The organism is Stecheria intestinalis, assembly GCF_009696165.1.
GTDB lineage: Bacteria > Bacillota_I > Bacilli_A > Erysipelotrichales > Erysipelotrichaceae > Bulleidia > Bulleidia intestinalis.
Genome location: NZ_VUMN01000006.1, coordinates 57,672 through 103,421, shown reverse-complemented (window position 1 = coordinate 103,421; position 45,750 = coordinate 57,672). Strand labels below are relative to the sequence as shown.

At 52.0% G+C, this 45,750-nt stretch carries 43 protein-coding genes (1 of these 43 cut by a window edge); 9 read left to right on the top strand and 34 right to left on the bottom strand.

Annotation, left to right across the window (positions count from 1 at the left end; translation table 11 throughout):
• Positions 1 to 93: 93 nt before the first annotated feature.
• Positions 94 to 588: a YfcE family phosphodiesterase gene (locus tag FYJ51_RS04215; RefSeq protein WP_154503589.1), complete on the bottom strand. Its 495-nt coding sequence runs from the start codon at positions 586 to 588 to the stop codon at positions 94 to 96.
• A 75-nt stretch (positions 589 to 663) separates the two neighbouring features.
• Here FYJ51_RS04215 and FYJ51_RS04210 point away from each other — a divergent pair, with 75 nt between their 5' ends.
• Complete coding sequence (locus FYJ51_RS04210) at positions 664 to 1,047, top strand: DUF948 domain-containing protein (RefSeq protein ID WP_105303828.1); 384 nt, start codon at positions 664 to 666, stop codon at positions 1,045 to 1,047.
• Between the two features lie 189 nt (positions 1,048 to 1,236).
• Here FYJ51_RS04210 and FYJ51_RS04205 read toward each other — a convergent pair whose 3' ends face one another.
• From FYJ51_RS04205 to FYJ51_RS04190, 4 genes are read right to left on the bottom strand one after another with little or no spacing between them, the layout of a single operon-like run.
• A complete protein-coding gene (locus FYJ51_RS04205) occupies positions 1,237 to 2,292 on the bottom strand; it encodes a M15 family metallopeptidase (protein WP_205946175.1) in 1,056 nt (351 codons plus the stop codon).
• A gap of 4 nt (positions 2,293 to 2,296) precedes the next feature.
• The gene (gene uvrC, locus FYJ51_RS04200) at positions 2,297 to 4,075 is read right to left on the bottom strand and encodes an excinuclease ABC subunit UvrC (protein WP_154503583.1); all 1,779 of its coding nucleotides are present in this window, start codon (positions 4,073 to 4,075) and stop codon (positions 2,297 to 2,299) included.
• Between the two features lie 2 nt (positions 4,076 to 4,077).
• Positions 4,078 to 6,402, bottom strand: coding sequence for an endonuclease MutS2 (locus FYJ51_RS04195; protein WP_205946174.1), 2,325 nt, complete (start codon positions 6,400 to 6,402; stop codon positions 4,078 to 4,080).
• On the bottom strand, positions 6,377 to 7,087 hold the full coding sequence (locus tag FYJ51_RS04190; protein ID WP_205946173.1) for a CvpA family protein: 711 nt from the start codon (positions 7,085 to 7,087) through the stop codon (positions 6,377 to 6,379). Before FYJ51_RS04190 ends, FYJ51_RS04195 begins: the two co-directional genes overlap by 26 nt.
• Before the next feature lie 71 nt (positions 7,088 to 7,158).
• Here FYJ51_RS04190 and rnhC point away from each other — a divergent pair, with 71 nt between their 5' ends.
• Positions 7,159 to 8,031: a ribonuclease HIII gene (rnhC, locus tag FYJ51_RS04185; RefSeq protein ID WP_154503574.1), complete on the top strand. Its 873-nt coding sequence runs from the start codon at positions 7,159 to 7,161 to the stop codon at positions 8,029 to 8,031.
• 35 nt (positions 8,032 to 8,066) lie between these two features.
• Here the strand turns inward: rnhC and FYJ51_RS04180 are convergent, their stop codons facing one another.
• Together FYJ51_RS04180 and FYJ51_RS04175 are read right to left on the bottom strand one after the other, a co-directional pair.
• Positions 8,067 to 8,657: an NAD(P)H-dependent oxidoreductase gene (locus FYJ51_RS04180; protein WP_167836530.1), complete on the bottom strand. Its 591-nt coding sequence runs from the start codon at positions 8,655 to 8,657 to the stop codon at positions 8,067 to 8,069.
• Complete coding sequence (locus FYJ51_RS04175; RefSeq protein WP_154503571.1) at positions 8,654 to 9,397, bottom strand: nucleoside phosphorylase; 744 nt, start codon at positions 9,395 to 9,397, stop codon at positions 8,654 to 8,656. The genes FYJ51_RS04180 and FYJ51_RS04175 overlap by 4 nt, the downstream gene beginning before the upstream one ends.
• Positions 9,398 to 9,505: 108 nt before the next feature.
• Between FYJ51_RS04175 and FYJ51_RS04170 the strand changes: the two genes are divergently transcribed.
• The gene (locus tag FYJ51_RS04170; protein ID WP_154503568.1) at positions 9,506 to 10,399 is read left to right on the top strand and encodes a ribokinase; all 894 of its coding nucleotides are present in this window, start codon (positions 9,506 to 9,508) and stop codon (positions 10,397 to 10,399) included.
• A gap of 138 nt (positions 10,400 to 10,537) precedes the next feature.
• Here the strand turns inward: FYJ51_RS04170 and FYJ51_RS04165 are convergent, their stop codons facing one another.
• From FYJ51_RS04165 to FYJ51_RS04140, 6 genes are all read right to left on the bottom strand, one after another.
• A complete protein-coding gene (locus FYJ51_RS04165; protein ID WP_154503565.1) occupies positions 10,538 to 11,467 on the bottom strand; it encodes a nucleoside hydrolase in 930 nt (309 codons plus the stop codon).
• A complete protein-coding gene (locus FYJ51_RS04160; protein ID WP_154503562.1) occupies positions 11,464 to 12,411 on the bottom strand; it encodes a nucleoside hydrolase in 948 nt (315 codons plus the stop codon). Before FYJ51_RS04160 ends, FYJ51_RS04165 begins: the two co-directional genes overlap by 4 nt.
• Before the next feature lie 57 nt (positions 12,412 to 12,468).
• Positions 12,469 to 13,428 (bottom strand): ABC transporter permease, encoded by a 960-nt coding sequence (locus FYJ51_RS04155; protein WP_105303840.1) that lies wholly within the window; start codon positions 13,426 to 13,428, stop codon positions 12,469 to 12,471.
• Position 13,429: 1 nt separating this feature from the next.
• The gene (locus FYJ51_RS04150; protein ID WP_154503559.1) at positions 13,430 to 14,599 is read right to left on the bottom strand and encodes an ABC transporter permease; all 1,170 of its coding nucleotides are present in this window, start codon (positions 14,597 to 14,599) and stop codon (positions 13,430 to 13,432) included.
• The gene (locus FYJ51_RS04145; protein WP_105303841.1) at positions 14,592 to 16,145 is read right to left on the bottom strand and encodes an ABC transporter ATP-binding protein; all 1,554 of its coding nucleotides are present in this window, start codon (positions 16,143 to 16,145) and stop codon (positions 14,592 to 14,594) included. The genes FYJ51_RS04150 and FYJ51_RS04145 overlap by 8 nt, the downstream gene beginning before the upstream one ends.
• An 88-nt stretch (positions 16,146 to 16,233) precedes the next feature.
• Positions 16,234 to 17,412, bottom strand: a complete 1,179-nt coding sequence (locus FYJ51_RS04140; protein WP_154503556.1) for a BMP family ABC transporter substrate-binding protein — start codon at positions 17,410 to 17,412, stop codon at positions 16,234 to 16,236.
• 252 nt (positions 17,413 to 17,664) lie between these two features.
• Here FYJ51_RS04140 and add point away from each other — a divergent pair, with 252 nt between their 5' ends.
• Positions 17,665 to 18,693: an adenosine deaminase gene (gene add, locus FYJ51_RS04135; protein WP_154503553.1), complete on the top strand. Its 1,029-nt coding sequence runs from the start codon at positions 17,665 to 17,667 to the stop codon at positions 18,691 to 18,693.
• A gap of 20 nt (positions 18,694 to 18,713) precedes the next feature.
• Here add and FYJ51_RS04130 read toward each other — a convergent pair whose 3' ends face one another.
• From FYJ51_RS04130 to FYJ51_RS04110, 5 genes are read right to left on the bottom strand one after another with little or no spacing between them, the layout of a single operon-like run.
• Complete coding sequence (locus FYJ51_RS04130; protein ID WP_154503550.1) at positions 18,714 to 19,208, bottom strand: deoxycytidylate deaminase; 495 nt, start codon at positions 19,206 to 19,208, stop codon at positions 18,714 to 18,716.
• Positions 19,205 to 20,017 (bottom strand): rhomboid family intramembrane serine protease, encoded by an 813-nt coding sequence (locus FYJ51_RS04125; protein WP_154503547.1) that lies wholly within the window; start codon positions 20,015 to 20,017, stop codon positions 19,205 to 19,207. The genes FYJ51_RS04130 and FYJ51_RS04125 overlap by 4 nt, the downstream gene beginning before the upstream one ends.
• Positions 20,014 to 20,928, bottom strand: a complete 915-nt coding sequence (locus FYJ51_RS04120; RefSeq protein ID WP_154503544.1) for an RluA family pseudouridine synthase — start codon at positions 20,926 to 20,928, stop codon at positions 20,014 to 20,016. Before FYJ51_RS04120 ends, FYJ51_RS04125 begins: the two co-directional genes overlap by 4 nt.
• Positions 20,925 to 21,386, bottom strand: a complete 462-nt coding sequence (gene lspA, locus FYJ51_RS04115) for a signal peptidase II (protein WP_105303846.1) — start codon at positions 21,384 to 21,386, stop codon at positions 20,925 to 20,927. Before lspA ends, FYJ51_RS04120 begins: the two co-directional genes overlap by 4 nt.
• A gap of 10 nt (positions 21,387 to 21,396) precedes the next feature.
• Positions 21,397 to 21,654, bottom strand: coding sequence for a TIGR03905 family TSCPD domain-containing protein (locus FYJ51_RS04110; RefSeq protein WP_105303847.1), 258 nt, complete (start codon positions 21,652 to 21,654; stop codon positions 21,397 to 21,399).
• Positions 21,655 to 21,717: 63 nt separating this feature from the next.
• On the opposite strand from FYJ51_RS04110, the gene FYJ51_RS04105 reads away from it, so the two are divergent.
• Entirely contained in the window at positions 21,718 to 22,860 is a 1,143-nt protein-coding gene (locus FYJ51_RS04105) for a DEAD/DEAH box helicase (protein ID WP_105303848.1), read from the top strand.
• 84 nt (positions 22,861 to 22,944) lie between these two features.
• Here FYJ51_RS04105 and FYJ51_RS13995 read toward each other — a convergent pair whose 3' ends face one another.
• The 3 genes from FYJ51_RS13995 to FYJ51_RS04090 form a co-directional block, all read right to left on the bottom strand.
• The gene (locus tag FYJ51_RS13995) at positions 22,945 to 23,799 is read right to left on the bottom strand and encodes a sensor histidine kinase (RefSeq protein ID WP_456243036.1); all 855 of its coding nucleotides are present in this window, start codon (positions 23,797 to 23,799) and stop codon (positions 22,945 to 22,947) included.
• Positions 23,800 to 24,373: 574 nt separating this feature from the next.
• Positions 24,374 to 25,072 (bottom strand): response regulator transcription factor, encoded by a 699-nt coding sequence (locus FYJ51_RS04095; protein ID WP_154503538.1) that lies wholly within the window; start codon positions 25,070 to 25,072, stop codon positions 24,374 to 24,376.
• A 57-nt stretch (positions 25,073 to 25,129) separates the two neighbouring features.
• Positions 25,130 to 25,969: a P-loop NTPase gene (locus FYJ51_RS04090; RefSeq protein WP_154503535.1), complete on the bottom strand. Its 840-nt coding sequence runs from the start codon at positions 25,967 to 25,969 to the stop codon at positions 25,130 to 25,132.
• Between the two features lie 107 nt (positions 25,970 to 26,076).
• On the opposite strand from FYJ51_RS04090, the gene FYJ51_RS04085 reads away from it, so the two are divergent.
• Positions 26,077 to 27,366 (top strand): adenylosuccinate synthase, encoded by a 1,290-nt coding sequence (locus FYJ51_RS04085; RefSeq protein ID WP_154503532.1) that lies wholly within the window; start codon positions 26,077 to 26,079, stop codon positions 27,364 to 27,366.
• 83 nt (positions 27,367 to 27,449) lie between these two features.
• Here FYJ51_RS04085 and FYJ51_RS04080 read toward each other — a convergent pair whose 3' ends face one another.
• Genes FYJ51_RS04080 through FYJ51_RS04070 form a run of 3 tightly spaced genes read right to left on the bottom strand, consistent with a single transcriptional unit; the run spans position 27,450 to position 31,587 of the window.
• Positions 27,450 to 29,927 carry a translation factor GTPase family protein gene (locus FYJ51_RS04080; protein WP_205946172.1) on the bottom strand — a complete coding sequence of 826 codons (2,478 nt, stop codon included), beginning with the start codon at positions 29,925 to 29,927 and terminating at the stop codon, positions 27,450 to 27,452.
• A 54-nt stretch (positions 29,928 to 29,981) separates the two neighbouring features.
• The gene (locus FYJ51_RS04075) at positions 29,982 to 31,100 is read right to left on the bottom strand and encodes a 5-methyltetrahydropteroyltriglutamate--homocysteine S-methyltransferase (protein ID WP_154503526.1); all 1,119 of its coding nucleotides are present in this window, start codon (positions 31,098 to 31,100) and stop codon (positions 29,982 to 29,984) included.
• A gap of 1 nt (position 31,101) precedes the next feature.
• Complete coding sequence (locus tag FYJ51_RS04070; protein ID WP_154503523.1) at positions 31,102 to 31,587, bottom strand: GNAT family N-acetyltransferase; 486 nt, start codon at positions 31,585 to 31,587, stop codon at positions 31,102 to 31,104.
• A 62-nt stretch (positions 31,588 to 31,649) separates the two neighbouring features.
• On the opposite strand from FYJ51_RS04070, the gene FYJ51_RS04065 reads away from it, so the two are divergent.
• Positions 31,650 to 32,456: a copper homeostasis protein CutC gene (locus FYJ51_RS04065; RefSeq protein ID WP_154503520.1), complete on the top strand. Its 807-nt coding sequence runs from the start codon at positions 31,650 to 31,652 to the stop codon at positions 32,454 to 32,456.
• A gap of 20 nt (positions 32,457 to 32,476) precedes the next feature.
• Positions 32,477 to 33,292, top strand: coding sequence for a MerR family transcriptional regulator (locus FYJ51_RS04060; RefSeq protein ID WP_154503517.1), 816 nt, complete (start codon positions 32,477 to 32,479; stop codon positions 33,290 to 33,292).
• 34 nt (positions 33,293 to 33,326) lie between these two features.
• Here the strand turns inward: FYJ51_RS04060 and FYJ51_RS04055 are convergent, their stop codons facing one another.
• Both FYJ51_RS04055 and purB read right to left on the bottom strand, forming a co-directional pair.
• Positions 33,327 to 35,891 (bottom strand): FAD-dependent oxidoreductase, encoded by a 2,565-nt coding sequence (locus tag FYJ51_RS04055; protein ID WP_205946171.1) that lies wholly within the window; start codon positions 35,889 to 35,891, stop codon positions 33,327 to 33,329.
• Between the two features lie 178 nt (positions 35,892 to 36,069).
• Entirely contained in the window at positions 36,070 to 37,365 is a 1,296-nt protein-coding gene (gene purB / locus FYJ51_RS04050; protein ID WP_154503511.1) for an adenylosuccinate lyase, read from the bottom strand.
• A gap of 115 nt (positions 37,366 to 37,480) precedes the next feature.
• Between purB and FYJ51_RS04045 the strand changes: the two genes are divergently transcribed.
• Positions 37,481 to 38,158: a Crp/Fnr family transcriptional regulator gene (locus tag FYJ51_RS04045; protein ID WP_154503508.1), complete on the top strand. Its 678-nt coding sequence runs from the start codon at positions 37,481 to 37,483 to the stop codon at positions 38,156 to 38,158.
• 42 nt (positions 38,159 to 38,200) lie between these two features.
• On the opposite strand, the gene FYJ51_RS04040 is transcribed toward FYJ51_RS04045, so the two are convergent.
• The 8 genes from FYJ51_RS04040 to FYJ51_RS04005 all read right to left on the bottom strand — a co-directional run.
• Entirely contained in the window at positions 38,201 to 38,665 is a 465-nt protein-coding gene (locus FYJ51_RS04040) for a DUF4358 domain-containing protein (protein WP_154503505.1), read from the bottom strand.
• Positions 38,643 to 39,419 carry an SGNH/GDSL hydrolase family protein gene (locus FYJ51_RS04035; RefSeq protein WP_154503502.1) on the bottom strand — a complete coding sequence of 259 codons (777 nt, stop codon included), beginning with the start codon at positions 39,417 to 39,419 and terminating at the stop codon, positions 38,643 to 38,645. The genes FYJ51_RS04040 and FYJ51_RS04035 overlap by 23 nt, the downstream gene beginning before the upstream one ends.
• Positions 39,416 to 40,117 carry an SMC-Scp complex subunit ScpB gene (scpB, locus tag FYJ51_RS04030; RefSeq protein ID WP_456243034.1) on the bottom strand — a complete coding sequence of 234 codons (702 nt, stop codon included), beginning with the start codon at positions 40,115 to 40,117 and terminating at the stop codon, positions 39,416 to 39,418. Before scpB ends, FYJ51_RS04035 begins: the two co-directional genes overlap by 4 nt.
• Entirely contained in the window at positions 40,114 to 40,854 is a 741-nt protein-coding gene (locus FYJ51_RS04025) for a segregation and condensation protein A (protein WP_154503499.1), read from the bottom strand. Before FYJ51_RS04025 ends, scpB begins: the two co-directional genes overlap by 4 nt.
• Before the next feature lie 127 nt (positions 40,855 to 40,981).
• A complete protein-coding gene (leuS, locus tag FYJ51_RS04020; protein ID WP_154503496.1) occupies positions 40,982 to 43,378 on the bottom strand; it encodes a leucine--tRNA ligase in 2,397 nt (798 codons plus the stop codon).
• 281 nt (positions 43,379 to 43,659) lie between these two features.
• Entirely contained in the window at positions 43,660 to 44,625 is a 966-nt protein-coding gene (locus FYJ51_RS04015) for an alpha/beta hydrolase (RefSeq protein WP_154503493.1), read from the bottom strand.
• A 20-nt stretch (positions 44,626 to 44,645) separates the two neighbouring features.
• The gene (locus FYJ51_RS04010) at positions 44,646 to 45,680 is read right to left on the bottom strand and encodes a DUF2804 domain-containing protein (protein WP_105303869.1); all 1,035 of its coding nucleotides are present in this window, start codon (positions 45,678 to 45,680) and stop codon (positions 44,646 to 44,648) included.
• 21 nt (positions 45,681 to 45,701) lie between these two features.
• On the bottom strand, positions 45,702 to 45,750 hold the 3' portion of the coding sequence (locus tag FYJ51_RS04005) for a pentapeptide repeat-containing protein (RefSeq protein WP_154503490.1). The gene runs 593 nt beyond the window's last position; the window shows 49 of its 642 coding nt (coding positions 594-642); its start codon lies beyond the right edge, outside the window; its stop codon occupies positions 45,702 to 45,704.

Here is a 45,750-nt window from a genome sequence, read left to right as displayed (position 1 = left end):
ACCGGAAAACATAAGTTAGCCTTACTTTTTCCGGTAAATTAATCAGATTATATTCTTTCTGAATACCAACTTTCAGGGGGTAGTTGCATTAACTTATGCAAAGTTGCGTTTAGTTCTGCAACTCACCTCCATGTGCGAAACCGATACGTCCGGTCCATTCAGCCTCACCAGCATATAAGAAGGATTGCTGCCATCCCGATTGCGGCGGATGCTGCCGGGATTCAGCAGCCAGATATTCTTTTCATGCACGCAGGAATAGATATGCGTATGACCGTAGAAGACGATATCGCACTGCTCTTTTCCGGCCTGATAGATGAGACCTTCCATCCCACCGCGGTAAAGCTCCCGATGCCCGTGCGTCAGAAGCACCCGATGTTCTCCGATCTTCAGGACCCGATGTTCCGGATAAGCCGGATCATAGTCGTTGTTTCCTCGCACGCAGGCATATCCGTTCAGCCACCGCATCGGTCCTTCGCTGTCTCCGAGGTGCAGGAAATAATCCGCATTCTGATACGTTTCCTGCAGCCACTGCACCGGTCTTCTGGCGCCATGGTTATCTGATACTGCCACAATGAGAAGTTCACGCATGTCATTATCTTATCAGAAACCCGCATGGAAAATAGACTGTTTTCGCTTTATAATGACTTGCAGAGAGGGAACCCTATGCAAGTCAGTCTGTATCCGTACAATTACTGGTGTCTGATCGCCGCCTTCGTCCTGCTGCTCGTCTTTCTGGTCATGACCTTTCTGAAAGCACGTCCGCTGATCAGGCAGCTGAATACGATGAAGCCTCAGCTCACTGAGATCCAGAACGGAATCACCGCTTCGAAGATCAAAGCAGACACAATCGGAACCAAAGCGAAGAAAGATGTGAATCAGGGTTCCGGAGTTCTGAGCAGCCTGCTGATCCTCAATGCGATCCGCAAGGATTACAGGAATGCGGACGGTTCCGGCATGAAGCAGTTTCTGAAGTCAGCAGAACATGTATACAGCCAGAAAGCCAGCGAAGACCGGATCATCCGGAAAGTGAAGAACAGCCTCAGATGAAAACGAAAAGGAGATCAGCTCTCCTTTTCATTTACTTCTTCCGGTAATTGTCATTCATCTTGTCCAGATGCTTTCCGGCAGAACGGGAATAGATATAAGCAAGGACAAAGACGAGCGCAATGACTATGAGTTCTCCGAGCATCGCATTTCTCTTTCCGGAACAGTTCTTTCTGAGTTCAGTATAGCGGATCAGGATGCTTTCTGCTTGGCATACTGCGCAAAAGTGATTCCCTGTTCGTGCAGAGAAACCGCAAGTTCTGTTCCGATATAGCGGTAATGAGAATATGATTCATACTTGCCCGTCAGCAGCTCATCCTGCTTCGTATAGCTCCTGACAAATCCGTATTCCCAGGCATGGGCTTCGAGCCATTGCGACTGAGCAGTCTTCTCAAAGGAGTCTTCGGGAATTCCGCTGACCGCAAAGTCCACGGCAAGCCCGAGCTGATGCTCGGAGTGACCGGGATATGATACATACAGAGAAGCATCTTTCCCGTAAGTTTCCTGCGCTTTCTCAAATAGTTCTTCCTGATCTTCGAAGGAGACATATCCCCTGGAAATCAGAAGACCGCCGCTTTCAAGGCCATTATTCATAGCCAGCGACATTGCATCCATCAGACCGGAGAGCGCATTTCTGGTCTCATCCAGAACACTCACGGCATTGCCATTCACGCACCATTCTGCGGGAAGCACTGCCAGTCCGGACGGAATGCGCGTGCTGACCGTCAGGCTGTCATCCAGCCAGAGGTCTGTTCCGCTTGCATCCGACACCAGGGTGCTGCCGGAATGATACGGATCCCCTTCCGTCAGATATACATGCAGATCAGAATAGCTGTAATTGCCATCGGCCAGATAGGCGATCAGCGTATCAGTATCCATGACCTGGCGGGTTTCCTCGACCATCGTCACGATATGCGCCGGCGATTCCATCCATTCCGATTCGCTCAGTTTCTTGTATTCCGCCGCATGGTAGATGCTGAAGCCAGGGCACTGGATATAAGCGATGAACATATTGGGAGGAATCGAATACTCGATAATATAATCAATCTCTTCCTGATTCAGATAGTGCTTGATCAGCTGCCGGCTCTTCTCATCCTTGTACGGATAGCGGGCCAGCGAATCATAGTTGTAATTCAGCACGCCCAGGCATACCGCCGTGAACAGCACGACGAATGCCACGAAGAATGCGGTCCAGCGCTTCCGCTGCGGTTCAGGAAGAATGGCTGCGTCTTTCCACATACTCTGCATTATATCATTCCTCCGCATGCAGGGCTTCATATACTTTTTCCGCCACATTCTCCGGAACGACTTCGGCGATCTCGGCACACTCTGCATTCTTCAGGTTCGTGAAACTTCCGAAATGCTTCAGCAGCTGCCGCTTGCGCTTCGGTCCGACTCCTTCCACTTCATCGAGGATGGATCTCGTCTGCGCCTTTGCCCTGAGCTTCCGGTGATACGTGATTGCCGAGCGATGCACTTCATCCTGCATCCTCGTCAGAAGGAAGAACAGGCTGCTGTCCTTGTCGATGGCAAAGGTTTTCCCGTCGGTATCCATCAAAGCATCGGTATTATGATGGTCATCCTTGACCAGTCCCATCAGCTTGATCTTCCCGCTGAGATCGAGTTCATCCAGAATCGTCTTCGCGGCTTCGATCTGCGTCCAGCCGCCATCGACAAGAATGCCGTCCGGCAGTCTTCCGTTCTCCTTGATGAGACGGAAATATCTGCGGTACAGCACTTCTTTCATCGAATCCACATCGCTGTTGCCGGTATGAAGCCGGTAGAGGCGGTAATCCTTTCGATCCGGGACTCCATCTTCATAGACCACGCAGCTGGCCACCGTAAAGGTTCCGGCCGTATGGGAGTTATCAAAGAGCTCCACCCGGTCCATCGGATGGCCGGCCAGCTCGGAAAGCTGATTCACAGCACTTTCGATTTCAGATTCCTGCTTTTCCGCAGTCTGGAACTTCAGTTCGAGCTGCTTCTTAGCATTCTCAACGCAGAGCTCGATCAGCTTGCGGCGGTATCCTTTCTGCGGCTGCGTTACCTGCACGCCCAGAATCTCGCCAACTTCGTTCACCGTCGATTCTTCCGCTTCCTGAGGCAGCACGAGTTCCTTCGCTGCCGGATGATCCTGGTAGTACTGAATCACAAACGAGAAGAATTCTTCTTCCGCATCACCATAGAGGGGTCTCAGCTTCCATTCCTTGCTGAGAATCGTGCCATTGCGCACGAGGAATCCGGTAATTGCCAGATAGCCTTTATCGCTGTACCAGGCAAAGACATCCATGGACCCGCGGTTGTCGAGTTCGATGATCTGTTTGTCTGCAGTCACGGAATCAATGCTTTCCAGCATCTCCTTGTACTGCTGGGCACTCTCGAATTCCAGCTTTTCGCTGGCTTCTTCCATCTTCTGTTTCAGTTCCTCGCGTACTTCCTTCGTATCGCCGTTCAGAAAGCGCGTGACTTCCTCGTTCATCTTCGTGTAGATCTCAGGATCCACTTCATATTCGCACGGACCGAGGCACTGTCCCATATGGTAGTACAGGCATACCTTGGCTGGCATCTGCGTGCAGCGCCGGAATGGGTAAAGACTTTGCAGCAGCTTCTGCGTATTGCGTGCATGGCCGGCATCGGGGAACGGACCGAAGTAATGTGCCTTGCGGTCTTTCTTCATGTCTCTTGCGATGAGCAGGCGGGGATATTTCTCATTCGTCAGCTTGATATACGGATAGGTGCTGTCATCCATGAACTGGATGTTGTATTTCGGCCGGTATTTCTTGATCAGGTTGATCTCGAGCACGAGGGCTTCTTTCTCGCTTCTGGTCACGATGAAATCGAAGTCCTCGATGTTCGAGACCATCTTCGTGGTCTTGAAATCATGGGCTCCGGTGAAATACTGGTTGACCCGGTTATGAAGATTCTTCGCCTTGCCGACATAGATGATTTCCCCATTCCGGTTCTTCATCTGATAGCTTCCGGGCTGATCCGGAAGATTCGCCAGTTTTGCCTTGATATACTCCCGATCCATATTCAGTCCTTCATCGTGACGACCGTGGCTCCGGTTCCGCCTTCCTGCGGCATGCCGAGCCGGTATTCCTTCACGTCCGGATTCTTTGCCAGGGCATCATGCACCGCTTTGCGGAGTGCGCCGCTGCCATCGCCATGCACAATCCGGAACTGTTTCAGTCCATGAATCTTTGCCTGGTCCAGATAGGAATTCATCGCCTCCATGGCTTCATCTACATGCATGCCGATCAGGTTGCACTGAATCGGCATCGAGGAAAAGAGATCGCCGCCGCTGACAGTCATCACCGGCTTCTCCTTCACATCGGCGATGATCTTCAGACTCGGACGGATCTGCGATTCCTTCACCTGCATCTCGCGCCCGTTGAGGCTGATCACGATCTGCTTCTTGCGCACCGAAAGAACCTTTGCGGGCTGACCTCCGGCTCTCAGCTCCACGACATCCCCCGGCCGATAGCCTCCCTGCTTTACAGCCGGCTTCTCAGCCGGTTCTTCTTCTGTTTCTGCCCGATTCAGCTTCTGGCGCTCAGCCAGCACTTCATGATAGCGGGCATTCTGCTGCATGCGCCGCATGTTCCGCAGCACCTCATCTGCCTTCTTCCGGGCTTCTTCGACATATGCATCTGCTTCCGCTTCAGCCTTGGCATGCCATTCATCCCGCTCTTTCTCGAAATTCACTTTCTCGGTATGGAGCGTGCGCTGGTATGCCTTGATCTCCTCGAGCTTCGCATCGAGGGCAGCATTCTTCAGTTCTGTCTCATTGAGCTGTTTTTCAAGTTTCTCTATGAGCTGGTCTTCTTCGCTCCTAGCCTGGTCTTTCAGAAATCTGGCATACCGGATCACGTCCTCCGGAAGACCATAGCGCTTTGCGACCTCGAGGGCGTTGGACTGTCCGGTCACGCCTTCCAGATACCGGTAAGTCGGCTCCAGTTTCTCCATATCAAACTGCACGCTTGCTAACAGAATATCGCTGTGCCGCTTGCCGTATGCCTTAAGCCGGCTGTAATGCGTCGTTGCGACGGTCATCGTCCGCCGGCTGCGCAGTTCATTGAGAATGGAAATTGCCAGCGCTTCGCCTTCCTTCGGATCCGTGCCGCTGCCGATTTCATCCAGCAGCACCAGCGACTCGCTGGTCGCATTGCGCAGGATGTCTGCCTGCTTCTCGACATGTGCGCTGAAGGAGCTCAGAGATGAAACGACCGACTGATCATCGCCGATATCCGCATAGACATGATCGAAGAACGGAACCTTCGCATCTTCCGCCGGCACCGGTATGCCGCAGTACGTCATCAGCACGAAGAGACCGATGATTTTCATGGAAACCGTCTTGCCGCCGGTGTTCGGACCGGTGATCAGCAGCATCCGCTGGGGATCTTTCAGACGATACGTATTCGGCACGACTTTCTTCGGATCAATCAGCGGGTGTCTTGCTTTCTTCAGATTGATTTCTTTCTCTTCGCTGAGTGCTGCCGCAATCGCATCCCGTTCTTTTCCCCATTCTGCTCTTGCAAACAGAGAATCGAGCAAGGTGCAGGTTTCCAGGTTGGCAAGCTCTTCACTGGCGATGTCCTGCACGACCTTCGAGCATCTGCGCAGCACTTCCGCAATCTCTTCCTGCTCCCGGGCAGCGAGTTCCTGTTTCCGGTTGTTCACGCTGACCAGAGCCGCCGGCTCCACATAGCTTGCCTGACCGCTCGCACTGTCGCCATACAGAAGACCGCCGAAGCTGTTCTTCTCACTCGCCTTGATCAGCAGCACCGCTCTGCCATTGCGGTACGTCACGATCGAATCGACAACCGAAGAGCTGTGAGCAGAAAGAAATCTCTGCACGGCAGCACTGATCTCTCCGTCGATATTCCTCAGCTGTCTTCTCACTTCCCGCAAACCAGGACTTGCCGTATCGAGAATTTCTCCGTATTCATTCACGCAGGAAGAAAGCATCTTCTCCGCTGCCCGATGTTCCGTCATGGTCGAGACGAGATCATGAATCGCTTCATGAGGCGTCTCAAGTCCCTGCTCATAGCTCTTAATCGCATGGATGCCCTGGATGAACGAGATCTCCTGAGCCAGATCCATTCCCGTGAGCAATCTTCCCTTTACGGCATTCTTCAGCATCCCGGACAGATCCCGGATGCCATGGAACGGCATCGGCCCATCATGGATCACCGCCGCCAGCGCTTCCCGGATCCTTGCATTCTCATTGCGGATGACCAGCGGATCATAAGAAGGCTCCAGAGCTCTCACTGCTTCCTGGCCAAGTGAAAAAGAACAGAGTCCTGCGATCTGTTCAATGATGATATTCAGTTCAAGACTGTTCTCCAGCTGATTCATTGCGATCTCCATCTGATGGAAGAGAAATCTGAATTCCTTCTTCCAGCTTTTCATACCCATGCGATTCCAGCCACTTCGCAACTGCCTGCTTATCGCTGTCATCCATGGAATTCATATCCGTAAACAATTTGTTCAGAGCTTTCATGCTGTTGGTCTGAACACCGAGCTCGCTCATCGTCTCCGATACCGGTTCGCTGATTTTACCGATCAGCGTCGAATCTGCACAAGCTGTCCCATTAGCAAATACCGGCGTATTCAGAAAGACCGAGAATACGAGAATCCAGATCGTCGCGATTCCTGCTCCGAGCAGTCCGCCTAGCAGTCCGCTCACTTCCCGCAGCACCGGAACTTTCTGAAGTCCAGAGGCGAGGCTGCAGAGCAGATGAAAGATGATCCTCACGATCAGAAACAGCACCAGGAACCACACTGCTTCATTCATGAAGTCGATAAACGAATCTGCAAACAGCGAATCCGCAAACGGGTTCCAGTCCTTCGGCCATAGGCGGATATACTGAGCTGCTACGGAATCATAACGCCAGGCGATGAAGAAAGAAAGCACGGTACCCGCAAACGACAGAATCTGATACAGAAAGCCCTTCTTCGCTCCCTTGGCAATCAGCACCGCATAGAAGATCACAACTGCAATATCTATTCCTGCAAACCATCCTTCCGGAATCGTGATCATAGTTCTCCGCCTTTCGCTTAACAGTTTACGCCGATCTGATTCGGGTTGGCAAATCATGGTAGAATGGAGCCATGTCTGAAGTAATTACCTTAGTGCTCTCCCCCGAAGAACGCAGGACCCTGTATGAAGCCTGGAAGGATAACGCATCGGAACGGGTTCCTCCCTATGGAGAATATCAGCTCCGGCCTGAAAACTGCGTCATCACTGCCTATACTTCCGGAAAAGTCGTATTCCAGGGAAAAGATGCTGAAGTTTATGCATCCCCGTTCCGGAAAGAACTCCGTTCTCATCCCCATGCAAAGAAGCCGGAATTTCCTCAGGCAGGAAGCGATGAAGTCGGTACCGGTGACTATTTCGGCCCGGTCTGCGTCTGTGCCTGCATCGTGCAGGAAAGCGACCTCGGAATGCTGAAGGAACTGGGCGTCCGGGACTCCAAAGCACTGACCGATGCAGAGATCCGCAAGATCGCTCCGAAGCTCATGCAGACGCTGCGGTACAGCCTTTTGATTGTGAACCCTGAGAAGTACAACCAGGTCCATGCCTCCAGCAACATGAATGCGATCAAGGCAAAGCTTCATAACCAGGCCTATGTAAATCTGTCGCAGAAGANCAGACTTCCGGACTTCCGGATCATCGATCAGTTTGCCCCGGAGCCTCAGTACTACCATTATCTGACGCATGAGAAAACCGTGATCAGAGGCATCACCTTTGAGACCAGAGCAGAGAACAAGTATCCTGCTGTCGGTTCCGCTTCGGTCATTGCCAGATATGCATTCCTCGTCTCCATGGATGAGATGGAAAAGAAATACAGAATGAAGTTCCAGAAAGGTGCAGGCACGAAAGTCGATGACTGCGCACTGGAATTCGTGAATCGCTTTGGTATGGATCAGCTGTCCGAAGTCGCAAAGCTGCACTTCCGGAATACAGAAAAACTGCACCGATGATGCAGTTTTTCTTTCAGTCTTTTCCTAAGAACTTTCTACCTGATCTCAGATGCTTTCTTCTTTGCTTCTGCAGATGCTTTTTCCAGCCGGGCAGCAGTATCAATTCCCTGCACATCCATGCCATCTGCCGCGATGCAGCTGAAATGATCAATGCCGAGCATGCCGCATAATCCTTTCAGATACGGGGTTGCAAGCTCCCATTCGCTCCCGGTTTCCACTAACCCTCCGCGCGTTGTCAGGAAGATCATCTCGCTGGCATTGCATTCTCCCTTCAGACCGGTTTCGCTCGAAGAGAAAGTGATTCCTTCGACGGTGATGTTCTCGATATAGTCCTTCAGAAGCGCAGGGATGCTCAGATCATAAAACGGTGCAGCAATGACGATCACATCAGCCGAACGGAACTGCCATGCATACCGGAACCGTTCTGCCGTCCGATTTCCTTCGGCAAGCAGACGGTCACGCTCTTGAAGGCTTTCCCCATAGAGCGGTTTCAGATTCTGTTCTGATAATCTCAGCAGTTCCGTATATACGCATTCCGGATCAAGACCAGAACAGAACGCATCCATCAGAGATGCTGTTCTGCTGCCAGTACGCGTGGTGCTGTCAAGGATCAGGACTCGTTTCATAACAGCCCTTTCTCCCAGCATGCATGCAATGCTTCAAGAGCGGTGATGATCTCACGCTTTTCCCCTTCGGCGGTCAGAGACGCTCCATCAGCATAACTGCCGATCGAATCCTCGGTGCTGGTTCCGTAAAGCACGACATTATTCAGAATCGAAGCTGTTCTGACCCCGCGGATTCTTCCGACCGTGAATAATGCTGCACTCTCAAAGTCAGACCCGAGCACGCCAAGCTTCGACCAGGCAGCTTCTTCGGCATCATTCGTATCCGTGTAGAACGTCTCATGACTGTGAATGACTCCGCAATGAACCGGATACCCATTCTTCTTTGCAGCAGACAGGATTTCAAACAGGAGATCCGTATCCGGAACTGCCGGATAGATGTCTTTGACATAAGCCTTGCTGGCGCCGTCATCCCTGATCGCGCCGCAGCCGACAACCAGATCGCCGAGACCGATCCCCTTCTGCAATGCGCCGCAGGAACCGATTCTGACCATTCCGGTCACGCCGATATGATGCAGTTCTTCCACGGCAATGCTTTCGGAGCTGCCGCCCATGCCGGTAGACATTGCAATGACTTTCATGCCATGGTACAAGCCCGCCACAGAACGGTATTCCCGGTTGTACGCAAGAGCTTCTGCATGTTCCAAATACGGCAGAATCCGGTCAATTCTGGCCGGATCGCCTGGCAGGATCGCTGCCTTTGCGCCAACTGATGAATCTAGCTGAATATGTGCTTCTTTCATGATAGGTACTCTCCATTTCTCCTCTTCCATTATTATCATCATAACCCCTTTTGGAAAGTTGACCATGGTCTGAAATCATCATAAAATGAAGCCAAGAGGAAACAGCAGATGAAAATTCTTAATTTTGGTTCTCTGAATCTGGATTATACCTACCAGGTTGATCATTTTGTCAGACCAGGCGAAACAGAATCTTCTGTTTCAAGAACCCTGAATGTGGGCGGCAAAGGTCTGAATCAGTCCATCGCAATCGCAAAAGCAGGCTCCAAAGTCTATCATGCCGGCGCTGTCGGAAAAGAGGACGGTGCCCTTCTTCTGAACACTCTTAAGGCCAATCACGTCAATACCGACCATATCCGCGTGCTGGATGATGTTGCCAGCGGCAATGCCTTCATCCAGGTGGACCCTCATGGAGAAAACTGCATTGTTCTTTATGGCGGTGCCAATCGTTCCATGACGAAGGGCTTCATCGATGAAGTGCTCTCTGATTTCTCCCGCGGAGACTGGATTTTACTGCAGAACGAAATCAATGAACTGGCTTATCTGATTCATAAAGCGCATGAACTCGGAATGACGATCGTTCTGAATCCTTCCCCGATGAATGAAGTGATCCGCACGCTTCCGCTCCAGGAAGTCAGCTACCTCATCGTCAACAAGGAAGAAGCGGAAGAACTGTCTGAGCATGCCGATCACCCGCTGATGGAGCTTGCGTCCAGATATCCGGATACGAAGATTGTCATGACACTGGGTTCCGCAGGAGTTGATTACTGGAATGGCAAGGAAGTGCTGCATCACGGCTGCTACAATGTCAAAGCCGTTGATACGACCGGTGCCGGCGATACGTTTACGGGCTACTTCATCTCCTGCCTGATGCAGGGATATTCTGAAGCGGATGTTCTGAGACTGGCAAGCACGGCAAGTGCCATTGCGGTTACCAGAAATGGGGCAAGTGCTTCAATTCCGGAAATCTATGAAGTACTTTCTAGCCATCTCATCCTGAAATAAAGTTTTTCACATAACCGGCGGTCTTCCTGGGACTGCCGGTTTTATGATGCTTTCCCTTCTGCATCAGAACAGTGTGAAAAAGACCGGGCGATCAGCAGCGATCACCCGGTTGAGGAAATACATTTTGTCAGAAAGAACTCAGTAAGCCTCCAGAGCAGTCCGGATCGTATCTGCGACAGCCTTGCGGTTGGCATCCGTTACGACGATCGTCTGCTGCAGCGGATAGGAAGAATCCGTATAGAGATCTGTCACCGTCTTGCCTCTGGTATACGTTCCTCTGGTTTCGATCACGACACCAGCTTTCGTCCCGGTAAAGTATTCCGGATGAGCGGCATAGATGACCGGACATGCATCATGGATCAGCAGCGTGTCGTTATGATGCTCGCTGTATAGCTTTCTTGCAAGTTCCGTACAGGACCGAAACAGGTGGCAGGACGCGTTAGGATAATGGTCGAGTTCCTCAACCTCCTCTTTGGAAAGGCCCGCTCTCGAGGTGACATCAAGACCGCACATCACAATCTCGACACCGCTCTGGAATACGGCTTGCGCCGCTTCCGGATCTGCCCAGATATTGAATTCTGCAGCAGGCGTGGAATTGCCGCCCACAGCAGCTCCGCCCATGATCAGTATCCGCTTCAGATACTGTTTCAGATCCGGATATTTGAAGAACGCAATCGCAGCGTTGGTTTCCGGTCCGGTCAGGATCAGGTTCAGTTCACCCTGGTATTCCTTAGCGGTCCGATAGAGTGCATCCCATGCTTTTTCTGTTTCAGAAGGAGCTTTGGATTCAGGCAGAACCGCAGAAGCGAGGCCGGTTTCGCCATGCACGTATGCGGCGGTAGTGAGCTTCTGGCGCAATGGATTCTCGGCGCCAGGGTATACTTTCACGTCTTCTCTATGGATCAGAGAAAGCACATTGCGAGTGTTGCGGAAGGTATGCTTCAGTTCGACATTGCCTGCGACGGCAGACATGCCGACCACCTGAAGCTCCGGCAGCTGGAACGCTGTCATGATGGCAATTGCATCATCTTCGCCAGTGTCCATATCCATCCATACCGGAATACTCATATGCGTACCTCCCTTCCGTCATAAGCATGCAGATAGGAAATCAGAAGATCGACATAAGCGGACTGATCTATGGTCAGCGCGCAGGTGACATTCGGATTCTGAATCTGCCAGTCTTCCATACTGGCAACGGTTGCTCCGCGCGTATACTGGCCAGTCAGTTCGATGTCGACATGCAGATCTTTCATCGTGAAGATCTGCGGCTCAATCAGTGTCAGCACCGCGCATGGATCATGCACCGGGGCACCAGCATAGCCGATATCCATCGGATGCTGGATGAAGAATTCAACCCAGTCTGCAGTGATCTGGCTGACCTGGTTGCCCACAGCCCGGATACGGGCAATGTCTTCGGGCTTGATGATTGCCTTTTCGGTTACATCCAGTCCGCTCATGGTCAGCGGAATTCCGGAACGGAAGACGATATCGGCAGCTTCCGGATCGCAGAGGATATTGTATTCCGCGCCGGGAATCCAGTTGCCATAGGCAATGCCGCCGCCCATGAAGCTGATGCGGCCGATCTTGTCTTTTACTTCCGGATGGCTGACAAGCAGCTCTGCGACATTCGTCTGCGGTCCGGTCGCAATGATGGTGACCGGGTCTTCGCTTTCCGAAATGACCTTGGCCATCAGATCCGGTGCAGAGAGCGGAGAGATTTCCTGATCCGGTTCCGGCATTGCCGGTCCGTCCAGGCCGCTTTCCCCATGCCAGTTTCCAGCCGGCATCACATCCGCGATCATCGGCCGGATCGCCCCTTTTGCAAAGGGCGCATCGATGCCCAATAGTGCCATGATTCTTCTGGCATTATAGGTAGTTTTTTCAATCGTCTGGTTGCCGTTGACGGAGCAGACAGCTCTGATGTCAAGCTTCGGGCTGGCTTTGGCAAATACCCAGGCAATCGCATCATCGTGTCCCGGATCTCCATCCAGGATCACAGGAATTCGTTTCATATTCTTACCTCTTGAAAAAAGGAAGGAGAACTCTGCGTCCCCTTCCTGGAATTCTGACTACTTAGAAGCTTCTTTCAGAGCTTGCGCAGAATGGCGGCGTTTCTCACTATTCCGCTGTGAAATCGCAAAGATGACAAGTGAGATGATAGTGACGATGTAAGGAATCGGAGCGACCAGATTCGAATCGACACCCATAGCCGAAACCTTGATGCCGAGAGCCTGAGCAAAACCGAAGATCAGAGCCGCAAACATGCAGCCGACCGGCTCGCCGCCGCCCATAGCCTGCGCTGCCAGAGCGATGAAGCCGCGTCCTGCAACCATATCCTGAGACCAGCCCATTGCATAGTACATGGACATATATGCTCCGCCAAGACCAGCCAGAATGCCGGTGATGCCGATGGTGATGTAGCGGATCTTCAGAACCGAGACACCAACCGAGGAAGCCGCATCCGGGTTTTCACCGACGGAACGGATATTGAGACCAAGCGACGTGCGATACAGCAGCACCCAGGTCAGCCATACCAGCACGAAGCTGATGTAGGTCATGACACTGTGGCCCGAGATGACCTGGCCGATGACCGGAATATCCTTGATCAGCGGAATGTTCCATACCGGAATCTGCAGATTCTTCGTGATCAGGCCGGTGGTAGAAGCAAGTGCCTTGCCTTCGGTCGCATTCGTGATGACCTTGACGAGGAACAGCGTGCCTCCGGAACCGATCATGTTGATGGCAGTACCGGTAAGGATGATATCCGTTTTCAGCTTGAAGGCGAAGAAACCCATGAGCAGTGCTTCGAGCAGTCCGACCGCAACTGCAACCAGAACGCCGATGAACCAGCTGCCGGTCCAGTATGCAGTCAGAGATCCGAAGAGTGCGGACATCATCATGATACCTTCAAGACCGATGTTGGAAATGCCGCCCTTCTCACCGATGACCGCTGCCATCGTAGCCAGCAGAATCGGAGTAGCGATACGGAAGATCGAGAAGAAGAAATCTGTAGTGAAGATGAATGACATATTACTTCGTGCCTCCTTCCGCAATCTTTTCCTGCTGAGCCTCTTTCATTTCTTCCTGAGCAGTCCGGACAACGAGCTTCTGACGATACTTCGCAAGGAACTGTTCCGCTGCGAAGAAGACGAAGATCACTGCCTGGATGATCGAGATGAGCTGAGAAGGAACATTGTTGTACGTAGCCATCAGCGTGCAGCCTCTGGTCAGATAGCTCATGAAGAACGCTGCCAGCGGAACATATGCAGGGTTATTGCCAGCCAGGATAGCAACCGTGATACCGGTCCATCCATATCCTGGCAATGCACTCCAGTTGTAATACTGGTTTCGTCCGAGCATCTCCAGAGAGCCGCCCATGCCGGCAAGCAGTCCGCCGACGACCTGGGAAAGGATGATGATCAGACCGACATTCATGCCGGAATACATGACGAACGGCTGGTTGATACCGGTCATCCTGATGCCGTAGCCCCACTTCGTGCGGTACATGAAGTACCAGGTGATGACTACGAAGATGATCGCAACGATGAACGCAATAGAGAAACCCGAACCATTGTCGACGATCTGAGCAAGACTTGCGTTATCCTGGAAGGAATACGTCTGCGTGCTTCCCTTGGAAGTGTCTGCAAACTTCGTGTTCATCAGGTAGTTGATCAGATACTGGATGATATAGTTCAGCATCAGGGAGTTGACCATTTCGGAAACTCCAAGTTTCGCTTTCAGAACTGCCGGAATCAGCATCAGCACTCCGACCGCTGCTGCCGAAACGATGATGGCAACAATCGGCAGAAGGATTCCCGGCAGCTTCCAGTAAACCGCAATCAGGCCGCCGATGAAAGCACCGAGCATGATGCCTCCTTCTGCACCGAGGTTGAACTGGTTTGCCGAGAACATGACGCAAGTCGCAAGACCCGTGAAGATGATCGGCACCATGCCGGCAAGAATATCGGTGAAGCTCTTCGAATTGAAGCTGCCGTTATTCTTGACGAACGGGGTCACGAGCATCGTCCGGATGGCATCGATGCTGGAGACAAACTTTTCGCCTGCATTCGCACCTTCCGAGCTCAGAAAGATGAGCAGGAAAGTGATGATCAATGCAATTCCAAGCGCTGCTGCACCGCGCAGCAGGCTGAACTTCATATTATTTTTCTGACTGATGGATAATCCGCTTTTCTTACTCATGGCAGACCCTCCTGATTTCTTCCGGCTTCTGCTGCTCAACGCCGAGCATATACTTGCCCATCATCTCATCGCTCAGATCGGAAGTATCTTCGAAATATGCTGCAATATGACCGCCGCACATGATGATCAGACTGTCGCTGAGCTCCATGACTTCGTTGAGGTCAGCACTGATCAGCAGTACTGCAATGCCGCTTCTGGAAAGTTCGACCAGCTTCTTGCGGATGAATTCCGTGGCACCGACATCGATACCTCTGGTCGGCTGATCGGCGATGATCAGATAAGGATCATTGCTGAATTCCCTGGCGACAACGACCTTCTGGATATTGCCTCCGGACAGATTGCCGACCTGCTGGTTGCGGTTCTTGCAGAGCACCGTATAATCCTTGATCAAGGTATCTGCTTCCTGATGAATCGCCGGCATATTGAACAGAATGCCATTATTGAATCTCGATTCGCTGATGCGGTCGCTCATCAGATTCTCTTCAATCGTCGCTTTGCCGGCAATGCCGTACAGCATACGGTCTTCCGGAACGAGCGCGATATGGTTCTTCCGGAGTTCTCTCTGGCTCATGCCGATCGTATTCTGTCCATTGACTTCAATCGTGCCGGCATTCGGCGTATTGAAGCCGAACAGCATATCGACCAGTTCCTTCTGGCCATTGCCTTCAACACCGGCAATGCCGAGGATCTCACCCTTGCGGACATCGAACGATACATGATCAAGCATCTTCTTGCCCCAGTCATTGACGTATTCGATATCTCTGACCTTCAATACGGTATCCGTCGGCTTTGCCTTGTCTTTCTCAACTTTCAGAACAACATCTCTGCCGACCATGAGCCTTGAGATCTTCTCTTCATCCTCATCCGCTGTATTGTAGACCCCCATGGATCTGCCGCCGCGCAAGATCGTCATGCGGTCGGTGATCTCCATGATTTCATTCAGCTTATGGGAGATGAAGATCAGCGTGAATCCCTGATTCTTCAGATTCTTGAGCTCACGGAACAGTTCCGTAGTTTCCTGTGTGGTAAGAACTGCAGTCGGCTCATCGAGAATCAGAATCTTCGCACCGCGGACTAGAGCCTTCAGAATCTCTACCTTCTGCTTCATGCCGACCGGAATATCACGGACTTTCGCATTCGGCTCTACTTCGAGATTGAATTTCTTCGAGTATTCCTCAGTGATCTCAACGGCTTTCTTATAATCGATGAGTCCGTTCTTCGTCGGCACCATGCCGAGCACCATGTTCTCGGCAACGGTCAGACTCGGCACCAGCATGAAGTGCTGATGGACCATGCCGATTCCATGCTGAAGTGCGACGTTCGGAGAAGTCAGGCTGACTTTTTCCCCATTCACCCAGATTTCTCCGGAAGTCGGTTGCTCCAGTCCGAACAGCATCTTCATCAGTGTGCTCTTGCCTGCTCCGTTTTCACCCATGAGCGCATGAATCTCGCCGCGCTTCACGCTGAAATCGACGTCCTGGTTTGCTACAATGCCATTCGGGTAGACTTTGGTAATCTTCTTCATCTGGATTACATAATCATCCATAGCATTACCCTTTCTTTCTCTTTTCTAAAACAAGCATGGGGCTGAGAAACTGCCAGCCCCATACCGCTTTCAGATTGTTTTAAGATTCTCAGTTAGCACTCGGCTGTGCGGAATCACGCAGAGCCTGAGCAGCAGTGTTGCCATCATCGGTCAGAGCGGAATCAACCTTGATCGAACCATCGGAGATTCCATCGATCGCAGCCTGGACAGCATTCTTGATATCATCAGACAGATACTTGTCATAGTTCTTATCCGTGACGATACCGACGCCGCCTTCAGCGATACCAAGGGAAACTCTCTCGCCATAGTGCTCATTTCCAGCATCCAGCTCATCGAAGAACCAGATCAGGGAATTGCCGACGTTCTTGAGGCCGGAAGTCAGAGTGATCGCAGCCAGATCACTGGACAGCGTCTGCTCCTGGTCGGAGTCAACACCGATGAACCAAGCATTGCCGGATTCGAGGACTGCTTCAGCAGCACCGTTGCCTGCGTTGCCTGCAACACCCCAGATGATGTCGCACTTGGAATCGTTGATCATGCTGTAAGCATATTCCTTAGCCTTAGCAGTATCGACATAGTCGGAAGTGTAACGGGTATCAACCTTGATCTCCGGATCAACTGCCTGAGCACCTTCGATATAGCCGTACAGGAAGTCGTTGATAACCGGGGAATCATAGCCGCCGACGAAGCCGATGACCTTATCCGCATTGATCTTATCCATCGAAGTATCTTCCGTTACCATACCAGCCATCGTGCCGATCAGGTAGCCGAGGTCGTTCTGCTTGTAGACGATGTTGCAGACGTTGGAATCCTGTCCTGCATACGTATCATCATCGAAGATGACGTACTTCTGATCCGGATACTTTTCTGCAACTTCTTTCAGATAGTCAGGCATCTGATAAGTTCCGCAGACGATGACATCATAATCACCCTCATCAGAAACATCGTACAGTGTCTGCAGCCACTTCGGCTTGTCTTCATCCGTTCCGCCCATCTCAATGGTCGTCAGAGTGATGTGTCCGTCAGCCTTCAGCTGTTCAAGACCAGACTCAGCAGAATCGAAGAACGACTTGTCGCCCAGGTTTCCGTTGACGAGATACGCGACATTGTAGACCTTTCCTGATTCCGAAGAAGATCCGCCTCCAGCAGCAGCTGAAGCAGATCCTTCCGCGGCTGCGGTAGCTGCAGCGGATGATGAAGATCCTCCGCAGGCTGCCAGCGAAACAGCCATTCCCAGTGCAAGCAAAGCTTTAATTGTTCTGTTCATGTTTTCCTCCTACTATTTGCTTTACACAATTCAGTGGATAGGCAATTCCAGGGCCAGCGCATACTGAATACAGAATTATGTACTCTATGATACATTGGCCGGATGGAATCGCTTTCACTATTTTCACGTTACCCTCTTTCACAGGGAATGTCAACAAGCTGATTTAAGTACCTTTCATATTCATTGTCTCTTGACATGCAGAAGAAAGCCTGTTTTTACTGAATTAAGAAAGAAATGAGAAAGGAATCAGAGATGAAGACTGAATTTGATTTTCCGAAAGTAGAACTTCACTGCCACCTGGACGGTTCCTTCCGGCCTGAAACCCTGTTCGAGCTGGCTGAGCAGAATCACGTTGAACTTCCCTGGAGCGATCCGGTTTCCTACATGAAATGGGTCCGTATCCATGCAAATTCCGGTTCTGTCAATGAGTATCTCAAGATGTTCGATGACCCGATCCGGGTCATGCAGAAACCGGAAGCACTTGAACGGCTTACCTTTGAACTGATCGAAGATCTGAGAGAAGATCATGTTTGCTACGCCGAAATCCGCTTCGCTCCCCAGCTGCATACTGCAGAGGGAATGACGCAGCGCGATGCGATCGAGGCAGTCCTCTGTGGAAGGAAGAAAGCTCTGGAAAAGTATTCAGATATCAGCATCGGAATTCTTGCCTGCATGATGTGCGTCGGTCCGGAGACCGCAAACTGGGACAAGAATATGGAGACTGTGAAGATCGCTCCGGATTATCTCGGAAAAGGCCTGGTCGGCATCGATCTGGCTGGCGCGGAGGGATTTGTTCCCCTGAAGAATTTTGCCCCGCTGTTTGAAGAAGCTTCCAGACTCGGCGTTCCGTTCACCTGCCATGCGGGTGACAGCCAGGGACCGGATACGGTCAGGGATGCGATGGACTTCGGAGCAGTGCGCATCGGCCATGGACACCATGTCTACAATTCCCCTGCCCTGGCCCGCAAGGCGATTGAAAAAGGCATCACGATTGAAGTATGCCCGACCTCGAATATCCAGTGCCTGACCCAGCCTTCCTATGAACAGCACCCTGCTAAGAACTTGCTGATGATGGGGCTTCCGGTCACGATCAATACTGACAACCGGACGCTTGCCGGGGTGACGCTCGAGAGCGAATATCAGCATTGCCTGAAGGAAATGGGCTTCACAGAAAAAGATCTCGTGCTGATGAATCTCAACGCCATCAATGCTGCGTTCTGCAGCGAAGCAGAAAAAGAGCCTGTCCGCAAAGCACTGGAACAGGCATTGACACAATACTGAAAAACAGCCTCACGGCTGTTTTACTTTTCTGTATTCGGCACTTTCTTGACTTCGAGATGAATCGTGTTCTCGATCCGCTGCAGTTCGACTCCGGCTGCCTCCAGCATTCTCCGGGAAGCCTTCGTGGAATCCGTATCGGCATACTTATCAGATTCATAGACAATCCTGCGGATGCCGGACTGAATGATTGCCTTGGCACATTCATTGCACGGAAAGAGACTCACATACAATGTGCATCCGGTGACCGGACGCGGCGCATTCAGAATCGCATTGAGCTCAGCATGCACGACATACGCATACTTGCTGTTGAGAAAAGTGCCTTCCCGGTTCCATGGAAAGACATCATCGCTGCAGCCTTTCGGAAAGCCATTGTAGCCGACGGAAACAACCTTGTGGTTGCCATCGACGATGGCAGCTCCGACCGCCGTATTCGGATCCTTGGAGCGCAGCGCACTCAGATGGGCCAGGCCCATGAAATATTCATCCCAGGTCAGTGTACCTTCCCGTTTATTCATCCGTTATCCTCTGTCAGAGTCTCTTCCAGATAAGAGATTTCATAGAGATCATCAATCCTTCTGGCCATACCTTCTGCATAATTCTGCAGGCCATGGTCTTTTTCATAGGTCAGAATCCTGGCATCAGTTCCCAGATACCTCTCATCTTCCGGAATGGAAAGATGAGAAGGAATCAGAATCATCAGCACGGCAGAAAATGCAATCGTGCATAAAAGCGCACTGCTGCGCACGCTCTTCCATTGCGGATCGCGCGTGAACAGAATGCCGAGCAGCGCACCCATGAAGAGGCCGCCCAGATGAACCTGATAGCCAATACCCGGCATGAAGTTCATGATCAGGTTGATAGCCAGAACTTCCAGACAGGAATTGCGTACCTGCGGAATCCGGAATCCGCCTGCTTTATACACGAGAATGAAGTAAGCTGCCATCAGTCCGTACAGCCCGCCGGATAAGCCGACTGCAACGGTATTTCCGCCGGTCACGAACAGAAACGCATAGCCGGCAATGCTGGAAAGACACAGCAGCAGGAAATAACGCAGCGGACGGTAGGTTCTTTCCAGCACGCTGCCAAGCAGATACAGCGAATACATGTTCATCAGCAGATGCCAGAAATTCACATGCTCAAATCCCGCCGTGAACAGACGCCACCACTCTCCTGCAGATACGAATGTCTTGTAATAGGCTCCGAAGAGAATCGCAGTTTCCGTGGAATTGCCTTCAAACGGAATGACATGGATCAGCACGGTGATTGCGGTGCATACGAACAGAATCGTCTTCGTGACCGGCGGAATCAGTTTCCATTGCTTCATTGCATGCTCTCCCTGCGCAGCATGTCCAGAAGTGTCTGAAAATACTCCGGGAGCGGTGCTTCAAACACCATTTCTTTCCCGGTCCGCGGATGGATCAGGGTCAGCCGGTATGCATGCAGAACCTGGCCCTGAGTATCCATGTACCGGCATGGGGTGCCGTATTTCGTGTCGCCCAGAACCGGATGGCCGATATAGCGCATATGCACACGAATCTGATGCGTCCGTCCGGTTTCCAGAGCACATTCAAGATACGTCGTATCTTTAAACCGTTCCAGCACATGGAAATGCGTGATTGCCGGGCGGGAATGATGTTCTGTCACGGTCATCTTCTGACGGTCTTTCGGATCTCTGCCGATCGGTGCATCGATCATGCCTTCATCATGATCCAGCACGCCGGTCACGATGGCCCTGTATTCCCGGTGGCACGTCTTCGTCTCCAGCTGCTTTGCGATCGCTTCATGCGCGAAATCATTCTTGCATGCGACCAGGCATCCGGTCGTATCCTTATCAATCCGATGCACAATGCCAGGCCTCAGGACTCCGTTGATGCCGGAAAGATCCTTGCAGTGATACAGCAGAGCATTGACCAGCGTTCCGTGTTCTGCCCCAGGTGCTGGATGGACGACCATGCCCTTCGGCTTGTTGATCACAATGATATCTGCATCTTCATACAGAATATCGAGGGAAATATTCTCTGCTTCTGCCGCCAGCGGTTCATCATCCGGAATCGTGGCAGAAATCTCTTCTCCTGGTTCCGGCTTATAGGAGCTCTTCACCGGCTTGCCATTGACCAGCACGAGGCCTTCATCGCAGAGCTTCTGGGCTCTGGTCCGCGAGACTTCGGTCTGTTCGCTGAGCAGACGGTCGATCCGGATACCCCCGGTTTCCGCAGTCAGATTCACGGTCTTCATGCGTGCTTCTCCTCGCCTTCGCCCTTCAGCATGCCGATGATCAGAAGAATGACGCCGATCGTCAGCGCGCAGTCTGCGACGTTGAACACCGGAAAGTCATAGCCGAACGGATAGAAATGCAGAAAGTCTCTGACATAGTTCAGCATCAGACGGTCGATCAGGTTGCCAGCTGCTCCGGCAATCATCATCGCCAGGGCAGTTTTTGAGAGCTTCAGGTGTTCTTTCTTTGCTTTCTGCATGAAGACCCACATCACGCAGATGGCGGCAGCCGCAATCAGGCAGAGAAATACCTGATGCCCCGACAGCATGCTCCAGGCTGCTCCGGTATTCTGCACATAGGTCAGATAGAAAAAATCGGGGATCACTTCAACCCCTGCTTTTACAGCGGCACTGTTCTGGATGACTGCTTTGGTGATCTGATCCAGAACCAGGATCACCGCTATGATTCCATATTCCATATTCTGTTCCTTACTGCCTGCTCGCCTTGTATGCCTTGAGGCCCTGGGCCATCTGATCCGGGCAGGATGTATTCTTGAAGCCGCACCGGATGCCATCAAGGCGTGCAATGACTTCATCAATCGGCATGCCCTTGACCAGAGCAGCAATTCCTTTCAGGTTTCCGTTGCAGCCATTTACAACGGTGAGTCCTTCTACTTTATCTCCATCCAGCTCGAATCTCATTTCGGTGGAGCAGGTTCCTTTCGGGTGATAAATATATGTTTCCATCGCGCATTACCTCCGATATTCGAGTAGTATGATAACACGGACCGGAAAGGATAAGACACCCCAATGACTTCAGAAACCTTGATACAGAACCAGCTCCTTCAGAAACGGCTGCAGAAACTCGGCGTCAGAGAATACTCTGCAATTCAGAAAGCAGTAATTCCTCATGCCGAAACCGGGGAGGATATCTTAGCGATTGCTCCGGCCGGCAGCGGAAAGACATATGCCTACCTGATTCCGATCCTGGAATGCATTCCGCATCAGACTGGAACAAAGCATAAGCCGTCAGCACTGATCCTTTCCCCGACCAGGGAACTTTGCACGCAGATTGCAGAAACGTCCCGTTCCCTGCTGGAAGGACAGGAAGGCATCCGGACTGCCTTGCTGACAGGAGGCGTCGACATGAACCTGCAGGTCCGGAAGTTTTCAAAAGGAGCAGATATCGTCGTCGCCACTCCTTCCCGCCTGCTGGATCACCTGCGCCGGCATACATTCCGTCCGGATCAGTGTCAGATCCTGGTTCTCGATGAGTGTGATGAGATGCTTTCCATGGGCTTCCGCAAACAGGTGCAGGAAGTCATCGCTCAGGTGATTCCTCAGCAGATCATGCTGTTCAGTGCCACGGCCTCAGATGATGTCAGAAAGCTTGCTGAGTCCATGCTGAAGCATCCTTTCTCCATCACCATTGACGAAGATCCTTCTTTCCAGGCAGAACCGGATCTGTATCACCTGATCGTCCCGCCGCAAAGACAGACCGAGGCCATCGCATCCCTGCTTAAAAACCAGTCCAGGGCACTGATCTTCTGCAATACGAGAAATGGATGCGATCGTCTGCGCATGGAACTGGATCATCGCGGCATCTATTGCGGCAGCATCCACAGCGAGATGGATCCTGCCTTCCGCAGAAAGCTTCTGAAGGAATTCAGGGCGGGAACCCTTCCGGTGCTGATCGCAACCGATGTTGCGGCAAGGGGCATTAATCTATCGGATCTCGATCTTGTCATCTCACTGGGATGGCCGGACCAGGAAGAATTTCTCGTTCACCGCATCAGCCGGACAGCCAGGAGCGGAAAGCCAGGAAAGGCAATTCTCCTTCTATCGCCGAAAGAAAAAGACAGGATCTCCAGGATTCCTGCCCTGACCGGAAGGACCAGCAGAACGCTTCCGATCAGATCCGAAAAACAAACAGCAAAGCATCCGAGACATTGAGTTCATGTGCAGAAAAAAGCCGATTCGATGGAACCTGAAAAAAACAGACCAGCTTTGATAAGCAAGTCTGTTTCTGCATGCATGCTAAGCAGCTTTCTGTTTCGTTTCTTCTGCGATCGGCAGTTCAAACCAGAACGTGCTGCCTTCGTTTTCTTTACTGATGACCCCGTATCTGGCCTGATGCAGTTCCAGTACCTGGTGGGCAATCGATAATCCGATGCCGGAGGAATTCACTCTGCGGACATGTTCCTTATCGACTTTATAATACCGGTCCCAGATATCTTTCTGCTTGTCGGCCGGAATGCCTTCGCCATGGTCCTGGACTTCCAGATGAGCCATGTTCTCTTTCCGGAATACCCTGACTTCAATCTTCCGGCTGTTTCCGGAATAATTTATGGCATTGATCACGAAGTTGTTGAATACCTGTTCGATTCTTGCCGCATCGGCATTCACAATCAGACCAGGCGTACAATCACTGGTGATCTCAAAGCCATCCGATACCCGATAGACATCGTATTTGCGGAGTTCCCGTTCAGCCAGAGCGGACAGATCGAATAAGCTGCAGTTCAGCTTGATCTTGTTTTCTTCCAGCTTCGAGAGATCGAGCAGATCATTGACGAGATATGTCAGCCGATGAGATTCATCGATGATGACCTGGATGTTCTCATCCGTCTTCTCACCAGGCAGATCCCTCATCATCTCCCCGTATCCGCTGATCATCGTCAGCGGAGTCCTGAGGTCATGCGATACATTTGCGATCAGATCCCGTTTAGCTTTATCGGCCTTCTGAATATCCACTGCCGCCTGAGACAGCGTCGTATTCAGTTCTTCTGCTTCCCGGTATTCGGCGGCACTGGCAGGAGCGTCATAAGTTCCCTGCGGCAGCGTCCTGGCCGCATCATTGATTCTGAGAAGCGGGGTTGCGATATGCTTGTTCATCAGGTAGACCAGNAGGATCATCGCCGCTGCGACAATCAGAGAGATATACAGGATCTGCATCCTCAGCGTCTGCATCGTCGCATTGACCGGACTCAGACCGGTATAGACCATAACCGTCGCCTGAGCGCCATCAGCATCTTCAATAATCCGGGTGAGCGTGATGTTCTTCATCAGATCATCATGACTGTTGAAGATTCCGCCAGGTCCTGATACTCCTCCCGCCAGTCCGAAGCCGGTAACGGTCGTCGACAGGTAGGAATTGTCATTTGCCTTGGCCAGATTGTACTGCTCGATCAGCTCGCTCGTATCCATCCGGTACAGCGCACAGCCCATATTGCCGGTCATGACATCCGAATTTCCGCTCAGGATGCGCACGCACGTATCATTCTGCGCACTGACTTCATAGATCTTCTCATTGAGGTCCGAAGCATCTCCGGACTGCAATGCCGAAACGATCTCATCGCCAGCTCTGCGGACTGTCGCGATCTTGTAGCGCTCATACATCGGTTCCAGCAGCAGAAGCTGAAACACCGCCAGGAGCCCGATGAGTCCGATCGCAAAGAACAGAAGATATCTAGCTATTTTCCACTTCAGACTGATTTTCTTTTTCAAAGCGGTATCCGACTCCTCTCAGCGTGACAAGGTATCTGCTGTATTCGCCGAGGTTCTTCCGCAGCAGCTTGATGTGCGTATCCAGCGTCCGGTCATCGCCATAGAAGTCATAGCCCCATACCGTCTGCAGGATCTGTTCCCGGGTCAGGGCGATGCCGGCATTCTTCACAAGATATACCAGCAGTTCATACTCTTTCGGAGAGAGATTCAGACGCTCTCCCTTGATCGTGACCACCCGGGCATTGTAGTCAATCGCAAGATCTTTCAGATGGAATGTCTCCTGGCTTCCTGAAGCCGGATGAACCCGCTTCAGGATGGCATGAATCCGCATCATCAGTTCCTTGCTGGAGAAAGGCTTGACGACATAATCATCGACGCCGAGATCAAATCCGTGAACCTTGTCGTATTCTTCGCCGAGGGCAGACAGCATGATGAATGGCAGATCCGGCTGCGTCTTCTTGATTTCCTTGCAGGCGCTGAAGCCATCAAGATTGGGCATCATGATATCCATGACTACCAGATCATAATGATTTATGCTGCACTTCTCGACAGCCTGCAGACCATCTTCCGCTTCATCGGTTTCAAAGCCTTCATATTCGGCATATTTCCGGATCATCTGGCGGATCTTCTCTTCGTCATCAACGATCAGTATTCTCGTCATAATCGTTTCTCCTTGCTGAGTATTCTGACAGGATTCTGTGAACTCTGTCTGAAATTTCTATCGTTTTTCGATGAGGTCGGCAGCCCGGCTGATCTCAGGAACCTTCAGGTCTTCGATCTCCCCGCGGTCAGAATACAATGCATTGTCTTCCCGCAGCGGAATCTGAGCCAGCACTTCAAGACCGTACTTATCCGCAACTTCCTGGATATGAGACGGACCGAACACCTGGATCTTTCTGCCGCAGTCCGGGCATTCGACATAGCTCATATTCTCGATGAGACCGATAATGTTCACATGCATCATATTTGCCATGTTGATGGCTTTCTCAACCACCATCGAAACAAGGTCCTGCGGACTGGAAACGACAATGATGCCATCCAGCGGCAGGCTCTGGAACACGGTCAGCGGCACATCGCCGGTTCCCGGAGGCATATCGACAAACATATAATCTACATCTTCCCAGTAGACTTCCTGGTAGAACTGACGGATCACGCCCGCCACGATCGGTCCTCTCCAGATGACCGGCTGATCATCCTGTTCCAGCATCATATTGGTCGTGACCACCTGGATGCCGGATTTCGTCTTCGCCGGATAAGCAAGCTCGCCATCGCCGTACATCTTCTCCGTGATGCCGAATACCTTGCCCATCGAAGGTCCGGTGATATCCGCATCCATGACCGCCGTATGATAGCCTCTTCTCTGCATCTCACTGGCCAGGATTGAAGTCACGAAGGACTTGCCTACCCCGCCTTTTCCGGATACGACGCCGATAATCTTGCGGATCTTCGATTTCACATTCGGTTCGATCCGGAATGATTCCGGCTTTTCCCGTTCAGCGCAATTGGAACTGCAGCCTTCGCAATGATGGCTGCAGGTTTCAGGGTTCTGTTCACTCATAGTCAATGATTCTCCTTCACACACGGACTATTTTAGCAAAACACCGCAATATCAGCACGGAAAACGACTATCCGTGATAAAATGTTCCACGTTACGGAGGAATATTCATGGCAGGATACGTAGTAGTCGGATGCCAGTGGGGAGACGAAGGAAAAGGCAAAGTCGTCGATCTGCTCGGCACGCATATGGACATGGTAGTCAGATTCCAGGGCGGCAATAATGCCGGGCACACCGTTGTTGTCGGTGACCAGAAGGTTGTCCTGAGACTGCTCCCATCAGGCATTCTCTCTCCGGAAGCACAGTGCGTCATCGGTGCAGGCGTCGTCGTTGATCCATTCGTTCTTCTGAAAGAACTCTCTTCTCTGACCGAAAAAGGATTCCAGATGCCGGAAGGACATCTCGTGATCAGCGATCGCGCTCATCTGCTCATGCCTTATCATCGCTATCTTGACGAACTCGAGGAAGCAGATGCCGGGACAATGAAGATCGGCACGACGAAGAACGGCATCGGCCCCTGCTATGCGGACAAATACAACCGGACAGGACTCAGAATGTGCGATTTCCGCGACCGTGAAGTATTCAACGAGAAGCTGAAATACATTCTCGCAAAGAAGAACCGTGAGATCGTGAAGATCTACGGCGGCACCCCGTTCGACTATGACGAGCTCGTTGCTCAGTTTGATGAACTCCGTCCTCAGATCGCTCCGATGATCTGCGATGCGGTGGACTTGGTCAATAAGGCACTGGATGCCGGCAGGAACGTTCTGTTCGAAGGCGCTCAGGCAAACATGCTTGATATCAACTACGGCACTTATCCGTATGTCACCTCTTCCTCCCCGACCGCGGCAGGTGTCTGCGAAGGCGCAGGCGTCAGCCCGAAGAAGCTCGACCGTATCATCGGCATCTCGAAAGCCTATGCGACCAGAGTCGGTGAAGGCCCTTATGTCACTGAAGAATTCGGACCGATTGCAGATGAACTCCGGGCAAAGGGCGGCGAATACGGTGCCGTTACCGGCAGACCGAGAAGACTCGGCTGGATGGACCTCCCGGTTCTGAAGCAGGCAGCCCGGATCAACGGACTCACAGACCTGGCTCTGACCAAGATCGATATTCTGACCGGTCTCGACAAGATCCCGGTATGCGTGGCCTATGATCTTGACGGCAAGCAGATCGATACCGTTCCTGCAAGCCTGAAAGACTACGGCAGAGCAAAGCCGGTCTACAAGTACTTCGATGGCTGGAATGAAGATCTCTCCTCCATCCGGAAGTACGAAGACCTGCCGGAGAATGCAAGAAAGTACATCGAGTTCATCCAGGAATACACCGGCGTCCCCATCTGCATGGTGAGTGTCAGCCCGGAACGCGATGCCGACATCATCCTGCGCAAGCTGATCTGAAGAAAGTTATGAAACAGAACAAGGATGCATCAGCAGAATATGGTTCTCCATACTCTGGCTGCTGCATCCTTTTCTTCTGAATGCTATTTCTCCAGGAACATCTTCTTCACGGAAATCACTTCTTCTTCGAGCTGCCTTGCACTCATGCGCATGGCACCCATGGCGAAGATGCTGTTCTGGATCAGGCCATCAGAAGTCGCAACGATATAGTCGTATTCCGCGGCATGTTCATAGACTTCCCGTTCAATCCAGGCATCGGCAGTCTCATCCGCTCTGGTATACACCACCTTCATCGTTCCCTTGTCGTAAGAAGAACCGATGCTGTCTTTCTGACGGTATCCGTCAAACACGAGAATCATCTTCTGACCGGTATATCCCTGCCAGCTGTACAGCTCATCAATCAGTTTCTCCCTGGCAATCATCAGATTCTCATGAGCAAGCTCTTTCATGCTGTCCCAGCCGAACAGCATATTGTATCCGTCAATGATGATGCACTTTGGCTTCCGGACTGTCGGTTTCGGTTTCCTTGCTTTCTCTTCAATCCGCTGCGGCCGGTTCTTCTCCGGCTTCCGGTTGCGTCCCGATTCATTCTGCATGATCAGGTTCAGTTCCTCTTCGCTGATCCGCATCGTCTCATGATGGATGCCTTCGGAATCCGATTTCTGCTTCAGCTGCAGATGCATATGCTGGTCTGCTTCGTTCCATGGCACATAGACCCCTGCTCCATGCATGCAGAAAATCGAGCCAGCCGGATGTTCTGTATCGCGTTCCGCATCATAGCCGATCGCCTGGATGATCGTCTGCTGATCCGAGCTTTCCTCATAGCCTGATGCTTCATAGGAAAATCTTCCGGCCCCATGCGTATAGGAACGGACCTCTTCTTCGTAATTTCTCAGCAGTCTCAGCGGACCTTTTCCGGAAACCTGGCTGATGCCTTCTTTCAGCTGTTCCGTTTTCGTAACGGCATGACGCTGTTCCAGGTCAAAGAGCGCTCTGGAAAGAGAGGCATCCGGAACTCTCAGAAGGAAAGACACGAAAGGTTCCAATAGAAGATTGTCTGCCTTCATCAGAGCCTGCCGGAGGGCCCTGAGAGAAGCTTCCCGGAAGTCTCCTCCTTCGGTATGCTTCATGCTGCCCTTTGCGGCGGTCAGAGAAATCTTCACATCCGTCAATGCAGAACAGGTCAGCACTCCGGAAAGATCTGCCGAAGCAAGCGCAGAGAGAATCGCATTCTGAAACACGGCTGGAACTTCATCCGTGCTGACGAGGCTTTCCAGAATGATGCCGCTGCCGCGTTTCAAGGGCGAAAGATGCAGATGCACTTCCGCATAATGGCGAAGCGGTTCAAAGTGTCCGGCTCCATCCGCATCAGACCGGATCGTTTCCAGATACCGGATTCTCCCTTCTCCGAACGTAACCGCGATGCCGCTTCGTTCGGCAATCAGATGCGCCAGCACTTCCTGCTGCAGCCTGCCGCTGACCGGGACTCGGATCGTATCTCCTTCCATGACAAACTGAAGTTCCGGAAAATCCTTCTGCATAGACCGGCATACCGAGAACAGCTTATTCAGATCCGTTCCGGAAGGAGCTTCGATCGCATAGGAAATGGAAGAGATCATTTTCCCTTCTCGCTGATCTGGTTCAAATCCGTATCCGGTCCCGGCTTCTGCAGATTCCGGTCCCATGACCGTCACGACCATGCCGGCGGATGCTTCCTTCACCTGCACGGATTCCTGGCCGTTCATGATGCGGATCTGATCTGCTTTCTCGTCTGATTTCAGACGATCTCTGACTTTCAGAGTGCCGCCTGTGATCTTCATATGAACAAGGCGATGTCCGTCTTTATCTCTGGAAATCCGATAGACTCTGGCCCCGAAAGAATCAGGATAGACCGGAGCCCGGAGATAGAGATCCATGGTATCGAGAAGCTCTGAGATGCCTTCCTGCTTCAGAGCACTGCCATAGCATACTGGCGAAACAAATCCGGCTGATACGCCATTGCGGATCATCTCCTCATTGATTTCTGTTCCTTCGCTGAACGCTTCCAGCATCTCATCGCTGCAGGCAGCTAATTGCTCACGAGCATCTTCCGAAGAAAGATCGACCGCACCAGGCAGTTCTTTCTGCAGAGCAGCCAGAAGTTTCTGTTTCTCCGGATGAGGCAGGTCCATCTTGTTGAAGAAGATCAGAATCGGAATATGAGATTCCTGCAAGGCATGAAGAATCGTTTCGGTATGAGGCTGGATTCCTTCCGGGGCACTGATCACGACAATCGCAGCATCAAGAACCGCAAGAGACCGCTCCATCTCGGCAGAGAAGTCGACATGGCCAGGAGTGTCGATGACATAGCAGTCTGAATTCTTCCAGGTGAAATGTGCTTCTTTGTCGTAGATCGTGATGCCATGATTCCGTTCCAGAGAATCGTAATCCAGAAACGAGTCCTGATGGTCGACTCTGCCCTTTTTCCGGATGGTGCCGGATTCATAGAGCATCGCTTCAATGCATGTAGTCTTGCCCGCATCAACATGGGCAAGAATTCCGATCGTGATTCTTCCTGACATAGCTTCTATTGTAAAAGAAAACCTCTGCAGTTGCATCTGCAGAGGAATCCGTATTCAGTCTTTCCAGACGCGTTCAGCAATCCGCTTCACGAGTTCGAGCTTTGCCCACTGCTGATCGGCAGAAAGCTTATTGCCGATCTCACAGGACGCAAATCCGCACTGCGGGCTGAGGCAGAGACGGTCCAGCGGCAGATACCTTTCGGCTTGATGGATTCTGCGGATCACGGCATTTTCATCTTCCAGTTCCGGCGATTTCGTCGTGATGAGACCGAGCACGACTTTCTTCCCGTCTGCCACTTCGGCAAGCGGCTCAAAGCCGCCGGAGCGGGCATCATCATATTCCAGGTAGAACGCATCGACATTCTCTTTTGCAAAGAGATATGCAGCGACGCTGTCATAGGCACCGGAATTCGCATAGGTCGAATGGAAATTACCGCGGCACACATGGGTATTGATCTTCAAGTCTGCAGGTTTTCCAGCAATTACGCGGTTATTGATTTCCAGATAAGCCTCCTTGACCGCATCCAGCGCACTTCCGCTTACCCCGTAGTACTGATCCGCATGCGGGTCTGCCAGCATGCCCCAGGTGCAGTCATCGAGCTGCAGATTCCGGCAGCCTGCATCATACAGCTGGCGGATGACCGCGGTATAACAGGAAATGAGATCATCGATCAATTCTGAATCAGAGCCGTAGTACTTCTTCGTGTTTTCCTTTGCAAAAGGCATGATCAGCTGCGCAAGGAACTGCGCCGGAGCCGGAATGGTCTGCTTGGCAATCGTGTTCTCATCCTCAAACTGCTTCACGAAGCGGTAATGATTCACGAACGGATGCTCACCTTCCAGTCCGAGTTTTCCGATGAGATACGTATCATCAATCATCGCCTGCTCGCCATGGAACGGCAGACCGTATTTTGCCGGACTGTGGCCCATGCCTGCAAAGCCCCACATGAAGTCCAGGTGCCATGCTGAACGGCGGAATTCGCCATCGGTGATCACGTGGTAGCCCAGTTCCTTCAGCTTGCTCACCAGTTCGGTGATGCATTCATTCTCCGTCTCCGTCAGCTGTTCTCTGCTGATGACTCCCTTCGTGAATGCTTTTCTTGCCTGCTTCAGCTTCTCTGGTCTCAAGAAGCTTCCGACATAGTCATAGCGAAACGGGGTGGTCAGTGTCATTTCAGTTCTCCTTCTGTCCGAGTATCTGTTCCATCACAGATTCCATCGGCTTCATGCCCATGGCTTCATAGAACTTCTGTGCATTCACGTTCTTTGCCCATACATTCAGGGTGATGTTGTAAAATCCCTGCTCAGCGGCCCAGTTCTTCACATACTGGTAGATCTGTTTGCCGACATGCATGCCCCGGCATTTCTCATCGACGCAGATATCATCGATGAACAGCGTGGAGACATCGGTCATGTTATTGGAATGAGCCCGGTGCTTTTGGATCGTCATGGCATAGCCCAGTACCTGGTCGTTTTCATCGACGGCACAGAATACCGGTGTTTCCGGGTTCTGAAACATGGCGATCAGTTCGTCCGGAGTATATTTCACGGTATCCGGAATGAAAAGATCCGGTCTCTCTTCAGCATGGATATTCAGGACCTGCATCAGGAGCTTCTCGATGACAGGAATATCCTTTTCTTCGGCATTGCGTATCTTCATGAAAAACCTCCGTTTCGATGAATTATACTTGAGGAGAGCACAGCTGAAAAGAGAGGAATCCCATGTTTGCACGCTGGAAAGTGGAAATCTGCTGCGGCAGCCTGCTGGATGTCATGACTGCTTCCAGATTCCCGATTGATCGCATTGAACTGAATTCGGCCCTGGAACTGGGCGGACTGACTCCGACGATCGCAGAGCTACGCCATGCCAGAGGCTGCACCGATCTGCCAATCATGTGCATGGACCGGCCGAGAACGGCAGGTTTCTGCTATGACTCCACGGAGCTGGAGGTTATGTCAGAGGATGCGGAGATTCTGTTAGAGCATGGCGCTGACGGGATCGTGTTCGGAGCACTGAATCCGGATCATACCGTAAATGAAGAGTTTATCAGACACATGACCAGGATGATCCACGAAGCCGGAAAGACCGCCGTCTTCCACCGGGCGTTTGATGAGACCAGAGATCCGGATGAAGCATGCCGCACGCTGATTTCCTGCGGCGTGGACCGGATCCTGACAAGCGGTCAGGAAGAAACGGTTCTGAAGGGAGGAGAGCTGGTGCATCATCTCATCCAGACCTATGGCAATGAAATTGAAATTCTTCCTGGCTGTGGTATCAATGCGGACAATGTCCAGGAAGTGCTTCAGAAAACCGGTTCGGATCAGTTCCACATGACCGCCAAGAGCATGCGCATGGATACGTTGCCATATGCTGCAGTCGATGCAAAGAATCTCAATGCGGTTTATCAGAAGCTGAACAGCAGGAGAGAACAGAAACACCCTTCCCTGACGGGCGAGGATCAGGCGATGCTGGAGAATGACCGCTATGAAGAGGAAGAAGAGCCCTATGATGACGAAGAACGCCGCTAGGTCTTGGGAAAGGGAACCTGATGAAGGTTCATGACTTTGCCCTTCTGACCGGCATCAATGCGGAAACGATCCGTTCCTACCGCCTGAAAGGACTGATCCATCCCCTCCGGCAGAAGAACGGATATTATGACTATACGATTGCGGACTTCGTTGAGCTTGCCTATGTGCGCAAGATGAGAGAATTCCAGGTCCCGCTCCAGAACATCCAGCAGATCTATCAGGGAACTGGAAATACCGAACTGATCGGAATCCTGGAGAAAGAGATTGCGGAACTGAATCAGCAGATTGCCCAGCTGGAGAAACAGGTGCGGTTTCTGGAACTGGAACGCCAGCATGTCTCTGAGTCTGATTACCCTTCCAGTGAGGTTCAGATCATGGAATCGACCGATGAGAAGATCGATTATTATGACCTCGAGGATATTCCGAAAGAACTGCTGGATTCTGCCGGGAGATACTATCTGACCCAGACTCCGGTCATCCGCATTCCGAAGGAAGTTCTCAACGGATCGATCGAGGATCGCATGATCCGGATCCAGACCGGGCTCGGCACCTATCTGTTCATGCTGGAGGAGCGCGGGCTTCCGGTCAGCGGGCATGCAGTCATCGTTCCGCATGGAACGTGTCTTTCAATGATGGTCCTCCTCAGCAACCTCGAGGAGATGAACCTGATGCAGATTGCTCCGATGATGCAGTATGCGAAAGATCATTCCATGAAGTTCCTGTCGGACACGACTGGATATCTTGCCCGGGTGGAGCGCAAAGATGGAAAGACGCTGTACCATTTCCGGATCCGGGCATGCATTGAAATCCATGAGCGCACAAGAAAAGCAGGCTGAGTGCCTGCTCTTCTTTTACGTTCTGGGCTGTCTGCTACTTGTTGTCTTCGTCAATTGCGTCAGCTGCGGTCCTGCCGGAGACGAGCACTTCGACGATCGCATTTCCGCCGAGACGGTTGCCGGCATGGATGCCGCCGGTGACTTCGCCGGCTGCGTAGAGACCCTGGATAACCGTTCCGTCGGAGTTCAGCACGTGGCGCTTCGTATCGACGACGAGGCCGCCCATCGTATGGTGGGTAGACGGTGCCATGACACGGATTCTCAGAAGTTCGCCTGCGAGCTTGTATTCGCCGTTTTCATCGACGGTTCCGACAGTTGCGTTCCAGGCGCTCTTCTTGATGCCGTCAGAAGGTGTTTCATCATTCAGATATGCTTCGTCATACTGACGGATCGTATCGTAGATATCTTCCGGAGAAGCGGTCATGCCATACTGATCCAGGACTTTCTGAATGTCTTCTGCACTGGAGACATAGTACACACGGTTCTCGACATCATCATGGGAGATCTCGACGACCTGTCCCTTCTCGTACTTGTCATACGGATACGGAACACCGATTGCCGTATTGGCATTCGTGATTTCGAGGAATACGCCCTTGGTGCCGTTGTATTCGACGCCATTTGTGAATTCGCCGAGCGACAGGACATCACGTTCTGCAGACTCATCGACGAAACGCCTGCCGGTAGTCGGATTGATGTAGACCGCATACTGGCCGCCGCCGAATGCGAGGTTGCCGTTGTCAACCCAGGAGATCGGCATCATCTGCGGGAAGCCCATGCCCGTGACTGAAGCTCCTGCTTCTTCCCCCATAGTGATGCCATCGCCCTGCAGCGAGGAACGGTTCGTCGTCTTGATGCCGGTGGTCAGATATTCCGGATCCCAGTATTCATTGTCATCGACAACCATCTGGATATTTGCCGCATAGCCGCCGGTTGCCAGCACGACACCTTTGTTTGCATGCAGGGTGACGGGAGTGCCGTCATACTGCGTGCCGGTGACGCCGGTGACCTTCCCTTCTTCGATGATCAGGTTTTCTGCTTTGGTTCTGGTCATGATCTCGTTGCCATCAGCACTCATGACGGTATTGCTTAACGGCATGAAGTAGGTTCCCCAGTTGCCGGTAGCATCCGTGACGCCATCACCATCGAGATCGCATCCGAGGTTCTGGTTCTCACGATACCAGAGGGCACCGATCAGCGTGAGCTGCTTGTCATCCGCAAACAGCGATCCCTGATCTTCAAGCCATTCCTTCAGGCCCTGGCCGTCATTGATGAACTGAGAGACGAGATCATAATTGCCGTAGATCCATTCGGAGCCATCTGCCGATCTGCGGAGTCCTCCGTAATAGGTCTGGAAAATATGGAGGTTGACCGTGGAGAACAGCGTCAGATCGGATTCGGAGTCTCCGGCTGCCAGCTTCGGTTCTGCATAGTCGACATAAGCCTGGATCTCTTTCTTCAGAGCCTGCAGCGTAGGAAGGTATTCCTGATGGACGCCTGCCTGGGAGAGCGTATCGATTTCGCCTGCTACATACTCATGCGTATCGAAATACGTCGGATCAAACGGTTCTTCAGACCAGTTCAGGATCGTCTTGAGAACTGACAGCTGACCCTGGGTAGCCTTGAGCTTCGTATAAGTTTTTCCGTTATAATCCCAGGTTCCTTCAGTCGCCTCCGGATCTTCCGGATCCCATACGAGATACGGCATCACCGACTGGAACTGTCCGCCGGAGACGAGCGTATTTCCGCCGATTTCGGCATTTTCTTCAACAACGATGACGGAATCGCCGTTCTGGACTGCCTGGGCAGCAGCAGCGAGACCTGCTCCGCCTCCGCCGACCACGACGACATCGAAGGTTTCGTCAATCGGATCGCCGGCCGTATGTTCCACCGTCTTCTTCTGGAATGCAGAGAGATCGGAGACACCAGCCTGCTGGGCAGCATCATCGAGAGCTGCCTTGATCGCTCTGGACGTGAAGGTCGCACCGGAAACGGAATCAATTCCCGATCCGCCGGCTTCCTTGGCATCAGCGAACATGATGTCATATGCCACATCGCCGACATGAGCAGTTTCACTCGAAGTTTTGACCTGGATATCATCGATGCCGCTGTCAGAGAATGTGACATCAAGTTTTACCGGTCCGTTGTAGCCTTCCGAAGTTCCGGTATACGTACCTGCATTGAACGTCAGTGCAGTATCGGAAGCAGACGCTGCTGCCGTTCCCTCTTCGGTCGCATCGATCGCTGCCTGGACTGCCTGCTTCACGCCATTGGAAGTCATGGTCGCACCGGATACGCCGTCGATGTCTGCGCTGCCAGCTTCGAGAACCTGATTCTTCAGTTCATCGAGGGCTGCCCCGCCGACCGTCGGTGTTTCGCTGTCGCCAGTCAGAACGACGTCTGTGATCTTGCCATTGTCAAATGTGACATCTGCAGAAACCACCCCGCCGAAGCCCTGGGCTTCGCCATGGTAGGTTCCGGTCTTCCCGGAAGCTGCTTCTGAAGATGATGTACCCTGTCCGCATCCGCCGAGGCTTCCGAGGACAGCTGCCACTGCAAAAAGACCGCAGACAGCAGTAGTTGTTGCCTTGTTTCCCTTCATGCTCTTCCTCCCATACTGATTTGTACACATTTTCACAAATCAGGATACAGGTATCTTAAACCCTGTATCGGATACAGAGTCAACAGGAAATCGGAAGATCAGTGAATTTTTTAACAGAGAAACAAAAAGAGCGTCCCGGACAAATCGGAAACGCTCTGCAGAGCAATCTTGTTTTGACTCAGAGAATGCCGACCCGCTTGTAGATCACATCGACATTCTTCGTGTGATACATCGGATCGAAGCAGTCATCCATCTCTGCCTTGCTGAGAGATGCCTGCACTTCCGGAACTGCTTCGATCAGATCGCGGAAGTTCTTTCCTTCTTCAAAGGCCTGTGCTGCCAGCGGCTGCACGAGGTCATAGGCCTTTTCTCTCGGCCAGCCCTTCTCGATGAGCTTCAGCATGAAGCGCTGCGAGAAGATGATGCCATGCGTCAGCCAGATGTCCTGCTTCATCTTTTCCGGGAAGACCGTCAGATTCTTCAGAATGCTTCCGAAGCGGACGAGCATGTAATCCAGCAGTTCCGTCGCATCCGGGGCGATGATGCGCTCAGCCGAGGAATGCGAGATATCACGCTCATGCCAGAGGGCGATATCTTCATAGCTCGTCACCATATAGCCTCTCAGGACTCTGGAGCAGCCGCAGATATTCTCGGAGCCGATCGGATTATGCTTGTGCGGCATCGCACTGCTGCCCTTCTGGCCCTTGCTGAAATGTTCCTCGACTTCATGGATCTCCGTGCGCTGCAGTCCTCTGATTTCCGTCGCCATCTGCTCCAGCGTGGAACCGATCAGGGCCAGAGTTGCGAAGTAATGCGCATGACGGTCGCGCTGCAGGATCTGCGTGGAGATACTAGCAGAATGGATCCCGAGCTGCTCGCATACATAGTCCTGCACAAACGGCGGGATGTTCGCAAACGTTCCGACCGCACCGCTGATCTTGCCTGCTTCGACATCTGCGGCTGCCGCATCGAACCGTTCAAGGTTCCGCTTCATCTCTTCATACCAGAGGGCAAACTTCAGTCCGAACGTCGTGATCTCCGCATGGACGCCATGGGTCCTTCCCATCATCACGGTATCCTTGTACTTCAGGGCATTTGCTTTCAGGATTTCCATGAAATCCTGAATATCCTGACGCAGAATCGCATCAGCTTTCTTGTAGCGGATCCCATTTGCAGTATCGACGACATCCGTGCTCGTCACGCCATAATGAACCCATTTCTTCTCCGGTCCGAGGCTCTCCGAAACACAGCGCGTGAAGGCTACGACATCATGTTTCGTCTCTGCTTCAATCTCATGAATGCGGTTCACATCAAACTTTGCATTCTTCCGGATCGCTTCCACATCTTCCGGCGGAATCTCGCCCAGCTTGCTCCAGGCTTCATCAATCAGAATCTCGACATCCAGCCATGCCTGATACATTGCCTGTTCGCTCCAGATATCACGCATCACTTTTCTAGAATACCGTTCAATCATTCTTCCGCTCTCCTTTGACAGCACAATTCTACTGACAGCATCTGTCTCTTGGCAAGCAGGATTTCATCCAGTATTCCTGCGATGGGCGGTATAATGAACCAGGACTGACTCTTTTATGCGCAAATACCTTGAAACGATCAAGAAAGCCCGGATCTTCCGCGGAATTCCGGACAGTGAATTTGAAACGGTTCTCGAAACCCTCGATATCCAGCTGAAGCACTATTCCGAAGCACAGATCATCGTCCGCGAAGGACAGCGGATCCGCCGGGCTGCGGTCCTCCTCGAAGGAAAAGCAGTACTGTATCAGGATGATTTCTGGGGCAGACACCAGGAACTCACGGTGATTGAACCAGGCGACATGTTTGCGGAGAATTATGCCTGTGCCCGCAATACGCCTGCCGACTGCAGCGCTTCGGCCGAGGAACCATCCGTCGTGCTCTGGTTCAGCATCCAGGATCTGATCTCGGAGAGAACCAGCAGTCCTTTTCTGGAACTGATTCTGAAGAACATGCTGAGTGAGCTGGCCAGACGGAATATGAACCTCTATGCCACGATCCGCCATGTGAGACCCCAGAAGACCAGAGAGAAGCTTCTCTCTTACTTATCCGAAGAAGCCCTCCGCAGCCATTCTGCGGAATTCGATATTCCCTATGACCGGAAGCAGCTGGCCGAATATCTCGGTGTCGAACGTTCCGCAATGTCTTCCACTCTTTCTGCACTTGCAAAAGAAGGCTGGCTGAAGACCGAGAAGAATCATTTCATCCTGCTGAAAAAGACAGCGGAAAAGAACTGAAAAAGCTTCCCGGGACTCCGGGAAGCGGATGAATGCTGATATCTACTTGCCAAGGATGCTGTCGGCTTCTTTCTTTGCACTTTCCAGATCGCTGCACGCAATCAGGATCACCGTGCTGCCATTGTCTTCCACAACCGCATTATCCAGCTTAAACACCTCATCCGGATAATAGTTCTGCATCTGCGTCTTGGTGGAATCAAGATAGGTCTGAATCGCACTGCGGCAGGAATCGGCATCTGTCGTTTCAAACACGCCCACCACATCGGCAGACTTGTCATTGGCAATATAGACCGCCGACTGCGTTACAACGCCTTCATCAAAGAAGAACAGACCGGAGACGATGCGATCCTGGACCTGATCCATATGATCGGAAAGATTCAGATCCTCAACGATCTTCGCTGCTTCCGAAGCAGGATCTGCGGTAGCAGCAGAGGCGGATGAGGATGCTCCTGAGCACCCTGCCAGCATGAACAGTGCAAGCATGCTAGTCACAAACTTCTTTAACATAATTTTCACTCCTTACTGTATGTGTCGCAATATAATCTTCAAAGGCATGGGCCCCTTCGGGCGTGAAATGCAGGCCATCAGCGACATATTCATCGCGGATCGTCCCGTTTTCATCATCCAGCCCGTTGTCGGTATCGAGATAATAGATATAGTTCTTCTCTGCCAGGCTGATCAGTCTCGTATTGATCCACTGCAGATGCTCGCTCAGATCCGGTTCTTCCAGCCCTGAAATCGAATCCGGGTGATACGTCAGGATGACATACACCGACGCATCCGGATGAGCCTCCAGAATCTCGCTTACCACCGTCTGGTACTGGTCGATCCAGTTATCAAAATAAGATTCGGTATTGCGGATCTCGTTGATGCCGAACATCAGATAGATATTCGAACGATCGGTATCGAGAAGGATCTGCTCCAGGGTGGTGCCGTCATCATGATTGTCTGCTTCCGTCGTTCCGATCAGAAACAGATTCAGAGAAGTCACATATTCCACCTGAGCATTCTTATGAGTGCCGTAAAGATACAGAGCCCCCATCCGGGAATCCCCGGCAAACAGCGCCGAATCATAATAGCTGTCATCCGCTGCATCAGAAGATGGAACCGGATCCGAATACGGATAATAATCCACCAGCCTGCATGCATACTTCGCAGGTTCTGAGGAAGCAGAAGACTCCGGAGAAACTGCTGCAGTGCTCTGAGAACCGCAGCCGCTGATCAGCAATGCCAGCGCAATCATACCAGTGATCTTCTTCATTGCCGGAACAGATCTTCACTTTCTTCATCCTGCCCGAACTTCGGCAGTTCCGGCAGTTCCTTGAGACTCATGAGCTTGAAGGAGTTCATGAACTCTTCCGTCACTTCATAAAGAATCGGACGGCCAGGCGCATCGCTCCGGCCATTCTCGCGGATCAGGTCCCTTGCCAGCAGCTTCCTGAGCATCATATCTGCACCGACCCCGCGGATCTCTTCGATTTCCACACGGGTAATCGGTTCCTTATAAGCAATGATCGCCAGCGTCTCCAAAGCTGCCTGGGACAGCGTCGCCGCTTTGCCCATCTGAAACAGCTTCTTAGCATAATCATGCACGAATTCTTTCGAAAGGAACCGGTAGATCCCGCCGAATTCTGTCACTTCAATGCCATACGCATCATCGGCATACCGCTCTTTCAGTTCTGAAAACAGTTCTTCACAGCGATCCTTCGATACGCCGAGCGTATCAGCTGCCTGCTCAAGGCTGATTCCATCATCGCCGACCAGAAACAVCAGGCCTTCCAGAATCGCTTCGCCTCGTCCTTCCTCTTTTTGATCAGAAGCAGGCACTTCCTGCAGATTCTCCATAGATACTTTTTCTTCTGCAGGCAGTTCAGCAGGTTCAGGTTCAGAAGGAATCGGATTCTGAACTTCTGAACCTGTCTGTTCTGATTCATCGATCTTCTTTTCTTCTTCGCTCATGCTAACCCTGCTCCTCTGGAGAACCAGATTTCATCCTGGTCATTGACTGTGAAAACAAGTGTATGAAGACGGGCAAGATCCAGCACCGCAAGAAAAGTTGCGATGAACATCGGCAGATCATGCACATCTTCCAGAAGCTGCTCAAACCGGAAATTCTCCGGCAGATGATCCAGGCGGGCCCGGATCTCCAGTTCCCGGTCTTCCATAGAGATTTCTTTCCGGGTGAATTTCGTTTCGATCGGCCTGCTCAGCTGCATCCGTCTCATCACCCGCATCATCGCCCGCATCAGCTCATACGGATTTCCTTCATAATGCGCTGGTTCCTGATTCTGATCGGACCATTGCTCGCTCTCTTCGGAAAGCGGCTTGCCAAGCAGTTCCTGGCGGTCTTCATACATCTGCTCCAGCGTATTCGTCACTTCCTTGAACTGCTGATATTCCAGGAGCCTTCTGACCAGACGGTCCTTCGGATCTTCCTCATACGTATCCGGATCATCCTCGGTCTGCTGCGGCAGCAGCTTCCTGGACTTGTATTCAATGAGCTCAGCAAGCTCCACGAGATACTCGCTGGCAACCTCCAGATGCAGGTCATTCATCGCATTCAGATAGGAAATATATTCATCGGTCAGGACATTCACGTCCAGATCGAAGATATCGAGTTCTTTTTCCTTGATCAGATGCAGCATCAGGTCGAGCGGACCTTCAAACTGATCGATCGTCACCTTGAATTCTTCCATGTTCTGATTCCCTGTGAATTATAGCAAAAAGGCAGGAAGAGCTCCATACTGCAGGGGCCTCTCTCACCTTAAGAATCCTAGAGAAAAGACAAAGAAATGAGGCCGGAATCACTCCAGCCTCACGCCTTTATCCGACGACGATATTGACAATCTTGTTCGGAATCGCGATCACTTTGCGGATCGTCTTCCCTTCCAGGTACTTCTGAACTTCCGGAAGCTTCTCAGCCTGGCTGATCAATTCTTCCTTCGGTGCATCCTGGGCCGTTTCAAACTTTGCCCGGACTTTGCCGTTGATCTGAACGACAATGACCGCCTTCTGCATGACGAGCTTGGATTCATCATAGGCCGGCCATGGCTCATAGGCAATGGAGCCTTCCTTGCCAGTCAGATCGAAATACAGCTCTTCGCCGAGATGCGGTGCGAAGCAGCTCAGCATCTTGATGAAGTTCTGCGCCATCGTCCGGTTTACCTTGCCGGTCTTGTACACTTCATTGACGAAGATCATCATCTGCGAGATTGCGGTATTGAAGTTCAGGGTCTCGATATCGCTGGTCACCTTCTTCACCGTGAAGTTGTACACATAATCAAGCTCCGGAGTTGCTTCATCGGTGATCATGCCTTCGGTCGTGATCATGCGGTAGATACGCTCCAGCCACTTTCTGGCACCATCCATTCCCTTGTCGCTCCACGGGAGAGATGCTTCCAGCGGACCCATGAACATTTCATACACTCTCAGCGCATCCGCACCATGGCTCTGCACCAGGTCATCCGGGTTCACGACATTGCCGAGAGACTTCGACATCTTGACGCCATTGGAACCGAGGATCATGCCCTGATGAAACAGCTTCTGGAACGGCTCATTGTTCGAGACCACGCCGCAGTCATGCAGCACCTTATACCAGAACCGCGAATACAGAAGATGCAGCACCGCATGTTCGGCACCGCCGATATACAGATCGACCGGCAGCCAGTGATCCATGAGCTTGCGATCTGCAATCTCCTTGTCATTATGCGGATCCAGATAGCGGATGTAGTACCAGCACGAACCAGCCCACTGCGGCATCGTATTCGTTTCGCGCTTGCCTTTCATGCCGTCAATCGTGACATTCAGCCAGTCGGTGCAGTTGGCCAGCGGCGACTCACCATCCGCAGAAGGCTGATAATTGTCCGTTGCCGGCAGTTCCAGCGGCAGATTGTCTTCGGAAACAGCTCTCAGGGTTCCGTCTTCCATATGGATGATCGGAATCGGCTCGCCCCAGTAGCGCTGACGGGAGAACAGCCAGTCTCTGAGCTTGTACTGAATCTTGCGCTGACCGACCTTGTTCTCTTCGAGCCAGTCAATCATCTTCGCGATGGCTTCTTCCTTGCCCAGGCCGTTCAGCCATTCGGAATTGATGTGCTTTCCATCGCCAGTGAAGGCTTCTTCTTCGATATTGCCGCCCTCCAGAACCGGGATGATCGGCAGATGGAACTTCTTTGCAAACTCATAGTCACGCGTATCATGGGCAGGCACTGCCATGATCGCACCGGTACCATAAGTAGACAGAACATAATCAGAAATCCAGATCGGTATCTCTCTGCCATTGACCGGGTTGATCGCATAGGCACCCGTGAATACACCGGTCTTCTCTTTGTTCAGGTCTGTCCGGTCAAGATCGCTCTTCTTCGCTGCTTCCAGCTGATAGGCTCTTACCGCTTCTTTCTGTTCCGGGGTCGTGATGAGATCAACGAACGGATGCTCTGGAGACATGACGCAGTACGTTGCACCGAACAGCGTATCGCAGCGGGTCGTGAACACCGTGAATTCCTTATCGGTTCCCTTGATCCTGAAGATCACTTCTGCGCCGACCGACTTGCCGATCCAGTTGCGCTGCATGTCCTTCGTGGATTGCGGCCAGTCGACCGTGTCCAGATCATTGAGCAGCTGCTCTGCATATGCAGTGATTCTGAGCACCCACTGACGCATCATCTTGCGATATACCGGATAGCCCCCGATCGCAGACTTGCCCTCAATGACCTCTTCATTTGCCAGCACGGCTCCAAGTTCCGGGCACCAGTTCACCGGCATCTCAGCGGTATAGGCAAGCCCTCTTTCATACATCTTCAGGAAGATCCACTGCGTCCAGCGGTAATAGTCCGGATCGCAGGTGCAGATTTCCCGGTCCCAGTCATAGGAAAATCCCAGAGACTTGATCTGATCGCGGAAATGATCGATGTTCCGGTAAGTGAATTCGCCAGGATGATGGCCTGTCTTCAGGGCATACTGTTCGGCGGGCAGTCCGAATGCATCAAATCCCATCGGGTGCATGACGTTGTATCCCTGCATCCGTTTCATGCGGGCAACGATGTCGGTTGCAGTATAGCCTTCCGGATGTCCTACATGCAGGCCCTGTCCGGACGGATACGGGAACATATCCAGGACGTAATACTTCGGTTTCGAGAAGTCATAGGCATCGGTCTTGAAGGTTTTGTGATCTTCCCAGTACTTCTGCCACTTCTTCTCAATCTTCTGATGATCGTACATGAGTTTCCTCCATCTCTCTTTCACGCTCCGGGAAAACAAAAGACGCCCCGGAGATTCTAAGGACGTCTTTCAACGCGGTACCACCTTAGTTCACAGCCATGCTGTGCGCTTTTCAGTGCCATTATCGCAAGCCCTGTCTGCGGCCGCTCCCGAGCCGAGTTCAGCATCGTTCCGGTTCAGGTTTCACCAGCCCCTGACTCTCTTCTTCCGGAAACAGACCGCCTACTGCTGCCCGTTCTTCGCAACACAAGCATTCTAACAAGTTTGAAAGTCAAAAACAATCACCGTTTCTGATTGCTCGTCCCGAACAGAATCGGCAGGCCATTATACAGATAGCAGCCCAGAGCACCATAGGAATGCGAAGCCCCCTGCTGCAGACGCCAGAACAGATTCTCTTCCGTGAACGTGTCTGTCTTCCTCATCTCTGTGACCTGTTCTTCCATCGGCGTCAGGAAATAGTCATCAGAACCGCTTTCCGCAACGATCACGAAATCCGAAGAAGTATATCCCTGATCGCTGACCGCCTGGGCAAGCAGTTCTGCCACTGCTGCATAATCCGTTTCCGCTCCGTCGGTCTTCGTCTTCCAGCAGTCCCCGCTGAGGGAAAGAAAGCCATGAAAGAGATCCAGATTCTCGAGGAACTCATACCAGGTCGTAACACCGCCCATCGAGAAGCCGCCGAAATAGTGATCATTCCGATCAGAAGAAATCCGGTAGTTCTCCAGGAGATACGGAAGCAGATCATTCCTGGTCTCCTGGGCAAATGGCTCCAGTTCCGTCTCGGACTTCTCCCAGGAAGCGGATTTATTCCTGGTGTCAAAGGTAGGCGTCACAACGATGCAGGCAGGAATCATTCCATCAGATATCATATGATCCATCACATTCACGACCGCCCCGTCTTCCGCGGTGAAGATCGTCGAACCATTGCCCTGCCAGCCATGCATCAGAATGATCAGCGGATAGGAATCGCTGCTGTCCGAATAGCCGGACGGGAGATACACTTCTGCTTCCTTGCTCAGGGTGCTGCCATCGCCATCCGTATAATTCAAGGCAGAATACGTGATGGATTCCACCGTTCCGCCATTCTCCATCGCTTCCAGATACGTTTCGGGCAATGCTTCCGCATCCATGTCTGCGATCACTTTCGGCTCCGGAACCGAAGTCGCAGAAGGAGTCGGGCTGAAAGAAGGAACCGCTGCTGCTTCGGAAGCAGAGTGACAGCCGGAAAGAAGAAGCACAGCGATCATGATCAGAACTCTCCGATTGCCTACCACCGGTTTTTCACCTTCTCTGCAAAGCCGAGGAACTCTTTCAGAACGACCTTTCTTCCATCATCCAGAATGCACGTCCCGGAGAACTTTCCGAACACCTGATGCTGAAGGGAATACAGAAGCTTCACATCAGTTTCCGCATGGCGGTCCAGAATCGGCTCGAACACGAGATTCACGCGGCCATTGTTTTCCGTGAAATGCCATGCTGAAAGGAAGTCATCGCTTCCATCTGCATTTTTCGGAATCCGGAACGTCACGCGGTCCAGCTTATGGCCGATGCCATCATAGAAGAGAATATTCTCGCTGGCAGCCGAGGTATCGCCGAAGCCATATCCGAAATTGAAACCGAATGAATGCCCGTCGACGTAACCGCTGGCATTGGACCAGTACCAGGTTCCTTCTCTAAGCCATACGCCTCTGCCCCAGTCCAGGCATCCCGTTGCCGCAGCAGGATCGAAATGATGGACACGCCCGCCGAGTGCGATGTATCCCTCCGCTCTCAGACAGCAGATTTTCTGATTGTAATAGAATGCCTTGCGATCTTCCGCATAAGGCGTCAGAATCACCAGCGAGTCCTTCGGCTCATCCCTCAGCCAGAGATCGGCATCCAGCGGCAGACCATCCGAAAAATCAAGCACATGCGCAATGAGATGCCGTTTCCCGTTTTCATGCGTGAATGCAAGATCCATCTTCTGATTCCGCCAGAACACATCGCCGGTTCCGGAATCAGCAGGAAGATGCGTTCTGCCCATCGGCATGGCATTCATCTCGGATTTCGTCACTTCTTCCGGGATGCTGAAGTCCAGCAGGCTCACGCTGCCGAGGCCCATATAGGAATTATCGTCAATCGTCAGGGCCAGGCCGAATTCATGATCCGTGATGAGATAGTAATCCCATTCCTTGATGCGCAGCGGACTGGCCTTGATGCGCTTGCGATCATAGGTCTTGACCAGGCTTCTTGCCCAGCCCCGCTCAATCAGCTCGCCATGAGAATCAAGCAGCTGACCATGTTCTGTGAGTTCGTGTTCCATGTGCACTCCCTCCTCTTTCTTTTATCCTAGCATATTCCTGGAATCATGCTTCACATGGATTCCGAGCAGT

Excerpts from the sequence above, each read along its gene's own strand:
- FYJ51_RS04215 (WP_154503589.1), bottom strand. The coding sequence starts at position 588 with ATGCGTGAACTTCTCATTGTGGCAGTATCAGATAACCATGGCGCCAGA.
- FYJ51_RS04210 (WP_105303828.1), top strand. The coding sequence starts at position 664 with ATGCAAGTCAGTCTGTATCCGTACAATTACTGGTGTCTGATCGCCGCC.
- FYJ51_RS04205 (WP_205946175.1), bottom strand. The coding sequence starts at position 2,292 with ATGCAGAGTATGTGGAAAGACGCAGCCATTCTTCCTGAACCGCAGCGG.
- uvrC (WP_154503583.1), bottom strand. The coding sequence starts at position 4,075 with ATGGATCGGGAGTATATCAAGGCAAAACTGGCGAATCTTCCGGATCAG.
- FYJ51_RS04195 (WP_205946174.1), bottom strand. The coding sequence starts at position 6,402 with ATGAATCAGCTGGAGAACAGTCTTGAACTGAATATCATCATTGAACAG.
- FYJ51_RS04190 (WP_205946173.1), bottom strand. The coding sequence starts at position 7,087 with ATGATCACGATTCCGGAAGGATGGTTTGCAGGAATAGATATTGCAGTT.
- FYJ51_RS04180 (WP_167836530.1), bottom strand. The coding sequence starts at position 8,657 with ATGAAACGAGTCCTGATCCTTGACAGCACCACGCGTACTGGCAGCAGA.
- FYJ51_RS04175 (WP_154503571.1), bottom strand. The coding sequence starts at position 9,397 with ATGAAAGAAGCACATATTCAGCTAGATTCATCAGTTGGCGCAAAGGCA.
- FYJ51_RS04170 (WP_154503568.1), top strand. The coding sequence starts at position 9,506 with ATGAAAATTCTTAATTTTGGTTCTCTGAATCTGGATTATACCTACCAG.
- FYJ51_RS04165 (WP_154503565.1), bottom strand. The coding sequence starts at position 11,467 with ATGAGTATTCCGGTATGGATGGATATGGACACTGGCGAAGATGATGCA.
- FYJ51_RS04160 (WP_154503562.1), bottom strand. The coding sequence starts at position 12,411 with ATGAAACGAATTCCTGTGATCCTGGATGGAGATCCGGGACACGATGAT.
- FYJ51_RS04155 (WP_105303840.1), bottom strand. The coding sequence starts at position 13,428 with ATGTCATTCATCTTCACTACAGATTTCTTCTTCTCGATCTTCCGTATC.
- FYJ51_RS04150 (WP_154503559.1), bottom strand. The coding sequence starts at position 14,599 with ATGAGTAAGAAAAGCGGATTATCCATCAGTCAGAAAAATAATATGAAG.
- FYJ51_RS04145 (WP_105303841.1), bottom strand. The coding sequence starts at position 16,145 with ATGGATGATTATGTAATCCAGATGAAGAAGATTACCAAAGTCTACCCG.
- FYJ51_RS04140 (WP_154503556.1), bottom strand. The coding sequence starts at position 17,412 with ATGAACAGAACAATTAAAGCTTTGCTTGCACTGGGAATGGCTGTTTCG.
- add (WP_154503553.1), top strand. The coding sequence starts at position 17,665 with ATGAAGACTGAATTTGATTTTCCGAAAGTAGAACTTCACTGCCACCTG.
- FYJ51_RS04130 (WP_154503550.1), bottom strand. The coding sequence starts at position 19,208 with ATGAATAAACGGGAAGGTACACTGACCTGGGATGAATATTTCATGGGC.
- FYJ51_RS04125 (WP_154503547.1), bottom strand. The coding sequence starts at position 20,017 with ATGAAGCAATGGAAACTGATTCCGCCGGTCACGAAGACGATTCTGTTC.
- FYJ51_RS04120 (WP_154503544.1), bottom strand. The coding sequence starts at position 20,928 with ATGAAGACCGTGAATCTGACTGCGGAAACCGGGGGTATCCGGATCGAC.
- lspA (WP_105303846.1), bottom strand. The coding sequence starts at position 21,386 with ATGGAATATGGAATCATAGCGGTGATCCTGGTTCTGGATCAGATCACC.
- FYJ51_RS04110 (WP_105303847.1), bottom strand. The coding sequence starts at position 21,654 with ATGGAAACATATATTTATCACCCGAAAGGAACCTGCTCCACCGAAATG.
- FYJ51_RS04105 (WP_105303848.1), top strand. The coding sequence starts at position 21,718 with ATGACTTCAGAAACCTTGATACAGAACCAGCTCCTTCAGAAACGGCTG.
- FYJ51_RS13995 (WP_456243036.1), bottom strand. The coding sequence starts at position 23,799 with ATGAACAAGCATATCGCAACCCCGCTTCTCAGAATCAATGATGCGGCC.
- FYJ51_RS04095 (WP_154503538.1), bottom strand. The coding sequence starts at position 25,072 with ATGACGAGAATACTGATCGTTGATGACGAAGAGAAGATCCGCCAGATG.
- FYJ51_RS04090 (WP_154503535.1), bottom strand. The coding sequence starts at position 25,969 with ATGAGTGAACAGAACCCTGAAACCTGCAGCCATCATTGCGAAGGCTGC.
- FYJ51_RS04085 (WP_154503532.1), top strand. The coding sequence starts at position 26,077 with ATGGCAGGATACGTAGTAGTCGGATGCCAGTGGGGAGACGAAGGAAAA.
- FYJ51_RS04080 (WP_205946172.1), bottom strand. The coding sequence starts at position 29,927 with ATGTCAGGAAGAATCACGATCGGAATTCTTGCCCATGTTGATGCGGGC.
- FYJ51_RS04075 (WP_154503526.1), bottom strand. The coding sequence starts at position 31,100 with ATGACACTGACCACCCCGTTTCGCTATGACTATGTCGGAAGCTTCTTG.
- FYJ51_RS04070 (WP_154503523.1), bottom strand. The coding sequence starts at position 31,587 with ATGAAGATACGCAATGCCGAAGAAAAGGATATTCCTGTCATCGAGAAG.
- FYJ51_RS04065 (WP_154503520.1), top strand. The coding sequence starts at position 31,650 with ATGTTTGCACGCTGGAAAGTGGAAATCTGCTGCGGCAGCCTGCTGGAT.
- FYJ51_RS04060 (WP_154503517.1), top strand. The coding sequence starts at position 32,477 with ATGAAGGTTCATGACTTTGCCCTTCTGACCGGCATCAATGCGGAAACG.
- FYJ51_RS04055 (WP_205946171.1), bottom strand. The coding sequence starts at position 35,891 with ATGAAGGGAAACAAGGCAACAACTACTGCTGTCTGCGGTCTTTTTGCA.
- purB (WP_154503511.1), bottom strand. The coding sequence starts at position 37,365 with ATGATTGAACGGTATTCTAGAAAAGTGATGCGTGATATCTGGAGCGAA.
- FYJ51_RS04045 (WP_154503508.1), top strand. The coding sequence starts at position 37,481 with ATGCGCAAATACCTTGAAACGATCAAGAAAGCCCGGATCTTCCGCGGA.
- FYJ51_RS04040 (WP_154503505.1), bottom strand. The coding sequence starts at position 38,665 with ATGTTAAAGAAGTTTGTGACTAGCATGCTTGCACTGTTCATGCTGGCA.
- FYJ51_RS04035 (WP_154503502.1), bottom strand. The coding sequence starts at position 39,419 with ATGAAGAAGATCACTGGTATGATTGCGCTGGCATTGCTGATCAGCGGC.
- FYJ51_RS04025 (WP_154503499.1), bottom strand. The coding sequence starts at position 40,854 with ATGGAAGAATTCAAGGTGACGATCGATCAGTTTGAAGGTCCGCTCGAC.
- leuS (WP_154503496.1), bottom strand. The coding sequence starts at position 43,378 with ATGTACGATCATCAGAAGATTGAGAAGAAGTGGCAGAAGTACTGGGAA.
- FYJ51_RS04015 (WP_154503493.1), bottom strand. The coding sequence starts at position 44,625 with ATGATCGCTGTGCTTCTTCTTTCCGGCTGTCACTCTGCTTCCGAAGCA.
- FYJ51_RS04010 (WP_105303869.1), bottom strand. The coding sequence starts at position 45,680 with ATGGAACACGAACTCACAGAACATGGTCAGCTGCTTGATTCTCATGGC.